The following is a 55644-nucleotide window of genomic DNA, read 5'->3' as shown; positions in this document are numbered from 1 at the left end:
CAACAAAACCTCAAACCCAACACTTAACACTTGATACCCTTAAATCACAGCCACTCTACTACGAGAATATCTTTCATCCATGGCAATTTTATGGTATGAAATCCCCATGGTAGCTTTTCTAAAGTGATATCATGTGTTTCTCTTTGCACCTGTAATAACCAATGACCATCTCGTGTTCGTAATGATCCTTGTCTACACAGATAGGAAGCTCTAAATCCATCTGGAGATAGATTTTTCCATTTTGGACCTCTTCCTATCACAGCTGTCAATAATCCTTCAGAAATTTCTTTTTCTTCTTCGGACAATTCAATAGGAGATACAACGGTATCCATATCAAAACCACACAATAGTTTATTTAGTGGCAAAGCGCCTTCAAACAACTCTTGATCATTTGTATCACACAAATACTGTAAAGCACAAATTGCCTTGTTATGAGTTACTTCATCAATAAAACTCTTTTCCTTCATAACTCCTAAATTCTGGAAAAAGCGTTCTAAAAATGGCCAGAACAATACCAATCCTGCATTTTGTATGGATATAAAATCCGTATCATCAAAAGGCGAAGACAGCTGTTCTGATATCATGGACGTAGGTTTTGATCCTATGCGCTTTAATTCTTTCTGCAGTCCTTTCACACTAATTGCTAAAGGCTTCAACAGAATATTTATATCCGTCTCTTGTATGGTTTGCTTTGACGTGTTATTCAAATCAGTAAGCAACTGTGTTAATTGTTTCAAGATTTCTGCTGATAACTGATCAAAAAACGGATGGTTGACTACAATTGATAATTGCTTAAAAAAAGTTTTCCAAACATCGTATTCAGGAAATAGCTGCTTGCAAGAAGCTACCAAACCTTTGATCTTATAAACATACTCAGTATTAGCTCTAAGGATATCTTCTTTATTATTAATTCCGAGGTCTAAAAACACTTCTTTTGTACACTCTTTTTCAAATAAAAAAGTAGTACCTGTCATATGATGTTTTAAAAAAGCAATCTTCCAAAAGCTCTGTTCTGTTTTCTTACCTTTTATACTATATTCCCTATGAATTTTACTTTGAATACTGTCTTTAATTTTTAAAATATGAGCAGATGAAAGTTCTGTAATCAACTCAAAAGAAGTGAGTAATTGATTCTCTGTACTCGCGTATATAAAACGCTGTAAATATTGAATATTCCATTGTAATTCCTTTAACAGCTTTACGAAAGCTCCACTTGGATTTTTCAGTAATTGTGCTAAGTGTTCCTGAAAATCATTTTTATTTCCTTGTTTTGACCACCAAGGCAGCATTCCTGTTTTTAGATAATGAACTACTGCTCTTAGAGATGTTTCTTCAATAGCGTGACCATTTTTTTGTCTTTCTGAAACTTCTTCGGATTGTTGATATTCTGCTAGTTCTTCCTGTAACTTTTCCTTAAAAACGGTTTCGAAATCTTCTAATGACACTTTTCCTAAATCTAGCGTTAACTGATCAATCTGAATCGGAACTTCTGATAAATTCGCTTGGCTAAGCACACGATCCATCACGCTTGTTAATTCATTTCTGCACAACGAACTCAATTCTTGTTGTACCTTCGATGTATCCAAATGTTTAGGCACATGAATTTCTAAAATTTGCTTATTGATACTATGTATTTGCTGTGCCATGATCCGTTGTATTATCCGTTTTGAATTTCAGTAAGGAAACGTTGATAGGCATGATCAAATTCTTGCATCTCCTCTTGATCCAACCACTGAATATTTGTTCTGATATGAACAGGTGTTTCTTCTCGAATGGTCAAAGCGATGAATTTTTTAAAATCACTGTCCTGATATTGTTCTACCCATGTTGGCAACATAAATGTTAGTTGTAACGAATAAGGATCTTGAACGATATCAGTAGTCATCCATCGACCTACTTCTTCATCCTCTACAAAAGGCACTTCAATTTCAAAACCGTCATTATTAATTGATATTACTTTATGTACTCCGTTATAATTCGTTGTTCGTGTAATTTCTATAGCATCTCCAACTTGTAAAGAATGTACTCCGATTTGACAAAAAGTATGATTCGAATTTGTTGATTCAATAAAACGTTGAACAGCAGCTGATCGTAAATAATATCGCATATCGTGCGTGCGTTTCCAAGTAGCTCCTGATTCAGATTCCTGAAAAGGTGCTTTTATCTCAAAAAAGTCATCTCCTACTGCTAGCACAGTGTAGATGCCATTATAATCAATATTGTTTGTAATCTCTACTTCTTCACCTGGTAATAAGTTATGATTTCCGACAATACATCGTGTAAACTCCTTTGTAATAGCTATCTCAAATTTTGTAATAGAAGCAGAACTATAGCTTGAAATAAAGGGATATGGATAGGATTTTCTAGATCGAAGTAAAATATGCTCTATCATATGAAACCCAGAAGTATCTCCATCTCCCAGATTTCTACGACTATAATCTTCGATCCCTATTTTTAAGGCGATTCTTTTTTCTAGGCCAGAAATATTCTCTGTATTCCAAAGATCATTTTTGATATCATATCCTTTTGCTTTACATCCACTAACAACAGGATATTCCTTTAAGAATCGTGCTTTGTCTTTAATCAGTTTTTTATCCGAAGTATTTTGATCATCAGTTGTATCTTTTAATACCATTCCATAAGAAGTAAACTTCTCTCCAAATCGAGCCAACAAATGATTGAGAAACTTATTTTTTCGTAATAATCCAGTTGAAGTATCAGCAGTCATTTCTTTCAAATAAGAAGTGTAGCTCTCCTTATTACCTATCAAGTCGGACATCCCTGGTACACAATCCAATAAGTCTTGATTAAAATAAGTACTGCTATTTTCGCCATCAAAACTCATAATATTTTTAAAATTTGCTAACTGTGAGAGGTAATTAGCAACTACTTGCTCAAAAAACAATAAATACCCACTTAACTGTTTTGCCTGTGCTTTTCTTGTAGCAGAAGCGCTCTCAGGTAATCCTATTTCTCCGATACCATAATTCATCGGAAATTGATTTTGAATAGGGTAATATTGTTCTAAATTTGCTGCTTGTGTTTCGGGTAAGACAATATCTTTTTCCTGAAGTATTAATGTCCTTGATCCTTCCTCAGTCCTTTTTTGATTATATATCCTTTTGATTTGCTCGGTATCAACACTTACTGTAAGTCCTTTGGATGTAAATGATAATTGTGATAATGTGCCATCTATATCCAAAATAGGCGTTTTGGAAGTATCTAATGGTAATAACCAATTCTTTATGGTATTGGTTCCAGTAGCAAGAGCGAGCTTATCTATTACCAAAATCCCTGGTTGGTCCATAATTTCTTTAATTACATCTGAAGTTTGGATTTCTTCTTTGCGATATGCACGTACTAGATCCTTATCTTCTATAAAACCATGATATAATCTGGGACCGTCAAAAATTTCGTCAGTGGTTTTTCCTTTTTCCAATTGTTGTTGTAATGTGTAAAAAGGAATACGTGGAGAAAAATGAGAACCTACACGATGCAGCATATTTGCGACAAGTTCATTAACATCATCTACGGTGTCAGAAATTTCAATGACACCCTGTAATCGCACTCCTTGGGTGTCTAATAATTTTATCTCTTCAAAATCTTCACAGATCGAACGACAGGCGTATAATTTCTCTCGAACTGCAGCAATTATTCTACTACCAGGAATATCAAACAATCCATCCTTTTCTATAAAAACACGAAATAATCCTTTGGGAGTGATAGTTCCAAACTCATTTGTTTTTTTAGGAATTACCTTTTCTACCCATGCATTTTTAACACCTTCTACATCAATCACCATCTTGCGAATATCCAAAAGTGTTACCGGATTGGTGGTCAAAATAGTAGCTGGGCTATACAAACTATCATAAGTATTTGTGCGATGGCTTCCTAACAAATCCTGAATATCAAACTCCATTCGATAGGCCAGATCCGTAATTGCATAACATACTTGTTCTAAAATGGTAATCCCTGGATCATGGATATTATGATCTGTCCAGGTATCTCCTGCCATCTTTTGGATTAATTGCATTCCTTCTGCTCTAAGGAATTCATAGCTCAACGCACTGTCTTTTGGTACTTCTCTAGGTATGGTGATGTTATCTGTCATTGCAAAAGGTAATTATTGTTCGTATTTTCCAAAAAGGATATCTATTTATTAATAAGGATTTTGAAAAGCTTATAATTTCATGATGTATGCTAATACAAAGTACGGAGGACGGTTTTCGTGAGGAGTACTGCCACCTGCGGATTTTAAATCTGCTTTGGCAGTATTAATAGAAATATCTGTTTTATTCTTCTGAATTGTTCCAAAATTATTTAAGGCAAACTCTTTACCAGCACCAGGATTATTATCCATTGTATCAGTAGTATCCCTACCAGTAAACCTAACCAATCCATTAAAACTTCCATGATTATGATTATGACCAGGATCAGTTATATTATGTTTATGCCCTTTATCTAAGTGGGTATGACTTGGCATTTGTGCTTCAGTAAGAGTTACTTCTCTTGCCCCTCCTTTTTCACCAATTTGGTATTCTGGATTATTCTTTTCCATTCCTACAATAAATCTCCCTGATAAATCTGGTGTATTATTGGTTCCATCACACAACACCCAACCTTTGGGAATATCTTGTCCAGACCACATAGAAATCAATCCTTTTGGTAAACGCGTATCTACATACCTCTTTACTGCTTTTTGTGTAGCAAGTTTATCATGACTGGTAGCTGTATTATCAAGTTCTTCGTTATCTGAAATATTAGATGCTTTCAGGTTTCCATCTACTTGCAAAGTGCCTTTTACAGCAACTCCTTCTTTTTTAGAAACCTTAAAAATAGTGGTGGGTGTACTAGTGGTATCCGTTATAGATACTAATGGAGCAGTATCCTTTCCTTCTACTGTTAATTTTGAAATAGGTTCAATAGTTCCTATCCCTACATTGCCTTCTCCTGATTTAATGAATAACTTACTCTGCCCAGTAGCATCTTTGATATTAAATCCAGGTTGATTGCTATTGGGGGCATCAGAATTTACTCTAGGGTTTAGGTTGATGGACCATTGTGGATTGTCATCTGCAAAGCTTTCATAGAGATCCAACACTTCTTGCGTACCCACTCGCTCTCCTTCTGCTTGCACGGATAAAGGATTTCCTTGTACCTTAGCAATCCCATCTTCTGCTTGGTTCAATCCTGCCTCTATAAAATCCGAAAACTCTTCTTGTGTGGGTTTATCATTAATCTTAAAAAACCCTTTAAGCTCCGTTCTATTTTTCTTGTTGATTTCCACTTTTTCTATTTTTTTTAGGATGTTAACTCTTCTATAATTGCTACAATCTTTTCTTTCTAGTTTATAATTTCATAATATATGCCAATGCGAAATACGGTGGACGGTTCTCATGAGGTTGATTGCTTCCAGTCTTATTGGTATTAAAGGAATGCCTATGCTTACCTGCAGGTTGGGTAGTTCTGGTGAATGCTTTGTAATAATCATTAGAACTTCCTGTACCAGATCCATCTCCTCGTTTAGCTGCCCCCGTAAAATTATGTGCGTGTTCGCCAGCTTCTCCAGTGGTTCCTGAATGACTATGTGATGGTAATTGGCCTGTTGTTAAACTAACTTCTTCTTTTCCTCCTGTTTTTCCAATCTGATATTCTGAATTTCCTTTGTCAAAACCAACAATAAACCTACCGGATAAGTTGGGAGTATCTTGACTGCCATCACATAATGCCCACCCTACAGGAATACTACTTATATTTCCGGACCACATCACAATCACTCCTTTTGGCATACGTGTATCCACATAGGTTTTTACTGCCTTTTGGGTAGGAATCTTATCATGGTTAGCTCCTTCTTTATCTAAATCTACACTAGCAGAAATATTCTCTGCCTTTAATTTTTTTACAGTCATATCTCCTTCTACCGATACCGCTCCCAGAATACGAGTGCCACCATTAGCGATAATATCTAGTCTTCTGGTTGCGGGATCACTATTCGTTGATTTTCCAAATATGGTTAGAGCAGTGGAGCCTACCTCAATCTTCGCAGAATCCTTATGCTCATTCGTATTATCACCTCCAAAAAGGATGGTATCTTCAGCAATTTGCATTGCACTGATAGGCTTATCCGATCTTGTGTTTCCTTTTACTGTTAAAGGTGCTACAGGTTCTATAGTTCCAATTCCAACAGCACCTTCTCCTGATTTGATAAACAAGCGACTTTGTCCTGTTGCATCTTTGATATTAAATCCAGGTTGATTACTCGATGGTTCTTCAGTGTTTACTCTTGGGTTCAGATTGATGGACCATTGTGGATTATCATCTGCAAAGCTTTCATAGAGATCTAATACTTCTTGCGCGCCAATTCGTTCTCCTTCTGCTTGTACGGATAGCGGATTACCTTGTACTTTTGCTATCCCATCTTCCGCTTGATTAAGACCTGCTTCTATAAAATCTGCAAACTCCTCTTGAGTAGGTTTATCATTAATCTTAAAATATTCTTTGAGTTCTGTTCTGTTTCTTTTGTTGATTTCCATTGGATTATTTTTTATTACTTTATTTCAAGATTTTAACTTACTATAAAGTCTTTACTGATTTCCATATAGTTGATTCCTTCAAAGCTATCTTCTTCAAACCCATTTTCATTGACGACATAGACTTCGTGTATCTGTGCTGCAACCATAATCATATCGGGTTTTGATGGTGTTACTATCGACTTTCCATCATTCAGACTTCGTACATCGGTAAATGTCTTTCCATCTTCACTCTGAAATAATTTTAGATTGGCTACATAATCAATATAAGGTCGTTCTGCAATGAAATTGATAATCACACTAGCATGGAGTGATCCTCCGATTTGAATGTCACTATCCTCTCCATATGCCCAAGGTGACATAAATCGTTTGATTTCTTCTATCAACTTGTTTTTGTAAAAATCCTCATCATATCCAGGATAAAATTTCACCACACACTCTGTAGAGACTTGTAGGTAAAAAGGATTCGAAACCGAGACTTCTGCATAGGTAGGAGTCAGTTTTTCTATATATGAGTTTATCTCTATAAGTGTATCCGCTGCTACTTTTGGAGCGAAAGGATTAAAGGGTAATTTTCCTTTGATATCAGGAACTACGATTACATCTACTCCTCCAATTCGATCAGAAGATGGAAGACATTTGGCCTTATAAATCTCAGGGAATCGATGTAATATCATATGCTCATAATCCCACATGGTCAGTGCTCTGTTTTTGTGTCGCAATCGTTCGCTAATTCGCTTATATAATGCATCTCCTTTTTCTTTTGGTTTTCCTTTGCTAGAGGTAAATGGTTGTGTGATTTTTGCTACCTCAGGTATCTGATTTAGTGCTTCTGTGATGGTATCAATTGGCAAAGGATTTTCGAAATGCCCTGGAGCTACCGTTTCGTTAGCTAAAGTTGCACTAATAACCTGAGTACAAATATCAATAGTGTCGGATACTCCTTCAATATTTCTAAAGGCAGAGATCTTAATCCAGTGTAAATGCGATGGCATTATGGTACCTCCTTGTGTAGCATCATCTGGTATTTTGATTTTTACAACACCTGTATTCACCAACCCATTGGTATCATCTTGTACCAAATCAGAAGGTGTCAATGCTATCCATTCATTATTGCGCAAATAACTCCACTGTACTGTTGGTTTTTCTATTTCAGGATCTGCACTTCCTTCTGCCATTTGAAATAAAATCGATAGGATCTGAGGCGTACTTACCTCAGCTATTCCCAGATATAATGCTCCTTCATCTTTATATACTGGAATCAACGTTGCTCGGTTTCCAGGTTGTATGGCATCGTATCCAAAAGGATGTATATGAAATACTTCATTTTCATGAGTACTATTCCCTCTATCTGATATGATACTTTCACAAGCAGTATAGGAAACTCCAAGTCTTTTTAATCTAGGTTGATAAGGTGGATTAATCTTAAGATTTTTAATCTCTGTTTTCTCTGATAGTGCCTGTTTTATGGATAAGGTGTTAAATACTGAATGCTGAAAGTTTGTTGGAGTTAATTCTACTCTAAAATAACGATCCCAAAGTAATGCTTCTTCTTCATCAGTCTGTATTCCAAACCGTTCCTTATATTGAAAGTCTGGACTATGATCTTTTATTCTTGTTGGTATATTGTCGATCGATACGATGTTATCCTGATCAAAAAGTGGAAATCCAACCGCTACATTATTACCTTCTTCATCTTTTGTTTTTGTAGAAAGTAATAACTCTGCATTGCGATCATGTAAAAACACGTCTGCTTTAAAATCATTATCATTTTCGATAATGGCAGCATCAAATCCTAACTTTTGATCTATCAGTTCAGCAAGTTGTTCTTTAGTTAGTGCAGCGAGTTCTTCCTCTGTATGATCCGCCTGAATCAGCCAATAATTTTTGTAATAGTCCACAAAAGATTTAGGAGGTTTGATCCACTCTAAATGCAATTTTAAATCTTTAATGCGCTTCTGTGATATTTCGTCATTTGCAATATAAAAACTGGTTCCAATTTCTGGTTGAAAACCAAAAGGCTCAAATGGTTTATTCGTATCTATAGTTCCTTGATCGTTCTCTACAATTGTATGTTGCATTTCCCTAACATCAATACGAATATGGACTTTTCGCATTGCTAAATTCACCAAATCTTGATAACTGCTTCGAATGTTACTTTGATCATTAGGTTCTTCCGGAAAAGAATTTAAGATACATATCATAGTAGGATGATCGGAAGCAATAAAACGTTTATTCGGAGATTGAAACGCTGTAACTGGAAGCTCATTATCTAGAAGTTCTACTTCAATTTTTAGCGCATTTAGATATACTTGATCTTTAGTATATTTCTGAGCACTTTCTATAAATTCTTCAAGACGTCCTACTTCTTTAACCTCAACTATTTTTGCTTCTTTAAGACTAATAATCTCATAAATTTTTTGAGTAGTATCTACAATATAATCTCCAATATCTGTGATACTAAAATTAGCAGTACCGATTCTGGTAATCGTTTGATCGTTTATTTCGATATTCAGATTATTTTCCAAAGCTGCTCCTACATAATTCCCTAAAGAATATTTTACTATATCTGGAGTAAACCATTGTTGTTCACTACTTAGATAAGTTTTGAAAGGGTCGTTTTTATCAAAAAATGATTGTAAATCTCTAACTTTCTGATCGTTAAGATTCAGATCTAATAATACTTCTATTGTACGTTTTCCGTCTTTGAGTAATAATGTTGGTGAGCTAATCGCAAAACCAATCTCTGAAGGCTTTAAAGAATGATCTGCTATTGCGGACTCTCTATTACCAAAGGTTTTAAATCTTTTACTTTCTTCTTCTTCATCATATTGGCTAAAAAGAAATTCTTTGGCATCAGAGGTATCATAAATATCGGATAACTTTTCGATTTCAGGAGAAGGAATTATCACGGAACGTAGCTGCCGTTCTGAAAATTCTAAAATACGATATGCTCTATTCTTATCCTCTTCAGAAACCGATGCGTTAGCGCCCGTTTGTATAATATGGATAAAGTCTTGCTTTCTTAGCAGTAATTCTACCTCAACATATTCCAATGCTTTTTCTGCTCTATCATCTGAAGCCTGCAAATCTTCGAATACCTTTTCTAAGGAAACTGTCTGACCATTGTATAAAGGCAAGGAATCTCCTGGGTTTGGACTTCCATACACTTTCTTTAACATCGAATCGAATCCGTTGGTATTGTGTAATTGCTTTAAACTTTGTTGTCTTTGATGAACAATTTTTCTTTTATATGCCTGATCTAACAATTCATATACTGGTTCCCAGTCCGTTGGAATCCCTTCTTTTTCTTCTTGACGCTTTAAAAAGATACCATCAAATTGATCTCTTTCTAAAAACAGTGTTTTATTTACATAAGTTATTGCAGCGGTATTTTCATTTTTTACCGCTTCCTGTAATTGAAAAATATCTTTTATTTGTTCTGCGGGAAAATCTGGAAGTACATCTCCTGGATTAGGGTGTCCTAAAGCCATTTCCATCATATCTACAAAAGCTGCATCTTTAGTTTTTCCTCGCTCTCGATGTACTTTTCTGATCGTTAACACATCTTTTGATACAAAAACACTTTTTATTTGTGCTATTTGAGCTTTACTAATTATAGTATCTTCATTGGTGACATACTGCAATTCGTTTCCTTCTGCATCTTCTCCCGCTTGCAACCTTGTTCCTTTTTGCACTTCCAGATATTCCGTATTCTCTTCTAATTCTAAAAGTACATTGACCACATCGGGTACTGCTTCTTTTGGATGTAGTCCTAAGTATTTTCTAAAATAAAAATCCAAATGCTTTTCAGTAAGTCCGTTCATTTTAGACTTTACATGATTCATTAACTTAAGAAATGTCATAAACAACACCACATGTGGTTTGGATAATTTCGCTTTCTTTTCAGGGTTATTATAAAACAATTCTGGATTTTCAACATATGCTGCTAGTTCCTTTGCCCAATGTCTTTGTTGTATTCTTCTTTCTTCTGGTGAGTTTTGCTTAAAAATATTAGGTTCATCTATAAGAAATGACTCCCAAGTACCAGTTGGTTTATTTTGTTCATCAAAAAATTGAAGCTCTTTGGCTAACCGTTGTGCTTCTATAACCAATTCTTCTATACTACGATCTTCGATAGGCACATAATCGGTATGTAAGGCATCCGAATTACGATCTTTTTGACTGGTTCCATCTCTAAGGAGAATGTTATCTAAATTTTGAATAGTATTCATCACTTTTTACAACTTTACTTTAATAGGTTTTAAGTAGCTTTAATTTTTACATTTGACGGCACTAGTTTTCCCTGTCCTGGATACATGGGCAAAGGATCAGGTGTATTTGCTGGAGGTGGCTGTTTTGCTGGAGATGTAACTTTAAACTCCGCTATAAAAACACTTCCCTTAATGATAATCTCTTTATTTCCGCTTTTACTTTTCGTTGTTAATTGATCTGGACCTAATTTTTTTATTGTCAATGTCCCTTGCCCAGGAATTACAAAAGGAGGTGCCACATATGAACAGTTTTTAACTTCTACTTCTGATTCATCTCCCGCTACACAAACTTTCTTCCCTTGAATCGTAGTTTTTCCCGATGCAATCATCTTTCCCGGTTGTACACTAACTACGGCACTTCCAAAAGCTGGTAAAAAATTAACCTGATCTCCGTCTATTAATACTAGGTCCATGTTTTGTTTTTGCTTAATTTATACTATCTATTAAAGGTCAAATGCTATATTAGTAGCTTCATTGATATAAAATGGATATATGAGATTAAATCGATTATTTGTAGCTCTTACAACATAGTCAATACTAATATGTACTACTCCATTTTCAGGATCGGTATCTGTAACCGATACATTATCTACCTGAATTCTTGGTTCATATAATAAAAGAGCACGAGATACCACATTGCTCAACTCACTGGCAAAGCGTTCATCTAATTCTTCAAATAAAAACTGAGTAAGATCACATCCAAAATCAGGGTGCATCATACGTTCCTTTAATGAAGTTGACAATAAAATCTGAAGACTCTGTTTAATATCTTCTTCTCCTGAAGTTAATGCTACCTCTGCTCCTCCAACTCCAAAAGCAGGAGGAAATGACCAACCGTTTCCTAAAAATTCGTTATTCATATCTTTTATATTAGATCCACTTTTTTACCTTTAACCTTTACTTTCCCTTTAGAATTGATATCAAAATTTCCTGCTGCTTCCAGAGAAAAATCTTTAGCACTTATAATCTTAATACCATCTTTACCCATCCTAATGCTATTGCCATGAGCATCTTCTAATTTGATCGTCTTTTCTTTTTGATTGATGGCTAGTATCTGTTCATTGGACTGATCAGCATCTGCTGTAGAGAGTGTTACAGTCTCTTTTTCTTCATCAAACAATAATTGATAATTAGATTTGGTAAAAATGCCTTTGTATGTATTTTTTTTCTTTTCCGTATGTGGTGCTTTATTGCTATGCATAGCTCCTAATACGATTGCCTGTCTTGGATCATCATTTAAAAACCCAACCACTACGCGATCTCCTTTTTCTGGAGGAAAGAAGATTCCATGATCTACACCTGCATCTAGGGTTGTATACATTGCTAATACCTCAGCTGCTTTGGTTTCTTGATGAAGTGCTGGAATATTAACTTTGATTCGAAATCCAAGATTGGCATCCTCTACATGTCCAAGTACTGTTCCGAGCTGTAAACCATTTATCCCAGGTAATAAACCAGCAGCTTGGGTTGCGATAATATCAGGCTGTGTACTGAACCAATTGGCATCCATTCCGACCTGTATGTAGGTATACCATCCGGAGCCCGTTACAAATCCATGCCGAACTCCAGTAATGATATGTTCTCCATTAAAACGACTTACATTTTCTATTTTTAGCGTTTGCCCTACCTTTATTTTTCCATTTCCATTAATTCTAATCGTTCCTTGTACAACTGAAAGTCTGGATTTTACCAGCTGAGCATCAGACCATGATTGCAACTCTGATGGATCCGTAGGTACTGCATGTATCAAATTTGCTTCTCTACCGCCAACGGCATCAGATAATTGTGATGTTTTGTAGTCAACAATATTAAGTACTTGTTCTTTCCCCTTTTTAGGAATACTCAATTCTAATTGGTCTTTTTTAGTATCCAAACCAAAAGAATGTACCTTTTCATATTGATTACGACTATTAATTTTTAGATCAAAATGAGCCAAATCTATCCCAAAGGTCAATGTATGGTCCGTACTACCAATTTGAGGAGTAAAAACTGATACTTCACCATTATCAATTTGCACTAATTGACCATTAGCTTCTGCTCTTGATACCATAAAATCCCAATCTGAAACATAGTATTGTACCATCTGTGGATGGGTAAAAGAAGTACTTTCTATTTTCTTTTCTTTTAACTCTTTATAGGTACTTATTAGATCTTTTATAATTTTACTATCTGTATGATTCTTATACACCTTATTTTTTCGTAAAGTGCTCATTTTTATACAAGGGTCACAAAGTTCAATAGTAAGTACAGACTGATATTGTGTACGTTCAATTTCCTGATTGATTACTACTCCTTCAAAAATTTTTGCCTCGTTTGTGTTATTTCCTTCATATCGCATAAAGATTTCGATCAAAGCTCCTGGTTCAAAAGCATCACTTTCTAAAGTGGTAAACTTTTGATTTGCTACACAACCATCAGATAGTTTAAGTTCAGCTAGTGGTATTTTGTTAAATTCCTTGCTCGTATCTATCGACAATAATTGATACGATCCTAATGGAAGGATCTTGCCGTTACTTTTGATCGTATTTGTTACTACTGTTGATGACATTTTTTATTTTTCTATTGGTGGAAAGTAAATTTCTTGTCCTGGAATAAGATTTCTAAAATCTGTTAGTTTATTCACACTTGCTACTAATGGATAATATAAAGGAGAACCATATATCTCTTGACACATTAATGGCAAACGATCACCTGATTTTACAATACGATAATGGGTAAGATCTGGAGATTGTAAATTCAATCTTGCTAATTGTTCTTTGGGAGCATCATCCCCAATGAAAGATACATTTAGTTCAGCTCGCAAAGGATCTCCGTTCCTATCAAATAATGTGTAATTGATATCTAAGCTAGCTAGTCTACAATTAAACTTTAATGTTTTTCCCCAACTTAATATCAGATAACGAGGCTCATGGATTTTACCTTTTATTTTGGTAATGTTTGTAAGAAAATCATCAATTCTATCAGTAACACTTTTTTGAGTTCCTCTCAGATGCCTAAAAGCTATTTGAGCTCCATATTGATCAACATGAGTTCCATCAAAAATTAGGCTCATACTTACAGTGGATGAGCCACTATACATGAACTTAGTATTACTCTCGTTTTGAGGATTACTTGCATCCTTTGTAAAATTATTTACAAAACTTCTCCGTATGGATTCTGGATTAAACATCACTTCAAACTTATCCTCTCCACTGGTTCTTTCTGGATTATCGAAAGAAATGATGGTAAGTTTTTGTAGTTTAAAACGTAGCTGACTTAACAATGCCATAATCTATCTGAGTTTTTTCTTTTTCAATATTTTTAATACTTGATGTACACATTCCTGTACCACATCATGCTGCTCTTTTTTTCGATCAATAGGTTGATCCTTTTCGCCTGTCTGAGAAGCATCTGAAATGATTGCCCTAATAACAATTTCTTTGATCTCTACTGCCATTTTATATTCTTAAGATTTGAAATCTTGTATATGCTAACTCCATAGTATCTATAGCAACAGAATTAGATTGCGCATCCAAATCTGATACGGACCATTTTACAGGATATGCTTTTAAGAATAACCATCCACCAATTGGAATTCCTTCTTCATTAAATAACGTAACCAGCACATCAGAAGGGTTAAATTTGAACAATGAAAATGTTGCATTAAATTCAATGTTTAAAGGAGATGGGATCGGACCTGCTACATAACCTCGCTCTAAAACCAGGTTATTGTAATTCATCTTCTTTGGCATGCGATGAGCATGTAAATTTTGTCCTCCTTCATTAATAGTATCCAATTGCATTTCAGTACTTATACCACTGACCTTTTGAAATCTAAGATCTATTGGATTGGGAATTGCTCCTCCTGAAAGAAAGAACACTCCAAATCTGTGTGATAATGTAGGCTCGCGGTCTGCAAAATTTATTGCTTTTAAAACATCTAACATATTGTAAATCCTTAATTGTGTTTTATTCGTAAATCATGAGCTATTAAATCCAAGCTCTCTATTGCAACTTCACTTGCATTAGCGCTAAACGATGGAGCATCTAATTTGAAAGGTAATGCTCGAGAAACCTCCCAAACTACGATGCCCATCCCAGCTTCATCACAGAGTTCTATCCTGATATCTTTTTTTTCACCAGATTTAATCCAATTATATAAATCACTGCGCCGTTTAATTAAACCTCTCTTTAAATTGATATTAATTGGTTTTCTTTGTCCTCGAATTAAATGATCACCTACTGCCCAGCTAAAACCGTGTCGATATAATACATGATCGTGATCAATTTCTAAGCCCGAAATCTCTGAGAACGACATGATCTCAACTCCATTAATTGTTACCTGATAATTATATACTGGTAACGGATAGGTTTTGCTAATTTTCTGTTTATCTATTGCCACAATACATCGGTTTTTTAAATTTATATTTGACTTCTCATTCTGGTTTTATTTCTTAGAATAGACTTGTTTACTTTACCTAAATGCTATGCTTCTTCCATTGTTACTCGGAATGCCATTAAATCCATAGATTCTATCGCCACATCATTAGAACTGGCATCAAAAGAAGGAGCTGTCAATTTGGTTGGAAAGGCATCAATAACTTTCCAGCTAACCACTGTACTACCAGTTTCATCTAAAAGATGAACTACAATATCTCTTTTGTCCACCTGATTCAACTGTATGTCATTGATCCAGTCATAAAAAACAGGAATACTCTTTCCTTTTACCAATCCTTTTTTCAAGGATATATTTACTGGTTGAATCTGTCCAGGCATATACATAATATTCGGTCCTACTTTTCCTCCAGTAGCAAAGCTTTCCTTGTATGTTGTTGTTTCGAAGGATAGTTCTAAACCTGATACTTCTGAAAAACTTATAGATACTCCATTTATATCTACTCTATAATTGTAGGTTACTAAGGGGTAATCTGTCTTTATTTGTTCTTTAGTTAAAGCCATTGTTTTTACTTTTTACTTATTCATTAATTTTTTTAGCCTAATTATGCTTCTTGTAGCTTATGAGAGAATTTCAGTATGATAAATTCTGCAGGACGTACTGCTGCCAGTCCTATTTCTACAATCATCTTTCCTTCCAAAATATCTTGTTGCGTCATGGTCTTACCTAATCCGATATTTACAAAATATGCTTGTTCTTCTGTAGCTCCTGCTAATCCTCCTTGTTGCCATATCCCATACAAAAAGCTTTCAATCATGGCTTTCATCTTTAACCAAGTCACGGCATCATTTGACTCAAAAACAGCAAATTGAGATGCTTTCTTGGTAGATTCTTCTATCATATTGAATAATCTTCGTACTGATACATATCTCCATTCATTATCATTTCCAGCTAGCGTACGTGCACCCCAAACCATAGTTCCCTTTCCTACAAAACTTCTTATGGCATTGATTGATTTACCACTTGTTGCATCTACATTAAGTTTTTCCTGATCCTTAGAAGTAATTTTCCTTACCGGTCCTATAATAGCATTTAAGCTTACATTTGCTGGAGCTTTCCATACACCACGTTCTCTATCCGTGGTTGCATACGCACCTGCAACTGCAGCACTTGGAGGTAAAACGATGCGTTGTTTAGATACTTCACTAACTACTCTACTATATAATTCTGAACGAGATTCTTTTATTGATGATAAACTAACAGATACCTCATCATCTGCAGTATTGATAAGATCGCTTGTCCCTGTTGAAGATTCTACGATAGTAGCTCCATTTAATAAGGTTATATCAAAATCACCTTTGTCTGAAAATGAATTCCAGGTATCGATAATCTCACTAGCGGGAGTTCCAACTCCAACATTTATAGTCAGTGTTGCTTCAGAAATACTAAAAGAAGGTATACTACCAGATCCTTTATTGATCTTAACTTTTGGAGCATCCTGCACTGATCCATTATACACAACTCTAATAGCTCCTGCTATTTCTAATTGAACAGCTGCATTAGCTGAAGAACCTGAAATTAGAACATTATCTTCATTATATCTATAGGTTAGAGATGTTTGCAAATATGGTGTATAAGCAGCTCCATACTTTAAATTATTAGTCCCTATTCCATTTCTAAAGGAAGTTGCGTCTTCATCATCTTTTTGAATATCGAAAATGCAAAATCTATCTTTTAATTCTTGACATTGCGCTAGTGCACTTTGACATACTTCATGATAATCCACAGTATCCAATCTAACAGCTTCACTAAGCATAATCAAAGTAGGTTCATCTTCTTTACTCAAGACTTCAAGTCCTTTTAAAAATGATGCTTTGTTATAATCATTCTGATAACTTCCTATGGAAATTATATAACAATCTCCTCCACCATTTTTAAAATATAAATCAACTGCATGATATAAGGTATGCTGAGGAGCTGTAACCTCTATATTTCCTATAGTATTATCGTCGTTAACTTTTACATTGAAAGATGCTGTCTGAGCACCTCCAAAGGCTTCTTTAAATTCTAATAGAGTAGATACTCTAATAGCCATATTTCCGATATCTTTTCCATTTTTTACCGCTTTTTCAGTATACCCTATAAAAGCAGGTATGGCAGTGGAAACTTCAGCTACAGATTGTGGCAAAAGAGGAACTTCCTCAGTGTACACATCTGGTGTTAAAAATCTAGACATATTTTAATAGTTTTAAATGTTTATAATTGGCATTTCCAAAGACCAATACGATTCTCCAGATATGCCTTTTCTTACTTAATTTTAATTATTTGAATTCCTTGTTGTTCTAATCGGGGATTAGGTAAATGATTTATAAGAATATCTCCATCTTGAAGCAGTTTAATATTTTTAATAGGTGTACTGCTGTAAGGAACTAAACCTTTAGATTCGAAAAGTTTTATTGGAGAATTGGGAAAATTTAATCGAATAGAATTTATTATTTGATCAGCAGTACTTTCATCTAAGGTAATTTCTGTAAAAGTAATTTGATCATCTCTGGATTCTAAGCTTATAGTAGCATCTTCAGTATTAGAAACAAAATAGTATTTCCACTTGATAGATTTTGCCTTGAATCTCGCTTGAAACTTGATTGGCTCAACACTATTGGTTTTGATTTTATTTCCTGTGATTACAATATTTGCTATGGCAGAAAAACCTTGAAAAGTTTCTTTTTTCTCTATTTGGGTTGTAATTAATTCTGAACCATCCTGATCAAGATTTGTAAAGGAGATTATGCTTCCGTTTTCTATACCAGAAAAGTCTGTAATTTCCTGAATATCGGCGGACTTAGGATATATGTAAAAAGTGAAGACATCTTTTTCGTCTAAAGCCGGAAAGGTGTTATTTTCTGGATGAATCGGAGCTAGTACTTTTATTCCGTCAGCCTCTTTTTTCAGAATATAACCCAAGTTAATCAAGAGGTTTTTAGTATCATTATCAGGGATCAATACCAAATCCTTGGGCATCCCTGAAAAATATGGATGTATCATTTCCACCTGAAAGAATTCACGATATTTCATCTTTTTACTTATATTTTTAATTCTATTCGTTATTAAATCGCTGCTAGAACCTGTAATCGGTTACTGGCAAAACCGATTCTTATTTTTGACCAGTGTTCAATGCTATACTTGATAATGGTTCTCCTACAAATTGTATACTTTGTTCATCAATAAATGACAATAGACGAACTTTATATAATACTGATGGCAGATAAGAAGTATTTAAAGAATGCCATACTTGATTCTGTTCTTCTAAAGGGAGAGAGATAAGTTCTACTATAAGCTTTTCAATATTTTCCTCTGATAACTGTGGAGCGTTCAAAGGATCAAAGATTCTGTTTACCTGAAAAAACTTGATCAAATGAGATAAAAATTTAAGTGCTTGATCATATTTATTAAACTTAGATACAAACAAAATCAATAACTCAATTCTTATTTCCGGATTCGCTTGGGTTTTGATACCATTTCTTACGATCCCTGAGTATTGATCTGCATTTCTAAATTTTCTATCTTCAGAAATATTAATAAGAAAAGGAGTTATTTTATCATTAGTAAAAGAAACCGGATCATTATTATTCGTACTTATAAAATCTATAATATTTGATTCTGTAGTACCCACTACATTCTTAAAATACTCATTGAGTTTATCCTTTAAAACTGTTAATACAACATCGACCATCTTTATATTTGGTTTATTGATTTTTGATGTTTCAAAGGTACCTGACTAAACCACTTGAAGAGTAGTAGTAGTCCGGCAAATAATTAGAAATTTCCGACAAAACAATTGTCATAAATCAACACACTATGACAATTACGACATATAGCTAAAATCAAAGAAAACTAACTGAAATCAACTATATTTATTAGGGAAACTTCTTCTTTTGGAAATGTTATTTCATTGGATATAAAGGGAAGGATTTTGAAGTATATCTTTCCAAGATATTTAATAGATATGAGTAAAAAAGAAGTAGCTGCCCTTGAAAGCAGCTACTTAGGTAATAATTGATAATGAAAGCATCACAAATAAAGAGCTATAAAGGGCGTTATATAGCTCTCTAACTAATTCAAACTCATGTATAAGTTAATCTTTCTTTTTCAAGTTGGTTTTTAACATTTAAAAGCATTATTTAAAGTATTTTGTAATTATTTCTACTCAAATACTTATTGATATAAAGATTATTTTATAAGGTACTAAGCCCTCTTAACCTTTTATCTATCTTTCTTTTTTTCTGAGTAATCAACTTCATCACATCCATGAGTTTTGGGTCTTTATTTTCTTTATAAACTTCATTGATATTTAAAACTAATGTCTTTGCTTCTCGAGAAGCTGATACACGATCACTGGTACTCATGTTACTCATACTTCTTTTAAGGAATTCTTTTGCATTTTTCAGTAAATCCATATTCTTTTATTTTAGGTGAAACATTAGATCTAATTAACATCTATTAAAATGATTTCATAAATATTTGTTAATCAAAAGCTTTCATATTCTCAAACCTAATTTAAATGATATTTTTCATATATTTTCATTTATATTTGTAATCATAATCATTAATTTTGTTTATGAATTATACATTGCATCAATTACAGATTTTTCTAAAAATTGCAGAGAAAGAGAGCATTACTAAAGCTTCTGAGGAACTTCATTTAACTCAGCCCGCAGTCTCTATTCAGCTTAAGAATTTTCAAGATCAATTTCCAATTCCACTAACCGAAGTAATTGGCAGAAAATTATACGTTACAGATTTTGGAAAAGAAATCGCCATTGCAGCAAAAAAGATAATTGATGAAGTAAATCAAATAAGTTATAAAACGAATGCTTATCAAGGAGAATTATCAGGTGTATTAAAAATTTCCGTTGTTTCTACCGGCAAATACATCATCCCTTATTTCCTATCCGATTTTATGAAAAAGCATAAAGGTGTTGATCTCATTCTTGATGTAACTAATAAACAAAAGGTTATCAAGAGTTTAGAACAAAATACTGTAGATTTTTCCCTGGTTTCGGTACTTCCAAAAAATTTACAAATTGAGAAGACCAAACTTATGGAAAATCAACTGTATTTGGTAGGAAACACTTCTGAAGAGTTTAACAAAAAAAAATACAGCAAATCTATTTTCACAGAACTTCCATTAATTTATCGAGAATCTGGATCGGGTACAAGACATACTATGGAAGCCTATATTGAAAGAAATGATTTACCCGTTCGAAAAAAAATGGAGCTTACATCTAACGAAGCTGTAAAACAGGCTGTTATTGCGGGATTGGGTTATTCTATAATGCCGTTAATCGGTATTCGAAATGATTTAGAAGCAGGACGTTTACAAATTATCCCTGTAGCAGGTTTCCCCATTAAATCTATTTGGAATTTAATATGGCTAAAAAATAAAAAGTTTTCTCCAGTCGCAGAGGCTTTTCTAAAATATGTTAAAGAAGAAAAAGATGAAATTATTAAAAATAAATTTCATATTCTGGATTAACTTTAAAAATACCATACACTGTATAATTCTTAATACAATGTATGGCATCTCCAAAAAATCTATTGTTTTTTAGTTAACGTATTACAAGTAATGTGTGGAAATTTAATGATAGTTCCATCAATTGGAATATTCATAAGAATCGTTTGATTATAGGACAACTGCGTAAATTCACCTCCTTTTGTAAATGCCTGTAACCAATAGTTAGCATTATAATCTATAACATTAGCCTTTTGTTTTTCGAAAGGAATGTTAGTAACCGATCCTTTTGCTACTGGATTTTCCGTATCAACTCCCCATTGGATATATTCTACACAAGGGTTTTCATTAACTCCATGTTGTAATGGTTGATTTGGATTCATGTTTAAATCTGGAAATGGATTTCCTACACTTTTGGTAGTATAAGGCGTTTGATTAATTCCTGAAGGAATTACATTTCCGGGATAGTCATCGATATGCAAAGGACCATTGTTAATGTATGTATTTGGATATCCTTTAATACCACCTTGCGCTAGGATAGAATTTCCATGCGGCACTGAGATTTGTTTTGCAACGTTGGTTAACACAGATTGCTGTGGAATAGGTCCAGAATGTGGGACTACAGGAGTAGTTCCATATGGTCCTTCAGCTTCAGTTCCAGTAACCAAAAATAACCAAGAACCATTTTCTGCATGAACTAATTTATCTTTATCAGGCCCATCTGCAAAGTATATTCGCTGTTCATAGAAAAGTACATTAGCATTTTGATTGTAATCGCCTCCTCTATTCGGGGCATTTCCATTAATGGGTGAAAATGTAATCTCTTCATAATATGTAAAATTCTTCAAAATATATTTTGCAGGTACCGATGTTACTGGTAATGGCATAATATTATAGGAATAAGGGGATGCTGTTCCTCCTTTATCTGTTGATCCTAAGTTTTGATTTGTCCAAGTTCCTACTAAATGACTTAGAGGTCCTAATCCCTCAATATTAGGAGCAGGATTCGTCTGTTTTGGTTCATTGATTAAAGTTTCAGGGAATACAGGTGGTGTCACTGCTGACATTACGGTTGCTTCTTTTTCTGACATAATAATGTGTTTTAAGATTAAAAATTATATGATTTGATTTATCCCCAATATCCTCTTGAAATTCTAAGAGGTGTTTTCCCACTTGATATATTTTCGCCGGTTTCTACACTATTTTTACACGGAGGATTATCCATAGGTTGGATAGCGCCATTGGATATTTTATCTAAGGCTTTATTACAGGATCTTAAGGAACCATTTACCCAACCTTGCATATCAGAAATAGCTTCATTACACATATAAAATCCTGGAAGAGGATTCGATAAATATTCCATAGTTTCCTTATCATTTACATTTAATTCCCACTGATGGTATGCATGCTCAAAATCATCTTCTCCATTCCATAGTCGATAACTGGTAAAAACTGGATCAGGAATGTTGGTAACTCCAAATAATAATCCCATTTGTTTGCGTGCTTCTGCAACCACGGCCTGAGAGGCCGGAAAAACAGTTTGAGATTCCATTTCGTTATACTTTTCTTGTAACGGTGATGAGAATTTCGGCCCCACATTCTGTAGTCCTTTCCAGAAATTTGTATGATTAAAATCACAATACAAGGTTAATGCCGCAGGTTCTTCTCCAGTGATTATGGAAACCGTACCGGTTTTTGAATCTACATTGAGATCCTCTACAGAATAAAAAGGATAAATAGAATTAATAGGTAGGTCTGTAAAATTAGGACCAAATTCAATATTTGGTCTGCCTGTTGATCCTGTATACCACCAAGCTTCTCTGAAATAGAAATTAATTTTCATCAGATTCATTCCCAAAACTCCATTGATACTCTCCCATAATTTCATTCCATCATGGTCTCCATAAGTAGTATATAATGCTGGCGATTTAACATAAAGTGATTTGAATCCAGTTGCAGCTATTGCCGATATAATTTGTTTTGCTTTTATTTCCTTATGTTCTCCACAAGGTATGTTTGGTGTAGCATTTTGCCCTTCCTGAGCTTCTGTAAGATGTAAGGTGAAATTATCTTCTTCTCCATGAATACTATCTATATTCGTACTTAAATAAATTGCAACTTTTCCTTCTAATTCCTTTTTAATTGCATCCGGTAATGTGCTGAAGCCATATTTAAAAGTATAGTAAGTTGGATCCTTAGGAAAATCAGCCAAAATTTGCCAAGCATCTCCAGCATTCGGCAAAGATTTAAATGGTCCAGCGAATCCAATGGTATTTGTTAGCATTTCTATACATTCCTCAGAATAGCCCATATCTCTCAATAATCCCCATAACTGCCATTCGTTCATTGGGATATCTTTCCATTTAAAATGCAATCTGAATTTTTGCCAATAATCCGGTGTTTGATCTTCGGTAAGGATAATGTCGTTTGCCTCAAGAATTCTATTATAGGCATTGGTGATAATCTGAACTGGGCTTAATCCAATCTCTTCGGGGTATAGGTCATATAATTGACTCCATATCATATTCCCACTTGCATTTGCTTCTGCTAACGAAAAGCTATGACCTCTAATACAAAATCTATTCGTATCATCAGCACTAGACATAGGAAAAGGCACTATATCATCACAAATATTAAGCGCACCGTTTAATGTCATTAATTCTTCCATTCCATAATTAAATCGCATTCCCCCTTGCTCTTCTTTCACTAAGTCAATATGTACTTGGTCATAATAATTCTGAATTCCATTATTATCAGAAACTTTGTGATTTCCCCGAATAGGAATTAAATCGGATTGTAATCTTCCTCCAGTACGATTAAGCCTTTCATAAATTGCTATTTTTTTCCCTTTATAATCGGGATGATTAATTAATCGATAGGCACAATAAAGGCCCGAAATACCAGCTCCGATGATGGCAATATCGATCTCATTTTGATCAGAAATTTCATTAAATGTTGCGATGGACATGTTGTTTAGTATTTAAAAAATGTGAATAATAAATCGAAGGGGTTTCCCAAAGTTCTACTATTATTTCTAACAAAAAAAAGCGTAAAAACCCCTGTTTTTTTTAAACCAAAATCAACAATAAGCCTATCCATAACTTCCTCATAAACAATAATCAGGTGTTTATACCTATACCAAAAATTCCCTTACGTATATAACTTTGAGAGGCACAGCTTTTTTTAAAAATTATAACTCACAATTATGTCCGGTAAAAAGAAAAAAACATCTCAATATGAGCGTGTAAAAGAGATTCTGAACTCATTGCAGGGGAAAACAGTTCCAAGTTATCAAGGACTACATGCTTTTTGGTTAGATCCAAAAGTATTTATGACTGCTTCATTGTACGGACAACGTCTCATTGCTCCAAAGAATGATAGTGCTACAAGTGAAGGGAATGGATGTTGTGGATCGACAGATTCCTATTCTTCGTCTTTGCCCGCCACGCAACCTACAACAAAAAGTGATGGATGTTGTGGATCATCACAAAACGCTACGGATACTGTCTCAAAGCAAGCAGCTGTATCCGCAGTACAACAACCACCAATCACTACATCTATTGGAGATTGTTGGCCTTCTGGAGGTGAAGGAGGAGGAGGAGGAAGCAATCCACCAATTCACAAAAGGAGTGATCAGTCGGCTATAATTAAAGGGTTAAAAGGTTTGTATCCTTTTGACGGTAGTATTTTCCCGAAATTATTATGGGATGCTAAAGCAACAGCTTCTGCTGATCAAATTCAAACGATATCCAACTGGATCGATTCAGACTGTCCTTTAAATTTAGAAGAAGAACAAACTAAAAAAGAAGTAAGCATTACTACTAACAGTAATCATCTTGCACTAGCCAAGGGTGAATTACTACATCCAGTATCTACGAACAAAACAAATCAGGATCATAGAGATAATAAAGGTTTAACCATTAGAAAAGAGGTTAGTTCCTTATCCAAAGAGGAATTAGGAACATTCAGAGAAGCACTGAATTGTATGTTTCAGTATACAGATTACTGGCAAGATGAACGAAGTTTTGATTATTGGGCAAGAATTCATACCGACTCCTGTCAGCATGGATGGGAGCAATTTACTACCTGGCATCGATTGTATCTTTATTTTTTTGAACAAAAATTAAAAGATTATGATCAAGACATCGCTTTGCCATATTGGTCTTGGATGGATTATGCAGATCAAAACAAAAATACATTTAATAACAAAAAATATGACTTAGGAGTCCTTCCCGAGGCTTATGGTTGTTTCCTAACTCAAAAAGGATTAGATAAACTAAAAGATCAAAAGACAAGCGAAGGAAAATCAATACTGACTAAGAAAGAAATTACTGCTTTAGAAAAAATAGTAAAAAAAGGAACTATTTATAACTCTGGATTGCGCTTTTTAAAAGCAGCTAGTATTCCCTATGAAATTATCAATGTGAATAATGTGGCAGTATGGTCTGATAAAATTCGCGCTATTTATAACACACTTAAAGAAATTAATCCGCTTTGGTTTCCAAACCGATGGCCCGGATCAATGGGACCTCTATCTCATTATCCCACCAAAGATGATATCAATCTACTACTTTCTTTAGATAATTTTGGAGATTTTGGTGGTGGGCCCTCTTATGACCATCACTATGGTTCCTTAGAGAAAGTGCATAATGGTATGCATAACTTTTCTGGTGGTACGAATCCAAATTATCCTTATGAAGGAAATACCAAGTGGCAAAAAATTTATGCTGATTTAAGCCTTACAGCAGATCCGCAAAATCAGGAAAATCCAATCTATGGATGGATGACAGATAATAGAATTACAGCTTTTGATCCACTATTTTGGGCACACCATTCTAATGTGGATCGTTTGTGGGCGAGATGGCAGGAATTGCATAATGGGACACCTCAGGAGATGAACGCTGTATTGGCTCCATGGTCTATGACTGTTCAGGACACTATGAGTATTCAAAAACTAGGATATACCTACATGAGAGATTCTGTATTTTACGATGTTTCAAGTAAAGTGGGATTGGTAAAATTCAACAGTGCTCCAGCTACAGTTTCAGCAAACACATTAGATACCCATAGAAAAGCTGAAATAAAAATTCATCGTGTACAGCGTGGTAATTTACCAAATGCACATATAAGAATCTTTTTGAATAGTCCTGATGCTTCTATAGACACTCCAACCAATGGAAATGATCATTTTGTAGAAGAAATTTCCACATTTCATGGAAGCTGTTATGGTGGACCAGGACATTGTAATCTACCGCTAGACAAAACAAGAAATTTTGATTTCAGGCAATTACATCATCACGAACCTAGAAATTATAAAATCAATGCTACGGATGCAGTGCAACGTGTCTTAAACAATGGTTCCAAGGATATTACAATTCAACTGGTCATTATAGGAATTGATGGCAAACCAATAGACAACGCTGTATACATTGATGGTGTATCCTTAAACTTCATGGACTAATTAAAGCAACTCATAATGGACAATACATATACGACTTTTAAGATTCACCCAAGTATTGGAATCGCCAGACTTGGTAATACGGATGATGATTTTTATTTAACTCCAGAACAAGCAGGAACTTTACCAATTGCCTGTGATGAAATGGGTAGAGAACAAAAAGACTCTAAAGGAAATCCAATAAGAGTAAGCTCTTTCAAGGATAGTAGTGATTTATCTAAAATAAAAAAACAAGCTGCAAGATTTAGAGTTTTCGCATACAACGGAGATAATACAGAAGGCGAAGAAATCAAAGTAGGAGGTACGTATAATTTTGTATATGAGACAGCAGTAACCGCTCCACGAATCGTTCAGGGAAAAGTTACAGACATTGATTGGACAGTACATTTAGCCAATAAAAAAGCTTCCTGGTATGAATTTCAAGAAACTAACGGACAACAAGGATATGCACCTGATCATCCACTTCGAAATCCAGAAGTAATACAACCTGATCTAAGAAGACAACTGATTATTGATCCTGGACCACTAACGGTAAATCTAAAAAACAATAAAGGATCTTTTGCAAAATTTGGTTCGGAAAGCAAGAAAATGGATAATAGTAAATACAAAAAGGTATCCTATCCGCAGACCTTTCCTCCCTCTGATATTCAACCAAATTCTATAGAAACCTTAGGCAGTTTACTAGTGAATGAACAGGAAAAAAACATTCGATTAATTGTATTAGGAGGAAATGGGAATTCAGGTTCCACCAAAACTCCTGTAATCGAAAGCTTTGTAAATAATGATGGGTGGTTTGATGATATTTCTGATGGACCGGTAACTGCCAAGATTCAATATACATTTATGGATACCGTCTATGATGGGGATAAAGAAAAAAWGGTAAAAACTACAGGAACGATGGATGTACAAGTCCCTGCGTGGGTTGTTGTAGGCTATCCACGATATGTACCAGAAATGGAAGATATGATTACGATRGATGAAAAAATGTATGATCTTTTTGTTCGCAAAATGGCATATGATCCACAGGTATTTGGAGTTCCTCCTTTTACAAAGGAAACTAATAACCCAAAAACACCTGAAGAATTTGATATCTGGAGAAATGAAGCACATTACAATCCAGATTATTATCCGAAGTTTTATAAAGAGCTATGGCCTCAACTACGAAGGCCTGACGATTTTAAATACACCTTTGTCTTTGACTTTTTTGGCGGTGGTGACCCTCATAATAGAGGAACTGGGGGTAATCTAAATTATAAAACGCTTTCCATTCCACCAAAAAATGGAAAAGACCCTTATTACAGATTAAGACAATTTGTATTCGGAATCATGAGACAAACCAATCAACTTAATAATTATGAGGTAGAAGGTAATTATAATCCTACATCCAATAAACCCAGATTGATGCCACTACTTTGTGGAGACAATCCATTAACCAATATTGCACCTCAAAAATTCCTTTCAATGACAGAAACTCAATTGTTTTTCTTAAAACAATGGGCAAATGGAAAATTTGTAAATGAGTGTGATGAGTGGGGAGAAAGTAATACCACATGTACAAATCCTTGGGCAAATCCGCCAACAACAGGAATTGGAATTGATCGAGGTGTATTAAGTAATGTATTGGGTGGCGCATTTTGTCCTGGAGGAGAACTCTCATGGATTGTAGATAACCCAGCAATATATAGTGAACCTTATAGAATAAAACATGCTACTTATATTGCTGGAGGATTAAGCATTCCTCAACCTATTGCGAATAAAGATGGAAGTACTGCTCCTAATATTGCTGCTGGAATGGAACCTGGGGATCTTACGAAATATATCGGAATTCCTTGGCAAGCAGATTTTCATGAATGTACCTTCCAAAATATTAATACCACTTATACAAAATGGAACAATATTTATCCAGAATCCATTGGTGATCCTGTAGAACAGCAAATAGCGTACAATATCCCTTGGTGGCCAGCACATAGACCAATTGTAGTTCAGGAAAGAACGGTAGAAAATGGAACTCCAAACTACACTCAGGTATACTGGGCATCAGGAATACCTAATAATAATGCAGGAGATCTTCAAATGGTACAAGCTTGGAAAGACCTTGGTTTTTTAGTAACAGAAGGAGAAGGTATTACACGACAGTTTTATCAAGTAGAGCGCAATAATGAGGCTTTAGGTGATCCTGTAAAACCAGGCAATCGCGTTTTAGGACAAAGCTTTGGCGAATCCAACAAAGAAAATAACTCAAACTAAACAATCATGAATACAACTATCAATTCCGTTCCAGAAGTTTTAACTGGAATATGGACCTATCGAAGTTTTTTGAGCAATCCAGATCTAGATGCGGATTTTGATTCTTTAGAATTTGGAAGAGGAAACATTAAAATAAATGAAGCTCCATTTCAAACATTAGATGGTCTGATCTATGGTCCTGGATGGGAATTAAAACTAAAAGGATCTATTGGATACGGCAATCCTTTTACATTGCAATTTGAAGGAAAAGGAATTGTTGGAGGTGCTGAATGGATTTATAATTATCTAGGATACTTTGTACCAAACTGGATGAATGGTGTGGATCAACGTCCAGCACTCGTTGGGTCTATCGTCAGAGCAATCCCACATCCTACAGGCCCTAATAGCAAATCTACCGCTCCTGCAGGAGTTGTTGCTCAGTGGATTGCAGTAAAACAAGATCCTACTTCATGAGTAGTAAAAAATTGACATATGATGTTTGTATTATAGGAGCAGGAGTGGCAGGATGTGCCACAGCAATAGCACTAAAAAACAAAGCACCTCATTTAAGTGTTGCTATAATAGAACGTACTTGTGATATTCGATACAAAAACATCTCTTCTCAAAGGATTGGAGAGACCATTCCGCCTCAGACTTCACAGCAATTACAACAATTGGGTATCTGGGATTCTTTTATGAAGTGTAATTTCAAACAATCTTTTGGCACATCAGCTTCTTGGGGTTCTTGTCAATTATATCATAATGAATATATGTATTCTCCTTATGGATATGGCTGGCACCTGGATCGACTTGCTTTTGATGAATTTATGATCAATGAAACTCAAAAAAGGGGAGTTTCTATACATTTTGAAAATAGCATTACATCATCCGAAAACGAAGATAAATTTTGGTATTTGAAAACCATTTCAAATCAAGAACAAACTTTGATCAAATCTCGTTTCATCATTGATGCTACCGGAAAAAAAGCAGCATTTTCAAGTCTCCAGAAATCTATCAAAATAAAAGAAGATCAAATGGTAGGTATCTATTGCTTTTATGATATCCCAGATCATACTAAAGACAGCTTAGGTTTAGGTACTGGAACTTGTGTAGAAACCGATGTCAATGGTTGGTGGTATAGTTCTATATTACCAAATAAAAAACTGGTAATCTCATATATGACAGATGCTGACATTGCCAAAAACATACAAATTCGAAAGACTTATAACTTTACTAAATTTTTATCCGATACCACCTATACAAGTTCAAGAACAATTAACTTAAAAAGTTCTATCGAACCAAAAATTATTGCTGCACACACACAGTATCTAAACACTGTAATTGGCAATGGCTGGCTGGCAGTAGGTGATGCAGCATCCAGCTATGACCCTATTTCTTCTCTAGGCATCTTTAAATCCTTAATAATGAGTCAATTTGCAGCTTACGCGACTTTTGACTTTTTAAAAGGAGATGATACTGGTCTCAAAAAATATCAGCACATCATTATGCAAGACTATAAGGGGTATCTAAAAAAAAGACAGGAATACTACGCCCAGGAAAAACGATATATCAATTCTCTTTTTTGGGAAAGAAGACATCAACTAAGCACTATAACTAATTAACCTTAAATTTTATATTATGAAACGTACTTTACAACTTTTATACGCTAGTCTTTATCAGCTTGTCTTTATTGCAAGTGTTTTATTACTATTCTTTTCTTGTAATGAAAAAGTTACTGTCAACGAAAGTACAAACACTGCGGAAGTAACAATTAATGAAAATAACTATAAAGAAATTCCTGCTCCTGTAAAATTTTCTCCCAATATTCCAGTAGATGTAAATCCTGTAATTCAACAAAAATTCAAGGATAAAAAAGATATATTTGGACTTAACGAAAAATTCAATGAATATAGCTGGCAAGCCTTTATCGCTATTATGTGGCCCAGAGACGAAAAGGGAAAACCAGCTGAAAAATTCACAGATAAAGGAAATCCTACTTGGTTAGGATGGAAAGAAGCTTTTCAGGTATATAGAGCAGATGGAAAAACTCCAGCTCCTTGGGGAAGCCCAAGAACTGCTTCGGGATTAGGGTTATCAGATGCTGTTCTTACTGATCATAGTACTAGAGCTGTTCTTTCTTCGTCTACACCTACAACTACTAAAAACTTTGATATTGCAGATGAAGTAGATCAAGCATTTGCTGGGAAACTTTTTGATCAAAATGGAAATGTAGTAGTATATGAAGTACTCATGAATAAAGAAGAATTTGATTATATCGTTTCCAACAAACTTTATAACATCAATGGGCAGACCAAATTTTCTGAAAGTGGCATAGCTAATTTCCCTAAAGGAAACTATGAAGAGAACAAACTTGGAGCTATAGAGATTAAGTTTGCCTGGAAAATCCTTACAGATAAGGATTATAAAGATCGTTATTATACTGAAGAAGGATATATCATTGGCCCTGATGGATCTTCATTGGTTAAAAAAGATTTAGGAATGATTGGTTTTCATATAAGTCAAAAAACACCAACTGGCAAACAATGGGTATGGTCTACTTTTGAACATATTGATAATTTAAATCAAAACGTAATTGAAAAAGATGGAAAAACAACGGTGATCCCTCCATCACTTACAGATCCCAACTGCGAGATTTGTCCAGTAAATGTTGATGTTACAAATAATGGAACAACCTATACTCATAACAAAGGTGTACATGGAGATTTTTGGACAATTTCTAGCAGCACTACAGATAAGTATTTTGCCAATAGCGATGTTATGAAAACGCAAGCAAAACGTATGGTCGATATACCAATAAGAGTGCAACGTATTAATGAAAAAATGCGAACTTATTTCAAGCAACAAAAAAGCATTTGGCAATACTATCAATTAATAGACACTCAATATCCGTTGGATCAAAATGCTCCTCCAGGAAACCACACAGAAAGTGGTTATAAAGTACCAGAATCTGTGGTTAATAAACCTGGTGGGAATCCCAACTTGGCTTTACTAACTAACATCACTATGGAAACCTTTTTTCAAGGAGGAAATCAATCCGCATCTAATTTAATGGAAGCAAATCCAGTAAGTGATATTACCATTTTTGGTACAGAAAGTTGTATGGGATGTCACTCTAGTGCTGGAATCTATCTATATAAAAATGGCAAGCTAACCTCAGGTGATCAGCTTAGTGGAGATTTCAGTTGGTTACTTGGTAAAGCACAGTGGGAAAAAGGAGTTCCTCAAAAACCATCCAATTAGAAGGTGTTTCTTCAATAGTATTAGCAAATCTAATTTGCCCAAAAATCAAGTTTCATTACTAAAACGCAACAGCGATATGTATACTTCTAAAAAAAACTCTTGCTCTTGTACCTCTAAAGGCTCTAGTAAATCATTAGGTACAGACACAAAGAAGATGAGTCTTTTAAATATATTATCGGCTGTTGTGTTTTTTTTATTYCCAAAATGTGCTTTTTGTTGGGCCGCTTATGCCTCATTTTTTAGCTATATCGGATTTGGGCAACTTGAATATAATTCTAAATGGAAATATATAATTCTTAGTATCTTCATTTTAGGCAGTATTGTTTTAATGTGGCGACATTATAAAAAGAAATCTTGGGTGAATATGCTGTTGTATACAGCTGGACTATCTATCTTACTCATTGCTTATTATTTAAACTATAACGAAACTTGGTGGCTGTATATCGTTGCTTTTTTAATGATTTTGAGCAATTTTCACTTAAGAAAAAAACAAGCATTCAGCCATCCATAAGATTTATTAAGTACTAAGCTTTCAAAAAACATATAGTATTGTATATTTATACAAAAAGTACTTTATGTCATCTCAATCCCGTTTGGATCGCGCTTTTAAAAATGCAAAAGTTGTTCCTTTTGATGACAGTTCTAAATTTATTCTATTCAGTGATTGTCATAGAGGTGATAATAGTTTTGCTGATGATTTTGCCAATAATAGAAATATTTATTTCCACGCCTTACAGCATTATTATAACGAGGGATTTACCTATTGCGAATTAGGAGATGGTGATGAATTATGGGAAAATCTACATTTTGCAACTATTTTCAGAGCGCATAAAAATGTGTATGAATTACTTCAAAAATTCTATTTTAAAGATAGATTAGAAATGATTTGGGGTAATCACGATATGGTCTATAGAGATCCAAAATATGTAAAAAAGCATCTCAGTTCCTTTTTCGATCGAAAGATTGATGATGATGTACCTCTTTTTCCAAATATTGAATATCATGAAGCTATTATTCTAAGGCATATAACTTCTAAACAGGATATCTTTTTATTACATGGACATCAAGCAGATTTTATGAATTATGTTGGATGGAGAATCAATCGTTTTCTAGTTCGTGTTTTATGGAAACCTTTACAAGTAGTTGGAATTGCTGATCCCACCAGTCCTGCCAAAAATTATAGAGAAACCAAAAAAGTAGAACGACGAATCAAAAAATGGATTCAAAATAATCAAAATCAGTTTACTATTATTGGTCATACGCATCGCCCACGTTTTCCAGAAGCTGGAGAATTAGCTCTTTTTAATGATGGAAGTTGTGTACATCCGAGATCAATTACCGGAATTGAAATCGAAAATGGATGTATTACTCTTATCAAATGGCAAATTGCTACTACCAACAATGGCTCTCTTAAAATTATTAGAGTTCCACTAGAAGGTCCTCAGCAACTAACAGATTTTATTACATAAAAAGAAGTGATCGTATGGAGCACACTCAACAGATTATCGATGCAATCCCCATTCGTCATAATTTTGTGTCCTATTTTATTAGCTTTGGTATATTTATGGGGTTACTTATCAGTTCAGTAATCTTATTGCGAACTTCTAAAAAAAGTAAAGCTTTTAGAGTTTATGGCTGGTCATTGTTAATACAATCTATCATTGCTACTGATGTTTTTTTATGCTATACCGGTCTTATAAAATATGTACTTCATTTTAATGATAGTACGGAACCACTAGTATTACTATTAGCACCATCCATATACTTATTTGTATATTCTCTATTAATTAGGAAACCTATCACAATAAAAAAACACTGGTTTCATTTTTTACCGGCTGTTTTATACTTTTTTACACAAATACAATATTATTTGGAACCTATTTCTATTAAAGTGAATGCATATTTAGGAGCTTATTATCCTAATGCTAAAAGAGCTGTGGTTCCAGAAAATTCTGATTATACATATCAATTGATTAAAGATGAATTCCGATGGCTTATTCTATTCAGTTTTGTTTTTTATATAGTCTTATCTATTCGTCTCATTATTATGAATAGAGCAAAGACTACAACTATTATTAAAGAAGACACTAGAATTAATAAATTCGAATTCTCCAAAAATGCTTCCATAGGATTACTTTCATTTTTCTTACTTATTTTCATAGTGTATCTAAACTATGATGACGATGGTGGAGATCATTATATTTTTATTTTTCATACCATCATTGTGAGCTTCACTAGCATTGCATTACTATCCGAATCTCGCTTTTTTCAAAGTTCTTGGATCGCTGATAAATATGAAACTTCCAGTTTTAAGGGGCAAGAAATTTCTATTCAAGAAATAAAGGATTATGTGGAAAAAAAAGAATTCTATCTAACCAATGCTGCTTCTTTAAAAAATCTATCCAAAGAGTTAAATTCTAGTTCTAATTATATATCTCAAATCATTAATACTTCTACAGGATTAAATTTTAATGATTTTATCAATCAATATCGTGTTGAATTATCTAAAAAAAGGTTGGTAGATACAGAGTTTAATCATCTAACTATTGAAGCTATTGGCAATTCCGTAGGATTTAACTCAAAATCAGCTTTTTACAGCGCATTTAAAAAGCATGTTGAGATGTCACCAAAAGCTTTTGTTACGTTACAAAATAAAACTTGAGGCGATTTAAAAACGTCTTAAATTACAATTCTGGACGTATTCCGGTTCTTTTTTCCGTCAATAAAAAGAGATTTATATCAATTTTGAAGAAACAAATTTTTCAAAAGTTATGGATCAAAAAATTCGTCGTTATGACTTAGATTGGTTACGAGTAATCGTATTCGCTTTACTTATTTTTTATCATGTAGGAATGTTTTTTGTTCCTTGGGGATGGCATATTAAAAACAATGACATTTCAGAAGGAATGCGATGGCCTATGTTATTCTTAAATCAATGGCGACTTCCAATTTTATTCGTTATCTCAGGAATGGGAACTTATTATGCTTTGTCTAAAAGAAGTCTATGGAAATTTAATGTAGAACGTTTTTTACGATTAGCTATTCCTTTAGGTTTTGGGATGTTGGTAGTAGTACCTCCACAAATTTATTTTGAAAGACTAGCTACAAATGCATTTACCGGATCTTATTTTTCGTATATCACTTCAGAAGCATTTATTGGCGTATATCCTGAGGGAAATATTAGTTGGCATCATCTATGGTTCTTACCTTACTTATTCTTATACTCATTATTACTATCACCAGTTTTAGTATTCTTAAAGAAAAGAAAAACAAAGGTTATCCAATGGCTTTCTAATCAAATAGCAAAACCATTTGGCTTTTACATTTTTGTTATTCCGTTATATCTGATCGAAGTATTAATAGAACCTTTTTTTCCAGTGACTCATGCACTAATAGATGACTGGTTTACATTTATTAATTTTCTGGTGTTATTTTTTTATGGATTTTTACTAATCTCCTGTGGACCAATTTTTTGGAAAAGAATACAATTATTTAAGCAAAAGGCATTATGGATTGGAATTGTAGCATTTATCATACAAACTACGATTTGGGTAATCGGGAAAGATAGTGTGATGATTCACTTCTCAGAAGGTATGGTAAAGGTGATTAACCTTTGGTCCTGGATATTGGTATTATTTGGCTATGCCGCTACCTATTTGAATAGAAAAAGTGCAATTCTTACATATTGTAATAGAGCTGTGTATCCTTTTTATATCCTACATCAGACCATTACAGTGGCTATTGGATATTATCTGATGAATTTGGAGTGGAGTATCACTTTGAAATTTATAATTATGATGTTAGGAACTTTTTTAGTAAGCTGGATGATCTATCATTTTATCATTCTAAAGATTCCTTTTCTACAACCATTATTTGGTCTTAAAAAAACATCGAATTGATTAATCTATTTTAGTATTATCTATGGATAACTCATTATCATTTGGAACAATATATTCTATACAAGATTCTTTTAGAAGGTTATATCTTTTTGATGGGATTTGTAACCAATAATCATCTCCAAAGAATTTAAAAAAATAACGTTTATCTATATAAACTTCAAAGATATCTTGAACTTCATAATATCCTTCTTGATTAACTATATTTCCTAAAGAGTCTTGGGATTTTACTGGAATGTATTTTTCTTTGAGATAATGAATATAGATAGAATCCTTACAAAAAAGAAGATGTTTAGGTTCTGCTGTACCTCCGTTCCAATATATATCGTCATTATTTACGGTAAGTTCATAACTATAACTATGGCTTGTTCCATAGTTAGAATTTGTAATAACACCTCTGTAAGTGGTACTCTTATTTGTTTTTTTGACTTCTAAATGTTTGTCATTTCCTAATAGCGTATTTGTTAAATCAATACGCTCTGTGGTTTTTGACCTGCAACCAATAACAAAAATGATTATAAAACTAGAAATAAACATATAAATTAATCTTTTCATCTTATAAGCATTTTTGTTTTTTTAGAACCTGAATTAAAAAAACATATGCTCAAGAGAATTATTTCTCTTGAGCATATGTTTTGTTTGTATTAACGAAATATAGATTATTCGATATTTACTACTTCTTCAATCTGAGGAGCATATTTTTTTATGGTCATTTCTACTCCAGATTTTAATGTCATCTGATTTACACTACAACCTACACATGCACCTTCTAATTGCACTTTGACTCTTTTATCATCTTCAATACCTACCAACGAAATATTACCTCCATCACTTTCTAAAAATGGGCGAATTTCATCAAGTGCTTTTTCTACATTAATCTTTAATTCTTCAGATGTCATTTTCTATTTTTTTACTGCAGAACATCCTGCCATTGTTGTTATTTTAATTGCTTCAGTAGGTGGCAAATTCTCATTTCTATCCACCACTTCCTGTACCACATTCCTAGTCAACTCCTCAAAAGCTTTTTCTATAGCTGTTGCCGTTTGTAAAGCTGCTGGACGACCAACATCTCCTGCTTCACGAATACTTTGAATTAAAGGTATTTCCCCTAAAAATGGAACATCGATATCTTCAGCAAGGTGTTTTGCTCCTTCTTTACCAAAGATATAATATTTATTGTTAGGAAGCTCTTCAGGAGTAAAATAAGCCATATTTTCCACAATTCCTAAAACAGGAACCTTAATACTGTCTTGTTGAAACATTGCAACTCCTTTTCTAGCATCTGCCAATGCAACATTTTGTGGTGTACTTACCACTACAGCACCTGTAATTGGTAATGATTGCATAATAGACAAATGGATATCACCAGTACCTGGTGGCAAATCCAATAATAAGAAATCCAACTCTCCCCAAGCCGCATCAAAAATCATTTGGTTTAATGCTTTTGCTGCCATGGGTCCTCTCCAAACTACAGCTTGATTAGGTTGTGTAAAGAATCCAATGGATAAGATTTTAACTCCATAACTTTCTATAGGCTTCATCTTAGATTTATCACCTACTTTTACAGATAGTGGTCTTTCTCTTTCTACATCAAACATAATAGGTGCTGAAGGACCATAGATATCCGCATCCAATAACCCAACGCTAAATCCCATTTTGGATAAGGTAACTGCTAAATTCGAAGTTACAGTAGATTTTCCTACTCCTCCTTTACCAGAAGCAACAGCAATAATATTCTTAATTCCTGGAATTGGTTTCCCTTTTATCACATTAGCTTCGGGTTGCTTTGGAGCTGGCGCATTTACTTTGATGTTTACTTTTATTTTCGCTTTTTCATAGACCTTATCGTGAATAGCTTTCATTACATCAACTTCAGCTCTTTTCTTGATATGTAATGCCGGAGTAGATAGCTCTAAATCTACAATTACTTCGTCACCAAAAGTAATCACATTTTTTACAGCACCACTTTCCACCATATTCTTACCTTCTCCAGCAACTGTAATCGTTTCTAAAGCTTGTATAATCTCTGATTTATCTAACTTCATTTGTTATAATTCTTTTCTAAAGCAAATTTAATTGCAAAGATAGGTCTAAAAGTTAAGATTCTAAAACCTGTGAATTGAAATGAATTATAGTGTTATTGGCAATGTTAATCAACTAATATTTGTAAATTTTTCAAAAATTAGGAAATAATAGGATAAATTGTATATTTGATGATATTTGTAAATTTTTTAAAAATTAGGAAATATGATTGAAAAAGCTCCGAAAATAGTTTTTAATGAAGACTTACTAAGAATTATAAAGTTTATTCAATCTCAAGGAAAATTGAAAGTCCTTAAAAAAATTGAGGAGAATTATCTTTACTGGGATAAAATCAAGTACTTAAACGATGTGAATTTTGACAGTAAGAAACTATGGATGGCAACAAAGTCTATAAGAAAAATTCAAGCTATTCAAGCTAAAATTCATGATATATATTATGAATTCAATATAACTAAACATCTCCAACAAAAACTTCATTATCTCGATCATAATTTTGGTGCAGGATTTCAAAAAGAAGAATTACTTTCAGAATTAGACAAGCAACAATATCTTACAAATGCCTTGATGGAAGAATCTATCTTCTCTTCAATGATTGAAGGAGCTACGACTACAAGAGTTCAAGCAAAAGATATGCTCCGTAAAAACAAAAGTCCTAAGAATAAATCAGAACAAATGATATTGAATAATTATGAAACTATTCAATACATAAGCGAGCATAAAACCGAAGATATTTCAATACAAAAACTATATGAAATCCATAGATTAGTTACCAAAAATACCTTAGCAGAAGATAAAATAGGTGTTTTCAGAAATAACAATGATATTCATGTGATGAATGAAATTACCGGTGACATTGTACATACTCCTCCTAATTTTAAAAAACTAGATAAATTAATGGAATCCTTTTGTGATTTCTTTAATAATAATCCCAAAGACAATTTTATTCATCCCATTGTAAAAGCAAGCATTTTACATTTCTTTATAGGTTATATACATCCATTTGTTGATGGTAACGGACGAACAGCAAGAGCAATTTTTTACTGGTATTTATTAAAAAATGGATATTGGTTAGTTGAATACCTTTCCATATCCAGAGTAATCATGAAAACTAAAATTCAGTATGAAAAGGCTTATATCTATGCAGAAATAGATGAAATGGATATAACCTATTTTATTCATTATCAAACGAAAGTATTAACTCAAGCCTTTGAAGATTTAAAAAAGTATGTTTCTCAAAAGAAAGAAGAAGAAAATGAGTTATCCCTTTTTTACAAGGAACCAAATATTAATGATAGGCAAGCACAAATACTATTTTGGATAAACGAAAATGAAAATCGTCATTTCTCAGTTAAGGAAATTGAAACTATTTTTTCAATCACTAATCAAACTGCAAGAATAGATCTAGAAAGTTTAGTCGAAAGAAATATTTTACGAAAAGTTCACATTAATAAAAAGACTGCAAATTATTGGAAAGGAGATGAATTTGATAAAATATTCTCATAGTTCCTTCATTGGATCCCAAAACAATTTTTCRAAGTTTTGAATTTGATTTTCAATTACTTCAACACCTTCATTTTCCAATAATTGTTGCATCAGATTCGTTCCTTCAAAATGATGCTTCCCTGTTAGCACTCCTTTTCTGTTTACCACACGATGTGCTGGAACATCTTCTTGTTTTCCAGAAGCATTCATTGCCCAACCAACCATTCTTGCGCTTCTTGCTGCACCAAGATATTTAGCAATAGCACCATAAGAAGTAACTCTTCCATAAGGAATCAATTTAGCTACCTCATACACTCTATCAAAGAAATTATTTTCAGAATTAGTATCCATATTTTTTTCCTTATCCTTCATCCCAAGTATAAATTATTCTAGCAACCGTAAGCATTACCAACACTAGCATTAATATACCCATAAAGTAATTAGAATATTTGGTAATAGAAGCTGTTTTCTTTTCAATCTTCAAAAAGGACAGTACATAAAAATAGAGCGTTACAAAAGTTCCTGCTCCAGCCGCAATTCCGAATATAAAAATTCGCAGTGCATCATACTCTATCTTACCACTTACGCTCATAGCTGCAGCTATCGTACAGAAATAAGGGATCGGCAATACATTAACCGTAGACATCATGACTCCTTTAAAAAAACTACGAGAACCAGCATGCTTATATACTTTCATTTTAGTTCTTCGTTGTTTTGCTTTCACAAAAAAGTAAATCGCCATTAGAAAAAATATAACTGCTCCTGTTCTTAGCAACATATTTTTTACATAAGGATTGAAAAATATATACTTAGCGAGCAAGATTGCAAAGAGTGCTTGTACAAAAACTACTGTCGATGCACCGATAGCTACTAAAACACCATTTTGTTTTCCTCTTTCTAAACAAGTTTTAGCCACTGTCATATTAATCAACCCTGGAGGAATTACTCCGACTAAGGATGCAAAAAAAGTAACTAAAAAGAGTTTAGTAGTTTCCAAATCGATGACGCAATTTAGGTAATTTTAAACTGGATGTAAGTTATAGGTTTATTTTGTTCCAGGTATTGTTTTTCATAAAAAGTTTGGATAGAAGTTACCTCTTCTGGAGAACCTTCTTGATGATACACATTATGATTCGCATACAGTACTTCATGTCCTTCTCCGTGCAACAATCCTAATGTATATCCATGCATGAATTCACTATCTGTTTTAAGATGCATAATACCTTCTGGTTTTAGTATATTTTTATATCGTTGTAAAAACTGATGGTTTGTCATTCTATGCTTCGTACGCTTATATTTGATTTGTGGGTCTGGAAATGTGATCCATATTTCATCAATTTCATTGGAGTCAAAAATATATTCTACTAATTCTATTTGCGTTCGAATGAATCCAACATTTTGCATTTCGTTTTCAATAGCAGTTTTAGCTCCACGCCAAAAACGAGCACCTTTAATATCAATCCCAATAAAATTCTTATCAGGATATTTCTCAGCTAATCCTATTGTATATTCACCTTTACCACATCCTAATTCCAACACAATTGGATGTTGATTTTTAAAGAATTTTTCTCTCCATTTTCCTTTATACCCAAGAGCATTATTTAACACTTCTTCTCTGGTAGGTTCAATTACATTATGAAAGGTTTTATTTTCGTTAAAACGCTTTAATTTATTCTTACTTCCCACTTATTTTGATGCTTCTTATATGTATTTGACTGTTTAAACCGAATTATGTTACGCTCAGATCTCAATTATTTATTTTACATACAATACGCTTCGCTTTTGAATGTAAAACTTCACTAACCTAAACATAATTTTTTGGTAAAATTAAGGAAATATATACTTAGAAGAATACTATTAATTTTAAAATTAGACGATGTCTTTTTTGAATGATTAATTTACAAAACAACTGATTTTGAGTAAAAAAGTTCTTGTTGCGCCACTTAATTGGGGATTGGGTCATGCCACTCGATGTATTCCGATAATAAATGCTTTAATCAATGAAGGGTTCGAACCTGTCATTGCTTCTGATGGAGCTGCTCTTGCACTGTTAAAAAAAGAATTTCCAAATTTAACTGCTAAAGAAATTCCCTCATACAATATAGAGTATTCGAAGAAGGCTAGTAACTTTAAGTTAAAGATGCTACTGAATAGTCCTAAAATCGCTCATGCGATTACTGCAGAAAAAAAAGCCACAAAAAAGATCATAGAATCTGATGATTATTATGGTATTATTTCTGATAACAGAATGGGAGTACGAAACAAGAATTTACCTTCTGTTTTTATTACGCATCAACTTACGGTATTAAGCGGAAAAACTACTTCTATAAGTACTAAAATCCACAACAAATACATTAAGAAATTTGATGTTTGCTGGGTTCCTGATATGGCAGACGATCCTAGTTTAAGTGGAGAACTTGGTCATCCTAAACGAAGTAACATTCCAGTAACCTATTTAGGTCCTTTAAGTAGATTCAATTATCAAAACCTACCTAAGAAATATGACATCATGGTATTGCTTTCTGGTCCAGAACCGCAACGTACTATGCTGGAAAATAAATTGTTTCAAGAATTTGAACGCAGTGATAAAAAAATTGTTTTTGTTAGAGGTGTTATTGAAGACAAACATGAAACTTATGTGAAGAATAACATTACAGTACACAATTACTTAACAGGTATCACATTACAAAACACCATCAATAGTAGTAACATTATCATTTCTAGATCTGGTTATACTACTGTTATGGATCTTGCAAAACTTAAAAAGAAAGCTTTTTTTATACCCACTCCAGGTCAGTTCGAACAGGAATATCTCGCAGAACGACTAACGAATAATAAATTAGTTCCTAGTTGTAAACAAAATGAATTTACATTAAAAAAATTATATGATTTAAATATGTATAAAGGATTAAGTAGTTTTAGTACTGACATCGACTACAGGGAACTTTTTCACTTTTTCCAAAGTAAATGAAAACTCACTTCCTATTCGATAATCACTTTCTACATAGATACGTTCATGATGTGCTTCAATAATATGCTTTACAATCGCTAATCCAAGGCCAGAACCTCCTTCTTTACGAGATCCACTTTTATCTACACGATAAAAACGTTCAAAAAGTCTTGGAATATGGGCTTGTGCAATCCCTTCGCCATTATCAGTAACTCTGATGATTACTTTATTACGAATAAGGTTTTCAATGCTAACTTCGGTAGTACCATCTTCTTTACCATATTTTATGGAGTTCACAATCAAGTTAGACAGTACCTGTTGAATTCTCTCTTTATCTGCATGGACAAGAATGGGAGTTTGATAATTCATATCAAAAGTCAAAGCGATATTTTTCTTAGCAGCTTTCATTTCGAACAGATCAAAAACACTTTGCACCAATTCTACAATATCAAAATTGGTATAATTCAGATTCAAATCTCCAACCTCAAGTTTGGTGATCATATCTAAATCCTTTACGATATATATAAGTCTTTCTACTCCTTTATTAGCGCGATTTAGATACTTATCTAAAATTACCGGATCATTCTTAGCTCCATCCAAAAGTGTGAGCACATATCCCTGAACTGTAAATAGTGGAGTTTTCAATTCATGAGAAACATTACCCATAAATTCTTTACGATAGTCTTCTCTAATTTTAAGCGTCTCAATTTCAGTTTTACGCTTTTGTGCAAACTTTTCAACTTCCTTTATCAACGTTCTCATATCTGTCGTCACTGGACTTTCACCTCTGGTGTCCATATCCAGCATTTCTATATCATCATAGATCTTTCGGACTCTACGATAAATAAATTTCTGAACTCGATATTGAATAATAAGAAAAGCTACTCCATAACAAAGAACACTGAAACCAATAACAAAAAGAAAGTTTAGTTGCTCCTGAATGTATAAAAAAACGCTCACTAAGAGCGTTAGTATTATCGTTATGTACAAAGATGATAGGTATGCAAACCTATACGATCTTTTAAAATTTTCTGCCATTATACCACGAACTTATAGCCTACACCTTTTATGGTTTTAAAACTATCATCACCTAGTTTTTCTCTAAGTTTTCGAATATGAACATCAATAGTTCGACCACCAACGATTACTTCATTACCCCAAACTTTATCTAATATATCTTCTCTTTTGAAGACTTTACCAGGTTTTGAGGCTAATAAAGATAGTAATTCGAACTCTTTTCTTGGCAATATTATTTCATTTTTATCTTTTATGATCTTGTATTCATCTCTATTAATAACAAGATCACCAATCTTCACAACATTATCTGAAGTATCATCTTCTTTAAGTCTACGTAGCAAAGCTTTTACCTTACTCACCAATACTTTTGGTCTAATAGGTTTGGTGATATAATCATCTGCTCCAGCATCAAAACCAGCAACCTGAGAATAATCTTCTCCACGAGCAGTTAAAAAAGTAATGATGGTGTTTTGTAAATCCGGTATTTTACGAATTTGCTCACAAGCTTCGATACCATCCATCTCAGGCATCATTACATCTAAAATAATTAAATGTGGTTTTTTCTTCTTTGCAATTTTTACAGCTTCTGTTCCATTTTCGGCAGTTAAGACATTGTAACCTTCAGCGGTTAAATTATACCCTACAATTTCTAAAATATCAGGCTCGTCATCTACAAGTAAAATGGTAATATCTTTTTTATTCATTTTTCTAATTGAATTACTTCACTATTGGTAAATATACTAGGTTAAAATGAAGTTTCATTAAATATGTAACTCAGAAACAATAAACTAACATAAACATTTCAAAACCTTAACATTAAGCTAACATTATAAGATAAGTCAAATAATTAATCCTGATGATCTCTATAGGTAGTCAATAGATTCATAGTGGCCGTGATAAGATCTTTGGTTTCCATCAATAAACTGAAATAAAGTGTTGTATTTTTAGGACTGCTTTCTTCAGTTCTGGTTCGTTCTACTTGCTTATTAATTTTATCACTCACTAAAGCAAAAAGATCTTGTTTCTCTTCTATAATTACATTTAACTTTCCAAATTCTCTAGTATCAAAAACAGATTTAATACTAGCAAAAAACTCTTGCAATTCACCTTCAATTTCTTTCAGATCTTTAATTTGGTTAAATCGCAATTTCTTGTGGTTATTATTTACATGCTTATGACTATTCTTTGATATGTATTCCAAAGACTGCGTAATATCTTCTAGATGTCCTAAAATTGAAATATAAAAACTACTAGCACCTACACTGGATTCATCGAGGTTTTTGATAAAATAAAAGATACTATCCCTCAATTCTTCAACCTCTGTTTCTAATTTGGCAATTCCTTTTCTGCTCTTCTTTAAGGATGCTAAATCATATTTAGCTAAGCTATCGATAGTAGCTCCATAAATTTTATTTCCTCGATTTACAAAAGATTTGATATTATCAGCACTTTCTTCAATTACTCCTTGTATAGAACTACTTTCTGATTTTTTAAGGCTATCCTCAGCTTTATCTGCTCTGGTTTTATTTCGATATCGTATAGTATTCCTAACTAATAATCCGATGGCCACCAATAGCAATACACCAGTCATTATAGGTTGATTGAAATTAATCAAGAACGCTATTAAAGCTGCTGCTAGGAATGCACTAACGGCAGTAAAGAACCATCCTCCGATAACATTTAATACTCCTGCAACACGATATACAGCACTTTCTGTTCCCCAAGCTCTATCTGCTAATGAGGTACCCATAGCTACCATAAAGGTTACATAAGTAGTTGACAAAGGAAGTTTCATAGAAGTAGCTATGGAAATCAACACACCTGCTACCATAAGATTTACGGCAGCTCTTACCATGTCAAATGCCGGAAGATCTTCTTTCCTAGTAGTAACAGGAGCAGGAACTTCTTCAAATTGTTTATCAGAAAACTCTTTAAACGATTTTGGAGTAATGGAAGACAACATTTCAGAAATAAAAACCGTTCCTCTTACCACACCTCTAGAAAGAAAATTAGGCCTAAATTTTTCATCTCCTTCTCCTTGACGAGATAAATCTATGGATGTTTTTACTACATTTCTAGCTTTTGTAGAAAACCAAAGTGTAAGTACCATGATTAATCCAGCTGCCAATAGAAACAGCGTTGGGGTTTCTGCTTTACCACTAAGAGAACTCATTAAAAATTCGTTAGCTGGCATACCGGAAGAACTCCACATTTCATATCCTTCATAGGCTGCAATCGGAACACCTATAAAGTTTACTAAATCGTTTCCAGCAAAAGCAAGTGCCAAAGCAAATGTTCCTACTATAATAATAAGCTTATAAATATTTACCTTAAAAACACTCATAAAAAGGAAAGAAACCAATGATAAAAAAGCAAATCCTGAAACTACGATCGTTAACACATTTGTTTCCAGAAAACCTCTTAGGGTAGTCGAAATAGTTCCAGCTTCTGCATCAATCTTAAAAAGATCCTTTTTAGCCTTCGCCATTTCTTTAAGACTTTCAAAAGAGCTTTCAAAATAGGCATTTGCCCATTCTAAAAATCCGAGACGTGTATCATTCGAGACGGTATCTACAATCAATTTTGCGTAGTTGGTTCCTTTAATACCTTTAATAAATATAAAATACAAAATAGCGGTCAATGCAATTCCTCCGAACAAAGCACCTACCCATTTTGCTTTCTTTTCAAAATTAAAAGATAATAGTAGTCTCGATATATATTGTACAATCGCTCCCACTGAAAATGCTACTACCACAGATAGTAGAATACCAGCAATAATTTCACCAGCTTTTTTAGTATTAATATAGTTGCCAAGATCTGCAACCGAAAGATCTGCATCTGCAGCAATTTTAAGTAATGCTACACATACCGCCGCTCCTAATAATTCAAATACAATAGAAACTGTTGTGGAAGTAGGCATTCCTAGCGTATTGAAAAAATCCAGTAGCAATATATCCGTTATCATCACGGCCATAAAAATGATCATGATCTCATCAAAATAAAACTCACCAGGCACAAAAATACCTTTACGCGCTACTTCCATTAAACCACTGGAAAAGATTGCCCCTGCTGCTATACCTATACTAGCAACAATCATAATAGTTCTAAATGAAATTGCCTTAGAACCTATTGCAGAATTTAAAAAATTTACAGCATCATTACTAACACCAACTACTAGATCGGCAATAGCTAAAAAAGCTAAAGCAACGATCATTAAAATATAAATATCGTTCATATTTTTTTCACAATCTTATAAACCACAAAAGTGTTACTAAAAATCTTGCCGTATGTTATTGAAATGTTATCTTTTTAGCACTATTTAACGAATAGAAGGGCTTCAACAGTACTTAAAAGAAATAATTGACTTACTCTCAATAGTAAACATGTTCCAGAGAATTATTACGGATATATTTCAAAACATATTTATATCGTAGTTCTATCAAAATAGTTCTTCATTCTCAAACGACCTTTATTTAATGGTTATTTCGAAAATACACATGTAAAATTAATGTAAGCAGATATTAGCTATAATATCATTTTTGGATAGATTTTCTTTCTTGTCTACTAGTAAAAAGACTTGGATACAAACAAATTCTTAACGGTTAAACCTTACTGAAAATCCACACAAACCATTTTGTTTACATTACAATTATTTGATTATCATATATTTACAAGTTTAATGTTAACTTAATGTTACGTAAATGTTGTTTAAAAGTAAAATTAATGTTACATTTGTAATGTAATCATTAAGAACACCCCAAACAAAGATATATTATGAGAAATTTATTAATGACATTAGCAGTTCTTTTTTCTGGCATTATGATGGCTCAGGATGTAAAACCTACTTTTGAAAAAGAAGGTAATACTATAAAAGGAACTTTCTATTATGAAACTGGCGAAATTCGTCAGCAAGGATTTTATAATAAAGAAGGGAAACTTCATGGAGAATGGAAGTCTTATGATGCGACAGGAAAGAAAATCGCAATGGGACAATATGAAAATGGAGAAAAAACTGGAAAATGGTTTTTCTGGGAAGGTGGGAAGTTATCAGAAGTAAATTATTCTGATAATAGTGTAGCTTCCGTAACAACATGGTCTAACAAAAGTGACGTAGTTGTTAATTATAAACAGTAACTAAAATTTGCTACTATAATTTAATGTGTAACGCTCAGAAGTTTCTGAGCGTTTTTTTTATGTTTTATAAAAAAATACTACTCATCCCTTTACTTATTTGACTTTATTCCAAAATTACTTTTTAAATATATTTTTACATAAAACCAAAAAAAACTTCAAGTTAACATTTACGTAACTACTAAGAAAAACCTCAAAAGATAAATATATCAATACGTTAAAGAATTTTACATTCATATTTTTAGCGTATTACCCACAATAAAGATTCCTTTCAGATAACAATTACATAACACTATAATCACTCTTATTTAATTTTCCAATAACGCACAGGTAACAATAGCTATCGTTATTTGCACCGAATTTAGAACACGTTATGAGAAAAATTGTAATTCTYTGTGCACTATTCGTTGTTGGAATAGTTAGTGCACAGGAAACCGGCTCTATAGCTGGTACTTTGCTTGATAAAGAAGCAGGCAATCAACCTTTACCTTTTGCTAATGTTCTTATTAAAGGAACAAGCAAAGGAACCACTACAGATTTTGATGGTTTATATACTATCGAAAATGTTACTCCAGGAACTTACACTTTAGAGTTCAGTTTTGTTGGATACGAAACTTTAGAAAAAGAAGTTGTTGTAAAAGCCAATGAAACCACAACAATCAATGCTGCTATTGGAGCAAGTGCCGCAGCATTAGACGAAGTTGTAATTAAAACTACAGCCACTAAAAAAGAAAGTGTGCAAGCCCTACTTTTGGATCAGAAAGGTGCTGTGGTTCAAAAACAAAGTATTGGTGCTCAGGAACTTTCTAACAAAGGTGTTAGCAACGCTGCTGCTGCAGTAACTAAAATTTCAGGAATCTCAAAACAAGAAGGCGGAGGTAATGTATACGTTCGTGGACTTGGAGATAGATATCTGAACACCACATTTAATGGACTATCACTTCCTGCAAATAATGTAGACAAGAAAAATATCGATCTTGGTCTTTTCTCTTCAGATGTAATCCAAAATATTGGTGTGAGTAAGACATACGCTGCTAATTTTTATGGAGATTTTGCCGCAGGTAACGTAGACATCAAAGCAAAAGAACATGTTGGTAAAGCATATATAAATGCCGATTTAGGTAATACCATAAATACTGCATCGATTGGAAAGAGATTCCTAAAGAGTGAAGGAACAGGATTCTTTGGATTTTACAATAGATACAGAAATGATCCTTTTGCTGTTGTTTTATCGCATGGTGTAGATCCTGTTTCATCAGAAGGACCAGTAGGACTTTCAGGATCTATTAATGCTGGAAAATCTTGGGAAATTGGAGAAGAATCAAAATTGAGCATCTTTGGAACAGCATCTTTTGGAAGTGGCTTTGAATACTTAAGAGGAGAAGCAGCAAATGTAACAGCAGCAGAAAATCAAATATTTAGAGATACAGAAATTTTCAAATATAGTCGTACTACTACTGCTATGACTAATATTGTATATCGTATCAATTCAGATCATAGAATGAAATTCACTTCCTTATTTATAAATGATGCTAGAGATGAGGTAGGACGTTTTGGAATCGATGGAAATGGATTCAACCGAAACACCATTGCAGATATTGATGACTTTGGATTCTTTACGCAAAACGTACAATTCGAACAAGACATGATCTATGTAAACCAATTATCTGGTGTTAGCAATATCAATGAAAAAATAAAAGTTGATTACGGAATTGGATTTAACAGTGTTCTTGCCCGTCAACCAGATAGAAAGCGTATCGCATTAGAGCAGTTTGACCTAGCATTAGATAATGACCCAACCACAAACCCTGTTCTTTTCCGTAATGTAGATTTTGACAATCAGCGTTACTTCCAAAATATCGAAGATCAAGAATGGAATGGTCGTGTTAACGTAGCCTACGAACATAAGGAAAATCTGACTTTCAATTTTGGATATAACGGACGTATCAAACAACGTGATTTCGACAACCAACGTTTTGGATTGAGTATTATAGAACCAAGAACTGAAGTTGCGGATGTTAATGATTTCAATTCCATTTTTAGTATTGACAATTTAGGAGTTACCTATAATACGGTTGTTATAAACCCATTAGATCCTTCAGTAGGGTTAGGAGACACCAATCTTCCAGGACTTCCAGAAAACACTTATACTGGAAACTTAGATATCCACGCTCTATATGCAAATGCTATTTATAAATACGGAGAAAAGTGGACATTTGTTCCTGGATTACGCGTAGAGTCCTTCAACCAAAGCATTGAATACGATGTGATCAACCTTGCGTTTAACAATCCAGGACGTAATGAAGCTACAGAAACGTTCTTTTTACCAAGTTTAAATGTAAAATATGCATTAAATGAAGATCAAAACTTACGTTTTTCTGTTAGTAGAACTGTTTCAAATCCGGAATTTAAAGAGGTGGCTCCATTTGTATATGAAAACGTAACCGATCGTATTGGAGGTAATCCAGACTTATTAAATGATCCTGCATTCTCCTCAATCATTAATTTAGATTTAAAATACGAATGGTTCTTCGAAAGAGGTCAGATATTTTCTGTTGCAGCTTTTGCAAAACAAATTAACGATCCTGTTAACTTAGTATCTGCTAATGATGCTACCGGAACACAACGTTTCTTTAGAACAGGAGATAAAGCAGAGGTTTTTGGTATTGAGCTAGAAGCACGTAAGGCATTACTACAAAATGCTGAAGAAGAAAGTCTTCTTTCTGCTGGTCTAAACATTACATATACTTCTACAAAACAGGATTTAAAAACTATTTCTGGAACGTTTAATACCAATTTCAATAGAGATTCTGATCAACTACAAGGTGCATCACCATTTTTGATCAATGCTGATGTAAGCTACACACCAACTTTTGGAGAATACAAACCTGTAGCAAATTTAGTATTCTCTTATTTCTCTGATCGTATCGATGCATTAGGAGCAGGACAATTAGGAAATATTGTTGAAAAAGGAGTACCAACGTTAGACTTTGTATGGAAGAATAAGGTGCGTGAGAATTTTGAAATTAATCTTAGCGTAAAAAACCTATTAAATCCAACTATTGAAAGAGTACGAGAAAATGCTACCATATCCGAAGATGTCCTTACTACTTTAGGCATTCCTTTCAGTAGAAATGCAAATAACGAAATCAATCCATTAGATGAATTCGCACTATCTAGCTATAAAAGAGGTGTAAACATTGGATTACAATTTAAATATACATTTTAACATACATAAAGCGAACACGAATAAAATTTATTAAAACAAAAATCATGAAAGCAAATATATTTCTTTTAAAAATTGTTGCCATCGCAATGCTTTTCGCAGCATGTGCTAGCGATGACACTTCAGACATCACTATTAATATTGACGGTAATGGTTCTCCTATTGACCCTACGGATAATATCATTGGAGGAATATTAGCAGCTGATCTTACACTTGAATCAGGAACTGAATATGCTCTTAATAGTGCACTTATCGTACCTGAAGGTATTACACTTACTGTAGAACCAGGAGTAGTAGTTAGAGCTGCAACTGGATCTGATGTTTATATCGCAGTATTACAAGGAGCAACAATCAATGCTGAAGGAACATCTTCAAATCCTATTGTATTTACATCTGCAACTTCTACTCCAAATCCTGGAGATTGGGGAGGTTTAATCTTATTAGGTAGAGCACCCATAAATTCTGTTGTTGGTGGAGATGCAACTTCTACTTCTGAAATTGGTGGATTACCATATGGAGGTAGTGTAGTTGATGACAATTCTGGTATCCTTAGATATGTTCGTATCGAATATTCTGGAGGAGCGGCTGATGCAGCTTCAGAAAATAACGGATTCTCTTTTTACGCAGTAGGAAATGGAACTACTATCGAATTTATCCAAGCTTTTGAAGGAGCTGATGATGGAGTAGAATTCTTTGGAGGAACTGTAAACGCTTCTTTTATCTCTGTTGTAGGAGCACAAGATGATTCTGTAGACTGGACTGAAGGATTTACAGGAACATTAACTAATGTATATATCGAACACAGACAATCTCATGATAAAGGAATCGAAGGTGATGGTTTCAATACTGACATTGGAAACAATTCTAATCCAGTATTCTGGTCTGCACCAACAGTAACCAATCTTACTATTAATGGACTTGGTTCTTCTAACGAGAATGAGGCGATCAGATTACGTGCAGGAACAAGAGCTACATTTACAAATGTATTATTAGAAGGTTTTGCTGAAGGATTTGATTTAGACGATACTGAAACTGGAAATGGAGTTTTAAATAACGAGACTTCAATTACTGATATTACTTTCGACGATATCACATTGAATCTTAAAAATGACACAGGAGCTACTTTTGGAGAAGCAGACGTAATCTCTGGAGTAGGTAATGGAACTGGAGCGGACTACAACTCTTGGAATTCGGGTTGGACACGTAACTAATTTACTACATCCGTAAGGATGCTATCTATAAAAAGCTGTTTGAAAAATGATTCACTATTTTTCAAACAGCTTTTTTTTCCAAAAGAGAAAACTATTCTCTTAACCTTTTCTTTTCATTCTTAGCACTAAGATTACATTCTAATAATACAACTATAATACTCAAATAAAGTTTAACTAACGTAAACTATTTTTATTTGTAGCGATTAAATCTATACTGGGTTTCTTAGAATTTACGCCAACAACAAATCTTAGCATATACAAAATATAGAGAATGTAATTCTCTTTAAACAGAACATCACGATACGTGTTCGTAGAAGGCTGGAAGGTCATTATTATCCAACAACAATAATGGTTCTCTTCAGCCTTCTCATTTTTATATAGCTAAATCTATATAAAGTGGCATAGAAGATTTATAAAGTAAAAAAAAGAAGTTTAAGGCAAAAAACGCAGTCATAGCAGAGCTAAGACGAGTATTTTTAACGCAGAAATTAGGTTTTTTACTAGGAAGATTCATGTCAGTTTATGTAGATTTAGCTACAACATCCTAAAAACGAATTTTTTAAGAGTTTATCTAAAAGAGATGTATCATTGTACGCAAAACCTTACTTCATTCTTAAAAAAACACGAAAATATTCTAAATATTGATGAATTGACTTTATGACATTGTTAACAGGAATGCGTTCAAAACACCTTCTTTAACACTACCGTAATGTTTTTGTAATAATTTCAAAAAATTCAAAGAATAAAAGCTACTAGATTTCTAAAAAAGATTTTTGCATTATCAAAACACACAAGACAATATAAATTCTTCCTCAAATACCATAATACCGGTACTTTAACAAAGCAAATCAACTTCATTTAAATCATCAAGAAAAGGATAAAAACCTTATTTCTTCTTCTCATTTGTCAAATTACAATCCCTTAAACTAAGGATAATAGTAGGATAAAATTCTTTACTGTAAAACCGTATTTATTTGTATCAGATTTTTTAAGAACACGAAATGAGAAAATTTTGCACAGTTATCGCACTGTTTATTCTTGGATTAAATTTTGCACAAGAAACCGGAACCATCGCCGGAAAACTTCTAGACAAAGAAGTAAACAACCAACCACTACCCTTTGCTAACATCGTCGTTTTAGGAACTACTCTAGGAACCTCTTCTGATTTTGACGGAAATTATGAAATTCCAAATGTACCTGCTGGTACATATACTTTGGAATTTAGTTTTACAGGTTATGAGACCTTACGTATTCCTGATGTAGTTATCGAACCAGATAAGGTCACTGTAATAGACACCGCATTAGGAGCTACTGCCGCAGCGCTAGAAGAAGTAGTCATAAAAGTACAAACCAACAGAGAACGAGAAGAAGCATTGTTATTAGAACAAAAAAATGCTGTTCAAATAAAGGAAAGTATTGGAGCAGAACAATTAGCTACACTAGGTGTTTCTAATGCTTCTGCGGCTACCACCAAAATATCGGGAGTTTCTAAAGGAGAAGGTTCTGGTGATATTTATGTACGTGGTTTAGGTGATCGCTATTTGAGTACTACTTTAAATGGATTGCCAATACCCTCTGATAACATCGATAAAAAAAATATTGATTTAGAATTATTCCCTTCCAGATTTATAGGAAATGTTTCTATAAGCAAAACATTTAGCCCATCTAATTCTGCGGATTTAGCTTCAGGTAATATTGATATCGTTTCCAAACAAGTTACAAAATCTAAAGATCTTGGAGCAAGTGTGAGTTTTGGAGTTAACTCCAATGTTGCAGATAATGATGTTTTTGGAGACTTTAAAGCTACTGCCAATAATGATGATATCACTTTAGGAATATATAGCAGGTCTTTTGAAGCAGGGAATTTAGTAAATGCAATAACACAACAATCTTGGAATACCACTGAAATATCAACTCCTCTTAATTATGGTTTTGGTTTTAATGTAGGAGGCATTTTAGGAGAAGAAAGAAAACTACGACTTTATTTTAGTGGTGGACAATCAATAGACCACGAATATCGTGAAGGTTTATTTAGAGAATATGATCAAGGAAACCTACGTGATTTTGTACCACCAAATGACTTAAGACGTTGGTTACGTACCATCAACTCAACTGCTATGTTACATGGTCAGTATAAATTTACTCCCGATCATAAACTATCTTTTAATTCTTTTGTGATCAACAAAGTTTTTCAAGAAACCCTAGAAGCAGGACGAGAAGGTACTACTGAATTTTTTGAAGAATTAGATAATATTGAAGAAGGTTCTCAATTCCTTAGAGATCAAAACATCAAAAACACACTTCTTTCAGCTACACAACTTATTGGAGAGCATAATTTTTCAGAGAAAAACACTTTAGAATGGGCAGCTGGTTTCAATTATTTGGTCGCTAACGAACCAAACAGAATTCGAAATGAAGTCAACATTTTGAACGATAATCCTAATACTCCTGAAAACGAAGATGGTATTATCGAACTTGGTTTTACAGGAGGTTTCCAGCAGAGAAAATCCGTACAAGAAATCACAGATCAAGAAATCAATGCAAGAATTTCTGATAATTGGGTATTAAAACAAAATGAAGATGAGGAAGATATCTTTGTTGTAAATGCAGGAGGTAGCTTTAGAAATAAAACCAGAGATTTCTTATCTCAGTTTTTTGGAGTAGAAGAAGGCAATGTAGAAATCAATCCTACCTCAATAGATGCCATCGGTGATATTTTTACACAAACAAATTTTGATAGTGGTGCGTTACAATTAAACACACAGCCTATTGATATCTACGATGCTGAATTACTTTCGTATGCTGGTCATGCTAACTTTACAGGGAAGTTTAACAAACTAACAGCACAAGCAGGTGTTCGTTTTCAAAAAGATGAAATCGATGTTGTTTTCGATGTTGGAAACTTTGTGAATCCTGTAACTGGTCAGGCAAGAGTTGGTATTTCTAATAAAGAGTACGATAACTTTTATCCATACATCAATTTAAAATACGAACTAAACGAAAAATTAGCATTACGTTTATCCGGAAGTGTTAGTCAAACATTACCAGAATTCAAGGAAATAGCTCCTTTCCAATATGTATCTCAAGTAGGACAGGTATTCCAAGGAAATCCTAACGTAGAGAGGTCTCAAAATTACAATGTAGATTTCAAAGTAGAGTTTTTTCCACAAAATGATGAGCTTTTATCCTTTAGTGCATTCTATAAAAGAATAGAAGATCCTATCAACCGTGGTTTACAAAGAGGTGGAGAAGACATTTTCTCGTATTTCAACACAGGTGATAGAGCTCGTATACTAGGATTTGAATTAGAAGGAAGAGTATACATTATTAAAAAGCAAGAGTCAGGTCCTAACCTAAAATTAAGTGGTAATATTTCTTATTTAGATCATGTTCAGGATCTAAAAGATGTCATCAGAGCTGATGGAACCCTAGAACAAACCTTCAAATATGGTGATAGAACAGAAATAGGTTTAGAAGGTGCTTCAGACTGGATTACTAACATGTCTCTTACATTTAACTCTGGCGAAGAGCATCCATATGAACTAACCCTTACAGGAAACTACGCTTCTGACAAAATCTTTGCATTAGGAGCTCCTAGAAACCAACAACAACCTGATGTTTTCTTTAATGGTGAAATCATAGAAAAAGGATTTGTTACTCTTGATTTCATTGCTAACAAAGAAATTAATGACCATTGGAGTATTGGTCTAACAGCTAAAAACTTATTAAACCCAACAATAGAAAGAACGCAATTCGTACAAGAAGTAGTAAGTGGTAATCAATTTGAGAGCACCATCTTATCATACTCTACTGGTATTGAAACTTCCTTGAACGTGAGTTATAAATTTTAAAACTATTAATTAAATATAAACAATGATGAAAACTTTAAGTAAATTATTAAGCTGCGCTATACTTACGGGATTACTTTTCGTATCCTGTGGTGATGATGATGATATCATAATTACACCTCCTATGAATAACGAATCTGAGTTAAATGGCCTTATTAATGAAGATCGTACATTAGATGCAAGTGTTCAGTATACCATTACAGG

44 protein-coding genes are annotated in these 55644 nt (G+C 33.6%); 16 read left to right on the top strand and 28 right to left on the bottom strand.

Annotation, left to right across the window (positions count from 1 at the left end; all coding sequences use genetic code 11):
- Window positions 1–44: 44 nt before the first annotated feature.
- From GBO31_RS16350 to GBO31_RS16270, 17 genes are all read right to left on the bottom strand, one after another.
- A complete protein-coding gene (locus GBO31_RS16350) occupies window positions 45–1646 on the bottom strand; it encodes a contractile injection system tape measure protein (RefSeq protein ID WP_219009430.1) in 1602 nt (533 codons plus the stop codon).
- An 11-nt stretch (window positions 1647–1657) separates the two neighbouring features.
- Window positions 1658–4111, bottom strand: a complete 2454-nt coding sequence (locus tag GBO31_RS16345; protein WP_219009429.1) for a hypothetical protein — start codon at window positions 4109–4111, stop codon at window positions 1658–1660.
- Between the two features lie 69 nt (window positions 4112–4180).
- Window positions 4181–5287: a hypothetical protein gene (locus GBO31_RS16340; protein WP_219009428.1), complete on the bottom strand. Its 1107-nt coding sequence runs from the start codon at window positions 5285–5287 to the stop codon at window positions 4181–4183.
- Between the two features lie 61 nt (window positions 5288–5348).
- The gene (locus GBO31_RS16335) at window positions 5349–6533 is read right to left on the bottom strand and encodes a phage baseplate protein (protein WP_219009427.1); all 1185 of its coding nucleotides are present in this window, start codon (window positions 6531–6533) and stop codon (window positions 5349–5351) included.
- A 32-nt stretch (window positions 6534–6565) separates the two neighbouring features.
- Window positions 6566–10765 carry a baseplate J/gp47 family protein gene (locus GBO31_RS16330; RefSeq protein ID WP_219009426.1) on the bottom strand — a complete coding sequence of 1400 codons (4200 nt, stop codon included), beginning with the start codon at window positions 10763–10765 and terminating at the stop codon, window positions 6566–6568.
- Window positions 10766–10794: 29 nt separating this feature from the next.
- Window positions 10795–11217: a hypothetical protein gene (locus GBO31_RS16325; protein WP_219009425.1), complete on the bottom strand. Its 423-nt coding sequence runs from the start codon at window positions 11215–11217 to the stop codon at window positions 10795–10797.
- Window positions 11218–11247: 30 nt separating this feature from the next.
- Window positions 11248–11664 carry a GPW/gp25 family protein gene (locus GBO31_RS16320; protein WP_219009424.1) on the bottom strand — a complete coding sequence of 139 codons (417 nt, stop codon included), beginning with the start codon at window positions 11662–11664 and terminating at the stop codon, window positions 11248–11250.
- Between the two features lie 5 nt (window positions 11665–11669).
- On the bottom strand, window positions 11670–13352 hold the full coding sequence (locus GBO31_RS16315; protein ID WP_219009423.1) for a phage baseplate assembly protein V: 1683 nt from the start codon (window positions 13350–13352) through the stop codon (window positions 11670–11672).
- Between the two features lie 3 nt (window positions 13353–13355).
- Window positions 13356–14072: a CIS tube protein gene (locus tag GBO31_RS16310; protein WP_219009422.1), complete on the bottom strand. Its 717-nt coding sequence runs from the start codon at window positions 14070–14072 to the stop codon at window positions 13356–13358.
- A gap of 3 nt (window positions 14073–14075) precedes the next feature.
- On the bottom strand, window positions 14076–14240 hold the full coding sequence (locus tag GBO31_RS16305; RefSeq protein ID WP_219009421.1) for a DUF5908 family protein: 165 nt from the start codon (window positions 14238–14240) through the stop codon (window positions 14076–14078).
- Between the two features lies 1 nt (window position 14241).
- On the bottom strand, window positions 14242–14730 hold the full coding sequence (locus GBO31_RS16300; RefSeq protein ID WP_219009420.1) for a phage tail protein: 489 nt from the start codon (window positions 14728–14730) through the stop codon (window positions 14242–14244).
- 11 nt (window positions 14731–14741) lie between these two features.
- Window positions 14742–15185 (bottom strand): phage tail protein, encoded by a 444-nt coding sequence (locus tag GBO31_RS16295; RefSeq protein ID WP_219009419.1) that lies wholly within the window; start codon window positions 15183–15185, stop codon window positions 14742–14744.
- Window positions 15186–15268: 83 nt separating this feature from the next.
- A complete protein-coding gene (locus GBO31_RS16290) occupies window positions 15269–15742 on the bottom strand; it encodes a phage tail protein (protein WP_219009418.1) in 474 nt (157 codons plus the stop codon).
- Between the two features lie 41 nt (window positions 15743–15783).
- Window positions 15784–17415 (bottom strand): phage tail sheath family protein, encoded by a 1632-nt coding sequence (locus tag GBO31_RS16285; protein WP_246615900.1) that lies wholly within the window; start codon window positions 17413–17415, stop codon window positions 15784–15786.
- 71 nt (window positions 17416–17486) lie between these two features.
- Entirely contained in the window at window positions 17487–18254 is a 768-nt protein-coding gene (locus GBO31_RS16280; protein ID WP_219009417.1) for a hypothetical protein, read from the bottom strand.
- A 79-nt stretch (window positions 18255–18333) separates the two neighbouring features.
- Window positions 18334–18912: a DUF4255 domain-containing protein gene (locus GBO31_RS16275; RefSeq protein WP_219009416.1), complete on the bottom strand. Its 579-nt coding sequence runs from the start codon at window positions 18910–18912 to the stop codon at window positions 18334–18336.
- A 502-nt stretch (window positions 18913–19414) separates the two neighbouring features.
- Window positions 19415–19636: a hypothetical protein gene (locus tag GBO31_RS16270; protein WP_219009415.1), complete on the bottom strand. Its 222-nt coding sequence runs from the start codon at window positions 19634–19636 to the stop codon at window positions 19415–19417.
- 161 nt (window positions 19637–19797) lie between these two features.
- Between GBO31_RS16270 and GBO31_RS16265 the strand changes: the two genes are divergently transcribed.
- Entirely contained in the window at window positions 19798–20715 is a 918-nt protein-coding gene (locus GBO31_RS16265; protein WP_219009414.1) for a LysR family transcriptional regulator, read from the top strand.
- 59 nt (window positions 20716–20774) lie between these two features.
- Here the strand turns inward: GBO31_RS16265 and GBO31_RS16260 are convergent, their stop codons facing one another.
- Both GBO31_RS16260 and GBO31_RS16255 read right to left on the bottom strand, forming a co-directional pair.
- Window positions 20775–21782 (bottom strand): heme-binding protein, encoded by a 1008-nt coding sequence (locus GBO31_RS16260; RefSeq protein ID WP_219009413.1) that lies wholly within the window; start codon window positions 21780–21782, stop codon window positions 20775–20777.
- Between the two features lie 38 nt (window positions 21783–21820).
- Complete coding sequence (locus GBO31_RS16255; RefSeq protein ID WP_219009412.1) at window positions 21821–23659, bottom strand: FAD-dependent oxidoreductase; 1839 nt, start codon at window positions 23657–23659, stop codon at window positions 21821–21823.
- Window positions 23660–23896: 237 nt separating this feature from the next.
- Here GBO31_RS16255 and GBO31_RS16250 point away from each other — a divergent pair, with 237 nt between their 5' ends.
- The 9 genes from GBO31_RS16250 (at window position 23897) to GBO31_RS16210 (ending at window position 35535) form a co-directional block, all read left to right on the top strand.
- The gene (locus GBO31_RS16250) at window positions 23897–26152 is read left to right on the top strand and encodes a tyrosinase family protein (RefSeq protein WP_219009411.1); all 2256 of its coding nucleotides are present in this window, start codon (window positions 23897–23899) and stop codon (window positions 26150–26152) included.
- Window positions 26153–26167: 15 nt separating this feature from the next.
- Window positions 26168–28396, top strand: a complete 2229-nt coding sequence (locus tag GBO31_RS16245) for a LodA/GoxA family CTQ-dependent oxidase (protein ID WP_219009410.1) — start codon at window positions 26168–26170, stop codon at window positions 28394–28396.
- Window positions 28397–28402: 6 nt separating this feature from the next.
- Window positions 28403–28849: a hypothetical protein gene (locus tag GBO31_RS16240; RefSeq protein ID WP_219009409.1), complete on the top strand. Its 447-nt coding sequence runs from the start codon at window positions 28403–28405 to the stop codon at window positions 28847–28849.
- Window positions 28846–29997, top strand: a complete 1152-nt coding sequence (locus tag GBO31_RS16235; RefSeq protein WP_219009408.1) for an NAD(P)/FAD-dependent oxidoreductase — start codon at window positions 28846–28848, stop codon at window positions 29995–29997. Before GBO31_RS16240 ends, GBO31_RS16235 begins: the two co-directional genes overlap by 4 nt.
- Before the next feature lie 16 nt (window positions 29998–30013).
- Window positions 30014–31636 (top strand): hypothetical protein, encoded by a 1623-nt coding sequence (locus tag GBO31_RS16230; protein ID WP_219009407.1) that lies wholly within the window; start codon window positions 30014–30016, stop codon window positions 31634–31636.
- Window positions 31637–31712: 76 nt separating this feature from the next.
- A complete protein-coding gene (locus tag GBO31_RS16225; protein ID WP_219009406.1) occupies window positions 31713–32147 on the top strand; it encodes a hypothetical protein in 435 nt (144 codons plus the stop codon).
- Window positions 32148–32211: 64 nt separating this feature from the next.
- Entirely contained in the window at window positions 32212–33105 is an 894-nt protein-coding gene (locus GBO31_RS16220; RefSeq protein WP_219009405.1) for a metallophosphoesterase family protein, read from the top strand.
- Between the two features lie 14 nt (window positions 33106–33119).
- Window positions 33120–34298, top strand: a complete 1179-nt coding sequence (locus GBO31_RS16215; RefSeq protein ID WP_219009404.1) for a helix-turn-helix domain-containing protein — start codon at window positions 33120–33122, stop codon at window positions 34296–34298.
- Between the two features lie 109 nt (window positions 34299–34407).
- Window positions 34408–35535: an acyltransferase family protein gene (locus tag GBO31_RS16210; RefSeq protein ID WP_219009403.1), complete on the top strand. Its 1128-nt coding sequence runs from the start codon at window positions 34408–34410 to the stop codon at window positions 35533–35535.
- Here GBO31_RS16210 and GBO31_RS16205 read toward each other — a convergent pair whose 3' ends face one another.
- The 3 genes from GBO31_RS16205 to GBO31_RS16195 all read right to left on the bottom strand — a co-directional run bounded on the left by GBO31_RS16205 (window position 35536) and on the right by GBO31_RS16195 (window position 37577).
- Window positions 35536–36087 (bottom strand): hypothetical protein, encoded by a 552-nt coding sequence (locus GBO31_RS16205; protein ID WP_219009402.1) that lies wholly within the window; start codon window positions 36085–36087, stop codon window positions 35536–35538.
- 104 nt (window positions 36088–36191) lie between these two features.
- Window positions 36192–36431 carry a NifU family protein gene (locus GBO31_RS16200; protein ID WP_027394883.1) on the bottom strand — a complete coding sequence of 80 codons (240 nt, stop codon included), beginning with the start codon at window positions 36429–36431 and terminating at the stop codon, window positions 36192–36194.
- A gap of 3 nt (window positions 36432–36434) precedes the next feature.
- Complete coding sequence (locus GBO31_RS16195) at window positions 36435–37577, bottom strand: Mrp/NBP35 family ATP-binding protein (RefSeq protein ID WP_219009401.1); 1143 nt, start codon at window positions 37575–37577, stop codon at window positions 36435–36437.
- 202 nt (window positions 37578–37779) lie between these two features.
- Here GBO31_RS16195 and GBO31_RS16190 point away from each other — a divergent pair, with 202 nt between their 5' ends.
- Window positions 37780–39078 (top strand): Fic family protein, encoded by a 1299-nt coding sequence (locus GBO31_RS16190; protein ID WP_219009400.1) that lies wholly within the window; start codon window positions 37780–37782, stop codon window positions 39076–39078.
- Here GBO31_RS16190 and GBO31_RS16185 read toward each other — a convergent pair.
- Genes GBO31_RS16185 through trmB form a run of 3 tightly spaced genes read right to left on the bottom strand, consistent with a single transcriptional unit; the run spans window position 39073 to window position 40743 of the window.
- Window positions 39073–39429, bottom strand: coding sequence for an MGMT family protein (locus tag GBO31_RS16185; protein WP_246615899.1), 357 nt, complete (start codon window positions 39427–39429; stop codon window positions 39073–39075). The two genes, GBO31_RS16190 and GBO31_RS16185, sit on opposite strands and share 6 nt — an antisense overlap.
- Window positions 39419–40054 (bottom strand): LysE family translocator, encoded by a 636-nt coding sequence (locus GBO31_RS16180; protein ID WP_219009399.1) that lies wholly within the window; start codon window positions 40052–40054, stop codon window positions 39419–39421. Before GBO31_RS16180 ends, GBO31_RS16185 begins: the two co-directional genes overlap by 11 nt.
- Before the next feature lie 14 nt (window positions 40055–40068).
- Window positions 40069–40743 (bottom strand): tRNA (guanosine(46)-N7)-methyltransferase TrmB, encoded by a 675-nt coding sequence (trmB, locus tag GBO31_RS16175; RefSeq protein ID WP_219009398.1) that lies wholly within the window; start codon window positions 40741–40743, stop codon window positions 40069–40071.
- A gap of 229 nt (window positions 40744–40972) precedes the next feature.
- On the opposite strand from trmB, the gene GBO31_RS16170 reads away from it, so the two are divergent.
- Window positions 40973–42028, top strand: coding sequence for a glycosyltransferase (locus GBO31_RS16170; RefSeq protein WP_246615898.1), 1056 nt, complete (start codon window positions 40973–40975; stop codon window positions 42026–42028).
- Here the strand turns inward: GBO31_RS16170 and GBO31_RS16165 are convergent.
- From GBO31_RS16165 to GBO31_RS16155, 3 genes are all read right to left on the bottom strand, one after another.
- Window positions 41966–43045, bottom strand: coding sequence for a sensor histidine kinase (locus GBO31_RS16165; protein ID WP_219009397.1), 1080 nt, complete (start codon window positions 43043–43045; stop codon window positions 41966–41968). The two genes, GBO31_RS16170 and GBO31_RS16165, sit on opposite strands and share 63 nt — an antisense overlap.
- Window positions 43045–43728 carry a response regulator transcription factor gene (locus GBO31_RS16160; protein WP_219009396.1) on the bottom strand — a complete coding sequence of 228 codons (684 nt, stop codon included), beginning with the start codon at window positions 43726–43728 and terminating at the stop codon, window positions 43045–43047. Before GBO31_RS16160 ends, GBO31_RS16165 begins: the two co-directional genes overlap by 1 nt.
- Before the next feature lie 143 nt (window positions 43729–43871).
- On the bottom strand, window positions 43872–46259 hold the full coding sequence (locus tag GBO31_RS16155) for an inorganic phosphate transporter (protein ID WP_219009395.1): 2388 nt from the start codon (window positions 46257–46259) through the stop codon (window positions 43872–43874).
- Between the two features lie 539 nt (window positions 46260–46798).
- On the opposite strand from GBO31_RS16155, the gene GBO31_RS16150 reads away from it, so the two are divergent.
- The 4 genes from GBO31_RS16150 to GBO31_RS16135 all read left to right on the top strand — a co-directional run bounded on the left by GBO31_RS16150 (window position 46799) and on the right by GBO31_RS16135 (window position 55443).
- Window positions 46799–47158, top strand: coding sequence for a toxin-antitoxin system YwqK family antitoxin (locus tag GBO31_RS16150; RefSeq protein WP_219009394.1), 360 nt, complete (start codon window positions 46799–46801; stop codon window positions 47156–47158).
- Window positions 47159–47528: 370 nt separating this feature from the next.
- Window positions 47529–50384, top strand: a complete 2856-nt coding sequence (locus GBO31_RS16145) for a TonB-dependent receptor (protein ID WP_219009393.1) — start codon at window positions 47529–47531, stop codon at window positions 50382–50384.
- A 44-nt stretch (window positions 50385–50428) separates the two neighbouring features.
- Window positions 50429–51592, top strand: coding sequence for a multidrug transporter (locus GBO31_RS16140; RefSeq protein WP_219009392.1), 1164 nt, complete (start codon window positions 50429–50431; stop codon window positions 51590–51592).
- 1001 nt (window positions 51593–52593) lie between these two features.
- Window positions 52594–55443, top strand: a complete 2850-nt coding sequence (locus GBO31_RS16135; RefSeq protein WP_246615897.1) for a TonB-dependent receptor — start codon at window positions 52594–52596, stop codon at window positions 55441–55443.
- Window positions 55444–55644: the final 201 nt, after the last annotated feature.

The organism is Aquimarina litoralis (assembly GCF_019295435.1).
GTDB classification, from domain to species: Bacteria; Bacteroidota; Bacteroidia; order Flavobacteriales; family Flavobacteriaceae; genus Aquimarina; species Aquimarina litoralis_A.
The sequence above is the reverse complement of the archived record's forward strand: the minus strand, read 5'-3'. Positions and strand labels throughout refer to the sequence as shown.

What these genes read in the sequence shown, in the direction of transcription:
- GBO31_RS16350 (WP_219009430.1), bottom strand. Translation starts at nt 1,646, where the DNA reads ATGGCACAGCAAATACATAGTATCAATAAGCAAATTTTAGAAATTCAT.
- GBO31_RS16345 (WP_219009429.1), bottom strand. Translation starts at nt 4,111, where the DNA reads ATGACAGATAACATCACCATACCTAGAGAAGTACCAAAAGACAGTGCG.
- GBO31_RS16335 (WP_219009427.1), bottom strand. Translation starts at nt 6,533, where the DNA reads ATGGAAATCAACAAAAGAAACAGAACAGAACTCAAAGAATATTTTAAG.
- GBO31_RS16330 (WP_219009426.1), bottom strand. Translation starts at nt 10,765, where the DNA reads ATGAATACTATTCAAAATTTAGATAACATTCTCCTTAGAGATGGAACC.
- GBO31_RS16325 (WP_219009425.1), bottom strand. Translation starts at nt 11,217, where the DNA reads ATGGACCTAGTATTAATAGACGGAGATCAGGTTAATTTTTTACCAGCT.
- GBO31_RS16320 (WP_219009424.1), bottom strand. Translation starts at nt 11,664, where the DNA reads ATGAATAACGAATTTTTAGGAAACGGTTGGTCATTTCCTCCTGCTTTT.
- GBO31_RS16315 (WP_219009423.1), bottom strand. Translation starts at nt 13,352, where the DNA reads ATGTCATCAACAGTAGTAACAAATACGATCAAAAGTAACGGCAAGATC.
- GBO31_RS16310 (WP_219009422.1), bottom strand. Translation starts at nt 14,072, where the DNA reads ATGGCATTGTTAAGTCAGCTACGTTTTAAACTACAAAAACTTACCATC.
- GBO31_RS16305 (WP_219009421.1), bottom strand. Translation starts at nt 14,240, where the DNA reads ATGGCAGTAGAGATCAAAGAAATTGTTATTAGGGCAATCATTTCAGAT.
- GBO31_RS16300 (WP_219009420.1), bottom strand. Translation starts at nt 14,730, where the DNA reads ATGTTAGATGTTTTAAAAGCAATAAATTTTGCAGACCGCGAGCCTACA.
- GBO31_RS16290 (WP_219009418.1), bottom strand. Translation starts at nt 15,742, where the DNA reads ATGGCTTTAACTAAAGAACAAATAAAGACAGATTACCCCTTAGTAACC.
- GBO31_RS16285 (WP_246615900.1), bottom strand. Translation starts at nt 17,415, where the DNA reads ATGTCTAGATTTTTAACACCAGATGTGTACACTGAGGAAGTTCCTCTT.
- GBO31_RS16280 (WP_219009417.1), bottom strand. Translation starts at nt 18,254, where the DNA reads ATGAAATATCGTGAATTCTTTCAGGTGGAAATGATACATCCATATTTT.
- GBO31_RS16275 (WP_219009416.1), bottom strand. Translation starts at nt 18,912, where the DNA reads ATGGTCGATGTTGTATTAACAGTTTTAAAGGATAAACTCAATGAGTAT.
- GBO31_RS16270 (WP_219009415.1), bottom strand. Translation starts at nt 19,636, where the DNA reads ATGGATTTACTGAAAAATGCAAAAGAATTCCTTAAAAGAAGTATGAGT.
- GBO31_RS16265 (WP_219009414.1), top strand. Translation starts at nt 19,798, where the DNA reads ATGAATTATACATTGCATCAATTACAGATTTTTCTAAAAATTGCAGAG.
- GBO31_RS16260 (WP_219009413.1), bottom strand. Translation starts at nt 21,782, where the DNA reads ATGTCAGAAAAAGAAGCAACCGTAATGTCAGCAGTGACACCACCTGTA.
- GBO31_RS16255 (WP_219009412.1), bottom strand. Translation starts at nt 23,659, where the DNA reads ATGTCCATCGCAACATTTAATGAAATTTCTGATCAAAATGAGATCGAT.
- GBO31_RS16250 (WP_219009411.1), top strand. Translation starts at nt 23,897, where the DNA reads ATGTCCGGTAAAAAGAAAAAAACATCTCAATATGAGCGTGTAAAAGAG.
- GBO31_RS16240 (WP_219009409.1), top strand. Translation starts at nt 28,403, where the DNA reads ATGAATACAACTATCAATTCCGTTCCAGAAGTTTTAACTGGAATATGG.
- GBO31_RS16235 (WP_219009408.1), top strand. Translation starts at nt 28,846, where the DNA reads ATGAGTAGTAAAAAATTGACATATGATGTTTGTATTATAGGAGCAGGA.
- GBO31_RS16230 (WP_219009407.1), top strand. Translation starts at nt 30,014, where the DNA reads ATGAAACGTACTTTACAACTTTTATACGCTAGTCTTTATCAGCTTGTC.
- GBO31_RS16220 (WP_219009405.1), top strand. Translation starts at nt 32,212, where the DNA reads ATGTCATCTCAATCCCGTTTGGATCGCGCTTTTAAAAATGCAAAAGTT.
- GBO31_RS16215 (WP_219009404.1), top strand. Translation starts at nt 33,120, where the DNA reads ATGGAGCACACTCAACAGATTATCGATGCAATCCCCATTCGTCATAAT.
- GBO31_RS16210 (WP_219009403.1), top strand. Translation starts at nt 34,408, where the DNA reads ATGGATCAAAAAATTCGTCGTTATGACTTAGATTGGTTACGAGTAATC.
- GBO31_RS16205 (WP_219009402.1), bottom strand. Translation starts at nt 36,087, where the DNA reads ATGAAAAGATTAATTTATATGTTTATTTCTAGTTTTATAATCATTTTT.
- GBO31_RS16200 (WP_027394883.1), bottom strand. Translation starts at nt 36,431, where the DNA reads ATGACATCTGAAGAATTAAAGATTAATGTAGAAAAAGCACTTGATGAA.
- GBO31_RS16195 (WP_219009401.1), bottom strand. Translation starts at nt 37,577, where the DNA reads ATGAAGTTAGATAAATCAGAGATTATACAAGCTTTAGAAACGATTACA.
- GBO31_RS16190 (WP_219009400.1), top strand. Translation starts at nt 37,780, where the DNA reads ATGATTGAAAAAGCTCCGAAAATAGTTTTTAATGAAGACTTACTAAGA.
- GBO31_RS16165 (WP_219009397.1), bottom strand. Translation starts at nt 43,045, where the DNA reads ATGGCAGAAAATTTTAAAAGATCGTATAGGTTTGCATACCTATCATCT.
- GBO31_RS16160 (WP_219009396.1), bottom strand. Translation starts at nt 43,728, where the DNA reads ATGAATAAAAAAGATATTACCATTTTACTTGTAGATGACGAGCCTGAT.
- GBO31_RS16155 (WP_219009395.1), bottom strand. Translation starts at nt 46,259, where the DNA reads ATGAACGATATTTATATTTTAATGATCGTTGCTTTAGCTTTTTTAGCT.
- GBO31_RS16150 (WP_219009394.1), top strand. Translation starts at nt 46,799, where the DNA reads ATGAGAAATTTATTAATGACATTAGCAGTTCTTTTTTCTGGCATTATG.
- GBO31_RS16140 (WP_219009392.1), top strand. Translation starts at nt 50,429, where the DNA reads ATGAAAGCAAATATATTTCTTTTAAAAATTGTTGCCATCGCAATGCTT.
- GBO31_RS16135 (WP_246615897.1), top strand. Translation starts at nt 52,594, where the DNA reads ATGAGAAAATTTTGCACAGTTATCGCACTGTTTATTCTTGGATTAAAT.